This is a genomic window from Methanosarcina sp. 1.H.A.2.2 (assembly GCF_000979975.1).
In the GTDB taxonomy this organism is placed as follows: domain Archaea; phylum Halobacteriota; class Methanosarcinia; order Methanosarcinales; family Methanosarcinaceae; genus Methanosarcina.
This window is the reverse complement of record NZ_JJQL01000090.1, coordinates 1-51,091: the sequence shown is the minus strand read 5'-3', so window position 1 is coordinate 51,091 and position 51,091 is coordinate 1. Positions and strand designations below refer to the sequence as shown.

At 41.3% G+C, this 51,091-nt stretch carries 49 protein-coding genes; 31 read left to right on the top strand and 18 right to left on the bottom strand.

Going from position 1 to position 51,091, the window contains the following annotated elements; translation table 11 throughout:
- Both EO93_RS14750 and EO93_RS14745 read right to left on the bottom strand, forming a co-directional pair.
- The coding region (locus EO93_RS14750) for an Ig-like domain-containing protein (RefSeq protein WP_235284287.1) at positions 1-511 on the bottom strand (511 nt) is incomplete at its 3' end.
- Between the two features lie 54 nt (positions 512-565).
- The gene (locus EO93_RS14745) at positions 566-895 is read right to left on the bottom strand and encodes a hypothetical protein (RefSeq protein WP_235283064.1); all 330 of its coding nucleotides are present in this window, start codon (positions 893-895) and stop codon (positions 566-568) included.
- 762 nt (positions 896-1,657) lie between these two features.
- Between EO93_RS14745 and EO93_RS14740 the strand changes: the two genes are divergently transcribed.
- Positions 1,658-2,506 carry a methanogenesis marker 8 protein gene (locus EO93_RS14740; protein ID WP_048163318.1) on the top strand — a complete coding sequence of 283 codons (849 nt, stop codon included), beginning with the start codon at positions 1,658-1,660 and terminating at the stop codon, positions 2,504-2,506.
- Between the two features lie 357 nt (positions 2,507-2,863).
- Positions 2,864-4,036, top strand: coding sequence for a hypothetical protein (locus tag EO93_RS14735; RefSeq protein ID WP_235282879.1), 1,173 nt, complete (start codon positions 2,864-2,866; stop codon positions 4,034-4,036).
- 123 nt (positions 4,037-4,159) lie between these two features.
- Here EO93_RS14735 and EO93_RS14730 read toward each other — a convergent pair whose 3' ends face one another.
- The gene (locus tag EO93_RS14730) at positions 4,160-4,444 is read right to left on the bottom strand and encodes a hypothetical protein (RefSeq protein WP_048163316.1); all 285 of its coding nucleotides are present in this window, start codon (positions 4,442-4,444) and stop codon (positions 4,160-4,162) included.
- A 273-nt stretch (positions 4,445-4,717) separates the two neighbouring features.
- Between EO93_RS14730 and EO93_RS14725 the strand changes: the two genes are divergently transcribed.
- Together EO93_RS14725 and EO93_RS17665 are read left to right on the top strand one after the other, a co-directional pair.
- Positions 4,718-4,957: an MTH865 family protein gene (locus EO93_RS14725; RefSeq protein WP_048132840.1), complete on the top strand. Its 240-nt coding sequence runs from the start codon at positions 4,718-4,720 to the stop codon at positions 4,955-4,957.
- 130 nt (positions 4,958-5,087) lie between these two features.
- Positions 5,088-5,231: a hypothetical protein gene (locus tag EO93_RS17665; RefSeq protein WP_156161344.1), complete on the top strand. Its 144-nt coding sequence runs from the start codon at positions 5,088-5,090 to the stop codon at positions 5,229-5,231.
- A 10-nt stretch (positions 5,232-5,241) separates the two neighbouring features.
- On the opposite strand, the gene EO93_RS14720 is transcribed toward EO93_RS17665, so the two are convergent.
- Together EO93_RS14720 and EO93_RS17660 are read right to left on the bottom strand one after the other, a co-directional pair.
- Positions 5,242-6,198 (bottom strand): DUF4097 family beta strand repeat-containing protein, encoded by a 957-nt coding sequence (locus EO93_RS14720; protein WP_048163314.1) that lies wholly within the window; start codon positions 6,196-6,198, stop codon positions 5,242-5,244.
- A gap of 69 nt (positions 6,199-6,267) precedes the next feature.
- Positions 6,268-6,423: a hypothetical protein gene (locus EO93_RS17660; RefSeq protein WP_156161343.1), complete on the bottom strand. Its 156-nt coding sequence runs from the start codon at positions 6,421-6,423 to the stop codon at positions 6,268-6,270.
- A 71-nt stretch (positions 6,424-6,494) separates the two neighbouring features.
- Here EO93_RS17660 and EO93_RS14715 point away from each other — a divergent pair, with 71 nt between their 5' ends.
- The gene (locus EO93_RS14715) at positions 6,495-7,592 is read left to right on the top strand and encodes a DMT family transporter (RefSeq protein WP_235284286.1); all 1,098 of its coding nucleotides are present in this window, start codon (positions 6,495-6,497) and stop codon (positions 7,590-7,592) included.
- Between the two features lie 514 nt (positions 7,593-8,106).
- Here the strand turns inward: EO93_RS14715 and EO93_RS14710 are convergent.
- From EO93_RS14710 to EO93_RS14675, 8 genes are all read right to left on the bottom strand, one after another.
- Positions 8,107-8,796, bottom strand: a complete 690-nt coding sequence (locus EO93_RS14710; protein ID WP_048163313.1) for a TIGR00153 family protein — start codon at positions 8,794-8,796, stop codon at positions 8,107-8,109.
- A complete protein-coding gene (locus EO93_RS14705) occupies positions 8,793-9,821 on the bottom strand; it encodes an inorganic phosphate transporter (RefSeq protein ID WP_048163312.1) in 1,029 nt (342 codons plus the stop codon). The genes EO93_RS14710 and EO93_RS14705 overlap by 4 nt, the downstream gene beginning before the upstream one ends.
- Before the next feature lie 622 nt (positions 9,822-10,443).
- Complete coding sequence (locus EO93_RS14700; RefSeq protein WP_048163310.1) at positions 10,444-11,688, bottom strand: methanogenesis marker 16 metalloprotein; 1,245 nt, start codon at positions 11,686-11,688, stop codon at positions 10,444-10,446.
- Entirely contained in the window at positions 11,685-12,359 is a 675-nt protein-coding gene (locus tag EO93_RS14695) for a (Fe-S)-binding protein (protein ID WP_200898129.1), read from the bottom strand. The genes EO93_RS14700 and EO93_RS14695 overlap by 4 nt, the downstream gene beginning before the upstream one ends.
- A gap of 2 nt (positions 12,360-12,361) precedes the next feature.
- Entirely contained in the window at positions 12,362-13,066 is a 705-nt protein-coding gene (locus tag EO93_RS14690) for a GTP-binding protein (RefSeq protein WP_048132830.1), read from the bottom strand.
- 7 nt (positions 13,067-13,073) lie between these two features.
- Positions 13,074-13,916 (bottom strand): ATP-binding cassette domain-containing protein, encoded by an 843-nt coding sequence (locus EO93_RS14685; protein WP_156161342.1) that lies wholly within the window; start codon positions 13,914-13,916, stop codon positions 13,074-13,076.
- A 1,110-nt stretch (positions 13,917-15,026) separates the two neighbouring features.
- The gene (locus EO93_RS14680) at positions 15,027-15,704 is read right to left on the bottom strand and encodes a M48 family metalloprotease (protein ID WP_048163309.1); all 678 of its coding nucleotides are present in this window, start codon (positions 15,702-15,704) and stop codon (positions 15,027-15,029) included.
- Between the two features lie 108 nt (positions 15,705-15,812).
- Positions 15,813-16,172 (bottom strand): BlaI/MecI/CopY family transcriptional regulator, encoded by a 360-nt coding sequence (locus EO93_RS14675; RefSeq protein ID WP_048132826.1) that lies wholly within the window; start codon positions 16,170-16,172, stop codon positions 15,813-15,815.
- Positions 16,173-16,485: 313 nt separating this feature from the next.
- On the opposite strand from EO93_RS14675, the gene EO93_RS14670 reads away from it, so the two are divergent.
- The 15 genes from EO93_RS14670 to EO93_RS14590 all read left to right on the top strand — a co-directional run bounded on the left by EO93_RS14670 (position 16,486) and on the right by EO93_RS14590 (position 33,887).
- Positions 16,486-17,661 (top strand): ABC transporter permease, encoded by a 1,176-nt coding sequence (locus tag EO93_RS14670; protein WP_082105936.1) that lies wholly within the window; start codon positions 16,486-16,488, stop codon positions 17,659-17,661.
- Complete coding sequence (locus tag EO93_RS14665) at positions 17,654-18,433, top strand: ABC transporter ATP-binding protein (RefSeq protein WP_304413483.1); 780 nt, start codon at positions 17,654-17,656, stop codon at positions 18,431-18,433. Before EO93_RS14670 ends, EO93_RS14665 begins: the two co-directional genes overlap by 8 nt.
- A gap of 24 nt (positions 18,434-18,457) precedes the next feature.
- Positions 18,458-18,949 (top strand): Fe-S-containing protein, encoded by a 492-nt coding sequence (locus EO93_RS14660; protein WP_048163307.1) that lies wholly within the window; start codon positions 18,458-18,460, stop codon positions 18,947-18,949.
- A gap of 203 nt (positions 18,950-19,152) precedes the next feature.
- Complete coding sequence (locus EO93_RS14655; RefSeq protein ID WP_048163306.1) at positions 19,153-20,148, top strand: GNAT family N-acetyltransferase; 996 nt, start codon at positions 19,153-19,155, stop codon at positions 20,146-20,148.
- An 862-nt stretch (positions 20,149-21,010) separates the two neighbouring features.
- The gene (locus EO93_RS14645; RefSeq protein ID WP_048163329.1) at positions 21,011-21,337 is read left to right on the top strand and encodes an NHLP leader peptide family RiPP precursor; all 327 of its coding nucleotides are present in this window, start codon (positions 21,011-21,013) and stop codon (positions 21,335-21,337) included.
- Positions 21,338-21,341: 4 nt separating this feature from the next.
- Positions 21,342-22,715 carry a radical SAM/SPASM domain-containing protein gene (locus EO93_RS14640; protein WP_048163305.1) on the top strand — a complete coding sequence of 458 codons (1,374 nt, stop codon included), beginning with the start codon at positions 21,342-21,344 and terminating at the stop codon, positions 22,713-22,715.
- Between the two features lie 171 nt (positions 22,716-22,886).
- Positions 22,887-23,456, top strand: a complete 570-nt coding sequence (locus EO93_RS14635; protein ID WP_052735476.1) for a hypothetical protein — start codon at positions 22,887-22,889, stop codon at positions 23,454-23,456.
- Positions 23,457-24,228: 772 nt separating this feature from the next.
- Positions 24,229-26,835: a tetratricopeptide repeat protein gene (locus EO93_RS14630; protein WP_048163304.1), complete on the top strand. Its 2,607-nt coding sequence runs from the start codon at positions 24,229-24,231 to the stop codon at positions 26,833-26,835.
- 256 nt (positions 26,836-27,091) lie between these two features.
- Complete coding sequence (locus EO93_RS14620; RefSeq protein ID WP_200898128.1) at positions 27,092-27,853, top strand: hypothetical protein; 762 nt, start codon at positions 27,092-27,094, stop codon at positions 27,851-27,853.
- A gap of 260 nt (positions 27,854-28,113) precedes the next feature.
- Positions 28,114-28,380, top strand: coding sequence for a hypothetical protein (locus tag EO93_RS14615; RefSeq protein ID WP_200898127.1), 267 nt, complete (start codon positions 28,114-28,116; stop codon positions 28,378-28,380).
- Positions 28,381-28,406: 26 nt separating this feature from the next.
- The gene (locus EO93_RS14610; RefSeq protein WP_048163297.1) at positions 28,407-29,243 is read left to right on the top strand and encodes a DUF2971 domain-containing protein; all 837 of its coding nucleotides are present in this window, start codon (positions 28,407-28,409) and stop codon (positions 29,241-29,243) included.
- A gap of 387 nt (positions 29,244-29,630) precedes the next feature.
- Positions 29,631-29,948 carry a multidrug efflux SMR transporter gene (locus EO93_RS14605; RefSeq protein ID WP_048163296.1) on the top strand — a complete coding sequence of 106 codons (318 nt, stop codon included), beginning with the start codon at positions 29,631-29,633 and terminating at the stop codon, positions 29,946-29,948.
- Between the two features lie 55 nt (positions 29,949-30,003).
- On the top strand, positions 30,004-30,492 hold the full coding sequence (locus tag EO93_RS14600; RefSeq protein WP_048163295.1) for a GbsR/MarR family transcriptional regulator: 489 nt from the start codon (positions 30,004-30,006) through the stop codon (positions 30,490-30,492).
- A 430-nt stretch (positions 30,493-30,922) separates the two neighbouring features.
- Positions 30,923-32,032, top strand: a complete 1,110-nt coding sequence (locus EO93_RS14595; RefSeq protein ID WP_048163293.1) for an SIR2 family protein — start codon at positions 30,923-30,925, stop codon at positions 32,030-32,032.
- 631 nt (positions 32,033-32,663) lie between these two features.
- On the top strand, positions 32,664-33,887 hold the full coding sequence (locus EO93_RS14590) for a hypothetical protein (protein WP_048163292.1): 1,224 nt from the start codon (positions 32,664-32,666) through the stop codon (positions 33,885-33,887).
- Between the two features lie 121 nt (positions 33,888-34,008).
- Here EO93_RS14590 and EO93_RS18015 read toward each other — a convergent pair whose 3' ends face one another.
- Entirely contained in the window at positions 34,009-34,152 is a 144-nt protein-coding gene (locus EO93_RS18015; protein ID WP_200898126.1) for a hypothetical protein, read from the bottom strand.
- A gap of 265 nt (positions 34,153-34,417) precedes the next feature.
- Between EO93_RS18015 and EO93_RS14585 the strand changes: the two genes are divergently transcribed.
- The 4 genes from EO93_RS14585 (at position 34,418) to thiE (ending at position 37,743) form a co-directional block, all read left to right on the top strand.
- Entirely contained in the window at positions 34,418-35,575 is a 1,158-nt protein-coding gene (locus tag EO93_RS14585) for a PKD domain-containing protein (RefSeq protein WP_082107677.1), read from the top strand.
- A gap of 368 nt (positions 35,576-35,943) precedes the next feature.
- Positions 35,944-36,729: a hydroxyethylthiazole kinase gene (gene thiM / locus EO93_RS14580; RefSeq protein WP_048163289.1), complete on the top strand. Its 786-nt coding sequence runs from the start codon at positions 35,944-35,946 to the stop codon at positions 36,727-36,729.
- A gap of 27 nt (positions 36,730-36,756) precedes the next feature.
- Positions 36,757-36,933, top strand: coding sequence for a hypothetical protein (locus EO93_RS17825; protein ID WP_162198712.1), 177 nt, complete (start codon positions 36,757-36,759; stop codon positions 36,931-36,933).
- Between the two features lie 111 nt (positions 36,934-37,044).
- Entirely contained in the window at positions 37,045-37,743 is a 699-nt protein-coding gene (thiE, locus tag EO93_RS14575) for a thiamine phosphate synthase (RefSeq protein WP_052735475.1), read from the top strand.
- A 218-nt stretch (positions 37,744-37,961) separates the two neighbouring features.
- Here the strand turns inward: thiE and cysE are convergent, their stop codons facing one another.
- From cysE to EO93_RS14560, 3 genes are all read right to left on the bottom strand, one after another.
- Entirely contained in the window at positions 37,962-38,933 is a 972-nt protein-coding gene (cysE, locus tag EO93_RS14570; RefSeq protein WP_048163287.1) for a serine O-acetyltransferase, read from the bottom strand.
- A gap of 136 nt (positions 38,934-39,069) precedes the next feature.
- Positions 39,070-39,996 (bottom strand): cysteine synthase A, encoded by a 927-nt coding sequence (gene cysK / locus EO93_RS14565; protein WP_048163324.1) that lies wholly within the window; start codon positions 39,994-39,996, stop codon positions 39,070-39,072.
- Between the two features lie 451 nt (positions 39,997-40,447).
- On the bottom strand, positions 40,448-40,804 hold the full coding sequence (locus EO93_RS14560) for a transcriptional regulator (protein ID WP_048163286.1): 357 nt from the start codon (positions 40,802-40,804) through the stop codon (positions 40,448-40,450).
- A 283-nt stretch (positions 40,805-41,087) separates the two neighbouring features.
- Between EO93_RS14560 and nifS the strand changes: the two genes are divergently transcribed.
- The 6 genes from nifS (at position 41,088) to EO93_RS14530 (ending at position 48,478) form a co-directional block, all read left to right on the top strand.
- The gene (gene nifS / locus EO93_RS14555; RefSeq protein WP_048163322.1) at positions 41,088-42,245 is read left to right on the top strand and encodes a cysteine desulfurase NifS; all 1,158 of its coding nucleotides are present in this window, start codon (positions 41,088-41,090) and stop codon (positions 42,243-42,245) included.
- Between the two features lie 105 nt (positions 42,246-42,350).
- On the top strand, positions 42,351-42,740 hold the full coding sequence (nifU, locus tag EO93_RS14550; protein ID WP_048163284.1) for a Fe-S cluster assembly scaffold protein NifU: 390 nt from the start codon (positions 42,351-42,353) through the stop codon (positions 42,738-42,740).
- Positions 42,741-42,923: 183 nt separating this feature from the next.
- Positions 42,924-43,838, top strand: coding sequence for a quinolinate synthase NadA (nadA, locus tag EO93_RS14545; protein ID WP_048163321.1), 915 nt, complete (start codon positions 42,924-42,926; stop codon positions 43,836-43,838).
- A gap of 310 nt (positions 43,839-44,148) precedes the next feature.
- Complete coding sequence (gene pscS / locus EO93_RS14540) at positions 44,149-45,516, top strand: O-phospho-L-seryl-tRNA:Cys-tRNA synthase (protein ID WP_048132795.1); 1,368 nt, start codon at positions 44,149-44,151, stop codon at positions 45,514-45,516.
- Position 45,517: 1 nt separating this feature from the next.
- Positions 45,518-46,897: an O-acetylhomoserine aminocarboxypropyltransferase/cysteine synthase family protein gene (locus EO93_RS14535; RefSeq protein ID WP_082107674.1), complete on the top strand. Its 1,380-nt coding sequence runs from the start codon at positions 45,518-45,520 to the stop codon at positions 46,895-46,897.
- 6 nt (positions 46,898-46,903) lie between these two features.
- On the top strand, positions 46,904-48,478 hold the full coding sequence (locus EO93_RS14530) for a homoserine O-acetyltransferase (RefSeq protein ID WP_048163283.1): 1,575 nt from the start codon (positions 46,904-46,906) through the stop codon (positions 48,476-48,478).
- A gap of 233 nt (positions 48,479-48,711) precedes the next feature.
- Here the strand turns inward: EO93_RS14530 and EO93_RS14525 are convergent, their stop codons facing one another.
- Complete coding sequence (locus tag EO93_RS14525) at positions 48,712-49,779, bottom strand: hypothetical protein (RefSeq protein ID WP_156161341.1); 1,068 nt, start codon at positions 49,777-49,779, stop codon at positions 48,712-48,714.
- 237 nt (positions 49,780-50,016) lie between these two features.
- On the opposite strand from EO93_RS14525, the gene EO93_RS14520 reads away from it, so the two are divergent.
- Positions 50,017-51,072 carry an IS5-like element ISMets1 family transposase gene (locus EO93_RS14520; protein WP_048138658.1) on the top strand — a complete coding sequence of 352 codons (1,056 nt, stop codon included), beginning with the start codon at positions 50,017-50,019 and terminating at the stop codon, positions 51,070-51,072.
- The last annotated feature ends 19 nt before the right edge of the window (positions 51,073-51,091 follow it).

Below are 51,091 nucleotides of genomic sequence, written 5' to 3'. Positions count from 1 at the left end.
TACGAGATTCCTCTACGTCTCGTGGGCTCGGAGATGTGTATAAGAGACAGGTATATACAAAGTCTCCTCCGGCTTTTCCGTCGTTATCGCCATCCAGAGCAATTCCCCGTTCGTCTATTATGACTCCTGATCCGGTTTCGGTTCCAAGTAAGGTAATTGTTATTTCAGCACCTGACTCATCCATAGGATATTCGCCATAAGGACGGAACATCATTATTCTGGACCCTGCATCCAGTAGGCCTTCCACAGGCTCTGATGATGCGGAACTTCTTACTATTACGGTCTCTTTCGTAATGCTTGCATTATTCATGGGCATATCGAATTCGATCCAGATAGGGGAATCATGCCTGAACGCAAAAGTCTGCCTGTCAGGATAAATTGATTTGATCTTTGGAGGGACCTGCCCCTGTTTAAAGTGAAGAGGAAGAGATTTGAAAGCCTCTGGAAGGGACCTGTTACACATATACTTTTTAACAGTATATACAATTGCAGCTCCTGCAAATACCCCCAACAGAAATTTACCCCAGTTATTATTTTTATGCAATATCGTACCCCTCCTTTCGTCTCATTGCACTTTGATTTTGTACCCACACTTTTTAGCAGCATGTTTTTTAAACGCGTAAATAGCTGTAGCTCCGACAAGCATACCCATCATTATCTTACAAAATGTATTCATTGAAGACCCCTCCCCTGCTTCATCCAATTTTACTTCTTCTGGTTCTATTTCAAGCCCTAATTCTTTTTGAGATTTTTCTGACGTGAGTTTCTCAAGTATATATGCCCCAAGAACTAATTTACCATATTTATTAATTATTCCTCCACTCTTTTGGGAGCCCCCTGGCTTAATTTTCTTCATGACATATGCGCTCAGCAACAGCTTGCCATATTTCTTCATATTTAGCAATCTTGCACCCCCTTTATATTTTCCTGACCGAAGAACCCCTTCCTTATTTGTAATATCTTCCGGAAAGGAGAGTAATTGAATTTAATACTCCTGTATTTATCCTATATCACACATAATATATAACGCCAACTATATGAGATCAAAAATAATTTTAAACCGTGGGGGATTTATGGTGATTTTCAAACCGGCAGAAAATGCAGATACTATAGAGAACTAAAGTAAGACTTTAAATTAAGAATCTGATTGAAAAGTTAATATGGAGTTCTGCAGGGAAAACTCTGAGACAAGCGGGAATGACCCGCTTTTTGGCTTGAAGGTTACAGTCTTATTCCTTATGATGGCAAATTGAAATCAGGTGTAAAAAGGAAGTATTTCTTTTTGCCGGAGCACTATGGAAAAAATACGAAATAAAAAGAAAAACTAAAAAGAAAAATTTAAAAGAAAAACTAAAAAGAAGAATTTAAAAGAAAAACTAAAAAGAAGAATTTAAAAGAAAAACGGTATCCTCTTCAAATTGAGTGGAAAGCTCAGACTACAATAATCAATGAATTTTGCATTTATAGCAAATGACTCAAAAAGTAGTAGAAAACCACAAGCCAACGCAATAAAATATTCAGTAAAAAGCCAGAAGTAGAATCAAAATCCCAAAACCAATAACCTATTATATAAATAACCACAAACTTTACCTGCAATTTTTACCGGATTTGAATTTCTTAACAATCATATTTTTGATCAATTTTGAAAGGTGCAACTATGCCTCATATAATGGAATTACTTGGAAAAACAAGAGTCGTCGTAAAAGACGGGAAAGTTGTCGAAGTCGGAGAGCCTGAAGTCGAATGGTGTCCCCTCTTTGCCAAAATGCGCGGAATCCAGAAGATCACCCCCGAAGAAGTTAAGAAGAATATGGAATTCAGGATCAGCGACTTCGGGATGTTTACGGACAAGCGCCGTCTTGAACTCGAGGACTTTGTAGGGTTTGGAGCATCTGAAGTTATGATGACAGGCCTGAGCAGAGGTTTACTTGACACAACCGTAACCGCCTGTGAAGGCGCAGGAACTGTCATTTCCAACAACCCCACCCTTGTCCAGGGCATGGGCGGCAGGATGTCCGGCCTTGTCGAAACCGAGCCAATCGATGGCATCATAAACGGAATCACAGAATGCGGCGGAATTGTGCTTGACCCCTCAACTGCCGTAATGGACCCTGTTGCCGGAGTGAAAAAGGCAGCTGAACTCGGTTACAAAAAGATCGCAGTAACCGCGGCTTTCGGTGAAACCGCAAAAGAGTTACGGAAGCTTGAAGCCGAACTCGGGCTTGATTTGATAGTAATTGGGGTACATGTTACCGGTTTAACCAGGGAAGGAGCTCAGACTCTGGTAGAAAATTCAGATATCGTAACCAGCTGCGCTTCAAAGTACGTCAGGGACCTGGTAAAGCCCCTCGCTCAGGTTGGAACTGCTGTACCGCTTTTCGCCCTTACCCAGAAAGGAAAAGAACTTGTGATAGAAAGGGCAAAAGATATCAAAAGCCCACTTCTGATCAATACCATGGCTCTGCCTGTACTTCCTGAGCACAAACAGCCAAGGGACATGAAATAAACGGCTCTAAAGCCGTTATTACTTTTTTCTTTACCTTTTTTCTTTACCTTTTTTCTTTACCTTCTTTGCTTTCTCTCTTTACCGTTTTCTTTTCATTTCTTTTCTTTACCTTCTTTGCTTTCTCTCTTTACCGATTTTCCTTTTCTTTACCTATTTTCATCTTCTTTTTCACCTTCCTTTTCCTTTTCTTTACCTATTTTCCTCTTCTTTTTCACCTTCCTTTTCCTCTTTTTTTCGCCTTCATTTTGTCAACAATAAATTCATACGCAGCATTTTCTACGATAAGATTATATTATTCAAAATTTATGGATGTTATGTTTCTGAAAAAGTATTGCTTAAAGTTCCAGGGAAGATGAAATGACTGAAATATCAGGTGACAAAGAGATTAAAAACAAAACTCTTGAAGAGAGAATTATAAGCGAAAAAAACAAGCTTTTGCGTTTTATAAAAGAAAGAAACGATTACATCAGAAATCTGCCTGAAATTGAAAAGAAAGCATTTATCGCGTCAATACAGGAGATAAAGGAAAGTAAAGATAAAATCGAAAGGCTATTGGTGAAGAAAGAACTCAAAAGAGGCATTGACGACCTTCTTTTTTCTTTTGAGGACCTTCCGCTTTTCGGGAAAGAATACTGGTTCATGAAATTCACAGCCGATGACGGGTCCAGGCGCCAGTTTTTTCTTACGTTCGGCAGGAGTGCGGGGGATACCGAGGTCAATGGCAGATATGTAGTGAACAGCAGGATAAAAAATGATAAAACAGACGGGTATTGTGTCTCCTGGGCATATGATGAGATAAAGAAAAACCTCACTGATGACCTGGGAGTCATTGAAGTTAAAGATAAGAGGGTGACCTGCTCCAGCAAAGAGATGAAAGCGGATTTCTATGGGTCATTTCCAAAGTATATGCTTGATATTTCAAGCAATGGCCAGACGGTCTGCTGTTTAGACATAAGAGAGCCGGAGGATAATAATTACAATTCAGAGGTGTCTGAATACTTCAAAGGCTTGTTCGGTTACAGGCTCGCTAACCTGTATTTTGATTTTGAGGGCGTGCTGTTTGAGAAGGATTTCTCCGGAAAGTGCTATGCGCAAAAAGTAATTGTTGTCGGGCCTTTCATCCCCTGGAAATGGTCGAGAATCGTGTTCATGAACGGGTCGATCCTGACCTACTACATCCCGAATATCGAGATTGGCGGATTAGAATACGATATACACAATTCAATGGAATTCTATGATGCAGAGACCAGAAAGATGCACCTATTCAAGAAGGCAAAAGTGTACGAGTACCCTTCAGAAAATGGGAATAAAAGATGGGTCATTACCGCTGAAGAAGGCAAAGTGTTCATGGTCATGAAGAGCTATTGCAAGGAATCTTTCAGCTTTATGAATAACTTTAATTTCAGTTATATAGAGAACCTTGTCGATGTCGTTGATTTCCAGATCGAGACCGAGGATAAGGTCATAACACTAAAGGAAACCGGCAGTGGATTAGGCATGGTTGAAGATACATCAGGATTTGGAATATGAATTCTGATTCCATACCTCAAAAAGCCTGATCCGTATCAACACCATGCCTTTGCCTGTGCTGCCTGAAAACAAGCAGCGGAGGGAACTGAACTAAACAGCTTCTGGAAAACAGGGCCGGATTTTTTACTTTCGCGTATCAGACCCTGCGCACTCACCGGATGCTAAACATCCGGGCTTTTCCAAATATTTGAAGAAAAGTAGATCCCCTAAAAAAGAAACAGCAACAACTTCTTCCAGTGCTGCTGGAGCACAAACAACCAGGGGATTTGATTTAAGCGGCTCTAAGGCTGTTATTACTTTTTCCTTTTCTTTTTCCTTTTCTTTTTCCTTTTCCTTTTCCTTTCTTTTCATTTTATTTTTCCAGCTTCTTTTATCCCTTCTTCTGATTCTTACTTCTTTTGAGATCATAAATGAATTATTTTCGACATCATGCGGCTAATCAGATAAGTCCCACAGAGGTATCGAGATGACCTAAAGAGTTGTTGCAGTGTATCGGGATGCATCAACTACATTCCAATGCCGATTAAGTATATATCAATAACCTGCCAATAAGAGGTTGTAGGATGAATTCTCCGGAGGAAATCAAACTGCAAAGAAGTAAAAAGTCCAGATGAATAAAAAACCCGAAACAAGGGAAAAAGACAAAATTTGAGTAAAAAGACAAAATCTGAGGGATAAGATATGACTGTAAGAGATGATATTCACGGACAGATTGTTGCAGGCCTTAACGGCGCAAAGTTTCCCATAAACACACCCGGAGAATTGCTCGCTGCATTCCCTGCCGGTGCAGACACCACATGCAGATCAGGTGACCTTGCGGTTACTGCAGGAGACGCAGGCAAATTGCTCACAGCAGCAGACTTCCCATTCAAAGATGCAAAACATGTGGCAGACACAATAGTCGAAAGAGCAGGGCTTTAAGTCCTGCCTTCGTTCTTATTTTTAAGCACGGAAAACACAGACGGGCGGGGGAAAAATCACATCTAACGCTATAACCAAGGAAGACACGGAAAACTGTAATTATGTAAATTCGTTTTTTCAATTAGTCCGCTTGAGCGAAGCGAAAAGGACCGTGTACTGTTGCGATTACATCGCAACTCCCAGGAAATCTCCGATTTCCTGCAATCCCGAGGCGCAATTCGGGCGAGGCGCAATTCGGGTGGAAAAACACCGTTCCTGGGTAGAGCCTTCCTGACCTTCATCTTTCAATCCCCAAAAAGCAGTTTGATGTTGCCGCTGCTTGAAGACGCTTTTACCCTCAAGGTCACTTCTGACTCGCCGGAGGCATCGTTAACGTAAGCGTGGTCTTCAAGCCTGAAACCGCTTGCTGTAATATCACCTGAAACAGTATCAGCCTCAACGTAAACTCCTACATTCCGGGGCACCCATAAAGTGATATCTCCGGAGCTTACAGCCACCTCCATCAGAGAATCATTACTCCAGTTGCCGGTAAGGTCCACAAAGGCATCCCCGCTGCTCAACTTTATTTCCACAAGGCTAAGTGGACCGTAGTTGCCTGTGAGACCTGCAGTGATATCTCCGCTGCTGGAATCCATAACCACCGTGGAAAGGGAAGGATATTCCCCGGAAAGGTCCAGTAAAGTATTCCCACTGGCCTGAACTATCTCGACCTCTTCCAGCAGAGCCTGATTCCCGGAGAGATCCGCTTTGATATCCCCACTGCTGGAGCCAATATCGAGCATTTTTAGCAGGGAACTGTCCATGTTGAGAGAACAATCCCCGCTGCTCAGCCTGGCCTTCAGGTCCAGGGGAACATCCTCTTTTAGCCGAAGGTCCCACTCGTTTCGGGCACTGCCTCCGGTTATGCCTCCTTGAATTTCTGGCTGCCTAACGATGAGCCTGCCCTGGCCCTCAAGGACATTATACTCAATTTCGGGCTTCCATGCAGCAACGTTGTACCGGAATTCGGCATTCAGAAGTTCATCCTCGCCGCCTGTACCCCCAATTATATTCATCTCGCCGCTATACATCTCGAGTTCAACATCTGCCGACCTCGCACCACCCAGGTCAACTGACCGGGATTCTGTCTGCAATTCTCCGACTTCAACACAGCCGGAGACCAAAAGCACAATTGTCAGGATGAAAAGCAAAAAAGGCTGCAGGATGTTTTTTGAAATATTTCCATGACCCTCGCTTTTCATTCTTTATCCTCCATCTCCATTTCTGGCCTCATTACATAATGAGCCGGGTTTACCGGGAATGCAGCCATTTTACTCTCTTTTAAGCCCGCTTATCAACAATGCTATTCCCAGGATTCCCAGAATTGCCCCCCCGACAACCCTGGCCGTATAATCCGGCATCACCATGAAAACCCATACTGCTATGACCACAAGTATTGCTCCGCCAACAACCTTTCCATTTACCATTGTTTACACCTTCCCCTTAATTTATAATATCGAATATATATAATTGTGAAATAATAAATTCGTTTTCCCTTATGAAATGGGACTTGTACGGAATTAAAAGTCCTGTAAAATGCCGCCCCCAGAATAATAGAGCCCCCCAGGACTACCCTGAGTTCCGGAATCTCCCCGAACAAAAGAAGATAACGATTCTTTTCCCACTAAAATCTCCCGAAGAAATCTCTCGGATAAAAGACCCCAGGGACTTATCTGGCAAGTTATTTAAGCAAATCCGGGGTTTTACCTGTCTTATGTTTCAGGTGAAAAAAGGTGCCCATCTGGCAGTGTTGCTTGGTTGTATTCTCTATGGGATGACAGGCTTATTCCTTGCTAATATTCACAACCTGCCCATAACTTCAATAATATTTTACCGCCTTTTCTTCGGGCTTGCCTTTATTTTCACTTATCTTCTGGCAACGAACAGGCTTGGAGAACTGAAACCTGGAAAAGGGAGAGCTCGTCTTCTCTTACAGGGCATCTTTGTCCTGGTTAACATGTTCTTTTATTTCCTGTGCGTAAAGGAAACCTGTTTTTCCATGGCTATCCTGCTCGAATACACTGCCCCGATCTACGTAATGCTGGCTTCACCTTTTGTTTTGAAAGAAAAGGTAGGGAAGGAGAGCATTGCAGCCCTTTTCCTTGCAATTGCAGGCGTTTATCTGGTGATCCGCCCGGAAGGCGGGTTTGGAACCCTCGAATTTTCCGGCAGCCATTTCATAGGGATCGCATCCGGACTCTTTGCGGGAATGCTCCTTGCAGTTATCATTATGAACGTGCGGGTCCTGAAAAAAGATCATTCCGAATTTGCAATCGCTTTCTGGGGCACTGCAATCAGCTGCCTCCTGATGGCACCTTTTGCTGCAGGGACTTCCATTTCCGTGCTTGTACCCAATATACTTCCTCTAATGGCTTTTGGGATTGTTTCTGTGGGAATTGGCGGGATTCTCACTACCATAGGCTTTGCAAACCTTGAGTCCCAGACAGGAAGCCTGCTTGCCCTTATCGAACCTGTTGCCGGGGTTTTTTTCGACCTGGCGTTTCTCGGGGTTGCCCTTTCAACAGGCCCCCTTACAGGCTGTTTCCTGGTCCTTACTGCAGCTGTAATCGTCAGCCGCCCGAGTTTTACCACCTGAATTGCGCCTCGGGATCGCAGGATAGTGGCCTTTCCCAAAAAAGCTTGAAATTAAGAGAAAAACCAGCAAGTAAAAACGACTGGAGAAACCTGTGAGACAAAACAACGCAGAATTAAATTCTATCTGAAAAATATTATTTTCCGATTCTCTTTTCTATTTTTATTTGAGTTTTTTCTTCTTTGTCTGCAGTTTTTGACGAGCCGCCAGACAGGCTGGATGGCTGGCGGAGGCGCTTATTTTACTGTGAATTGAAAATCGGTTCCCAGGGAAAGGAAAGTATTATCTCAGCCCCTGGGGATATTTCTTAAGTATTTGATCTTTCTTAATTGCAGGATTGGTTTGCCGATTTTGTTTTATCTGGTTGACAGGCCGACTCAGGCCCAGTGTGGCGCAGGGGGAGAAAACTGAAAGCTTCCAGCTCCGGGCACCGGAATATATCAAAAAATTAATCAAATAGACCTGCAGAGTTCGGAAAAAATATTAATATAAAAAAGGAAGTGAAGTAAAAGGAAACTTACCTTCTGAGGATCATAGACCTCAGGCGGTCAGCTGCACTTGCGGACTTATCAGCAATGCCTCCTACCTTTTCAACAAGCCCCATAAGGTGGCAGACGCCTGCCCCTCCGAGAGCATCTTCATGTTCGAAGATCTTTTTTAGGAGAGCTGTCTCAAGCACATCTACATCATGTTCCAGCCTTTCGACCTGAGGGACGATCTGCATTGTTTCTTTGATTTCTTCCTTGCTGAAAGATGTTGCAAGCAGCTTGTAAAGTTCGCCCACAAGCTCCTCATACAGCCTGGCGGTTTTCAGGGAGGCTGCCATGAGTTCCAGAAAGCCTTCCTTGATTTCATCCGGGAGGTTTTTACAGGGGCGCAGGGTCATCCAGTAGGCTGAAGCCTGGGCAAAATCAGCGATAGAGTCCTGCTGCTTGAGGAAAGAAAGGAGGTCCTTTTTGTTCACCGGCAGCCTGATGGAGGAGGGTATGCTTGCCCTGATTTTCTGTTTGATTTTGTCGGCATCATGTTCCAATATGTCGATTTCTTCAGTCCGCTCATTAAGAAGTACCTGATCTCCTTTGCAATAAGCTTCCATTGCTTCAGAGAGCTTCTCAACTGCAAGCACCCCTTTTTTAGCGTGCATTTCAAGAGGGACGAAGGGAGAGTCTGCGACCACGTCGAGTACGGAACGGATGTAGTCTTTCATAAAAATATCACCTCAAGTCCCACAAAGATTATTGCCGATGTAAGGGCAGCTATGGGGACTGTTGCTATCCAGGAAGAAATAATCTTCCAGATTACGCCCAGGTCAACGGCTGCAAGTCCACCTGCAAGCCCTACGCCAATAACCGAACCTACAAGGGTATGAGTAGTCGAAATCGGGAGAGAGCTATAACTGTGTATCAGAACCACTGAGGCAGTTGCAAACTGTGCGGAAAAGCCGCGTGTTGGGGTAAGTTCCGTGATCTTTGACCCTATGGTTTCGACCACCTTATATCCCCAGGTTGCCATGCCTATTACCATGCCAATGCCACCCATTACAAGCACACTGATAGGGATTTCGCTTCCTGTTACCCCCATCACGTTAAGCGCGGCAGAGAGAGGACCTACAGCGTTTGCGACATCATTTGACCCGTGCGCAAATGCGATATAACAGGCAGTTATGAGCTGTAAGAATATGAATTTTTTCTCAACGGCAGGCATATCTGAAGCCTTGTGAAGGTAAAGACTCCTTATTAGAGAAAAGATCAGAAACGCAAGAATAGCTCCAAGAACCGGAGATATAAACCAGCTAGCAACAATTTTCAGAAGAACAGTCCAGTGAATGTCAGAAAAAGAGATCGTTCCGTTATAAGCTGCAATCAACCCGAAGCCGAGCACGGAACCAACAATTGAATGGCTGGTTGAGACGGGAAGGTTGTAAAAGGTTGCGAGCGTTATCCAAAAACTTGCGGCAAGAATTGCAGCCAGCATCCCCAGCACCACAATATCCGGGTGAATGCTACTGATCATATCAATGGGAACGATCCCTTTTGCAATTGTCGAGGTAACCCGTTTTCCGAAGAACACGGCACCCAGGAATTCAAACACAGCGGCAATGACAATGACCTGCTTGATTGTTAGGGCACCCGTTCCTACTGAAGTCCCCATAGCATTTGCGAGGTCGTTTGCCCCTATGTTCCAGGCCATGTATAAGCCTGCAAGGATAATAGCTATGACAAGTAAATCCATTTTTTTCCTTACTCCAGAGATTTTAAACTCCAAAACTACTATAATTGCTATGATGCATGATTGCTATGATGCATAATTGCCAGATTCATAATTGCTAAATGCATGATTGCTATGATGCCTCAGATCTCTTCCAATTTATGCTTGATTTATGGAGTCTACACCTGTTCTCCTTAAATCCATGTATCTTATGGTATTCCAGACCATTTCATTATATTTTATGTTTTCCATATATTTTAGGCCGCTCTATATAATCTATAGATCTATATATGTCTATTATTAATATATCTTAATGTCTCTTTTCGAGTGCGGAGATCCTATTATAAGGGGCCTGACATTTAGTAAATTTATTTTCAATGTAGGCACATGAGTTCGATTTATATAAATTGCCCTCTCGGGCAGGCGTTTAATTTTTATAAGAAGTTTATTGATTAACCGGGTTTTAAGTCTGGTTGATTTCAGATCTATCTGGCTAGAGATAAATTCAGGAGAAATACCACTGCTCCGAGTATTTTTCGTTAATGACAAACATTAAATACGTAAGTGAGATGATAAAAAATTGAAAATTGAAAAATAATGTCCTTATATCAAATAGCTTCAAAAAAAGGCTGATTAACCCTCTATGTTAGAGAGGTTCCAGCATCTGTGTTGGCGTAAACTCGTGCTTCAGGATACGGTTCTTAAGCATCGTACAGAGTCTTTCTGCCCGCGCCCTGTCTGACTGCCGCAGTGAGATCGGGACAGTTCCTTCTGCCAGTTCTATAGAGCCCAGTCTTGCACGGAATACTCCTTCAGAACACTGGAGTGTACAGGTGCCGCAATTGATACAGAGATCTCTATTGATAACGAAATTATTTGAAATTGCATCCGTAGGACAGGTGCGCATTGCGGCACAATCCGGATGGTGCAGGCACCGTTCTTTTTCGCTCCGGATGACCCTGTCGGTGCCTTCCCAGATATGCCCGTAGTTTACTTTTGTATGTGCAGTGCGCCCGTTTACATCCGAGACAGGCAACGGGACATTGTGGTCCAGGATTTTTAATCCCGAGAGAGTATCTTCATCAAGGACAGGTATAGGGACTGCAAGGGAGGTCAGGCACTCAGGCCCGTGTGAGGTTTTCATCCCGCCCATCATCGCCGGGTCCATTCCCTTCATATCTGCAAAGGCGGAGACATTCGGTTTATCGAGGCTGGACCTGGTCCCTCTTCCCATAATATAACCGGGTGCACCATTCAAAAGAACTCTTGTACCCACGCCTATTATCCTGCGGGAGGGGTCATTTTGAAGCGGGTTTATTTCCCCGCAGCCTGATACCGTTGCTTCCGTAAAAGGTCCTGTCAGGCCCGTCACAGAAAAAATAGTATTGATTGTGGCCGAAGTGGGGTTTATAAGTGCGTGGTAATTTTTAAACGCAAGCCTTGTGGTAATGATCCTGGCATAGTCGATATCATCAAGCGTAACCTGATTTTCATATCTCCTGCCGTGTGCTTCCACGAGGACGTCAATCTCTTTTCCTTTTACAAGGTCCCGGAAAAGGTGTCCTCCGCCATACCGGTCATCTGCATGCGCTGTCCCGTTTATCACAAGGTCCACAACCCCAAGCCGTTCGTTCGGGCAGGGGCCGGGCTGAGCAGGCACACCATTTAGCCAGATGGAGTCTGCCCTCTCAAAACTGCACTTTCCGGCTACAGGGACCATCATAACTGCCATTGTGCCGGACATCACGCCAAATGTTCCGGTCGTGACCACATCCACATCATCGAGAGTTACCTTTTGACCGGCACGTACCATGGACTTGAGTTCGGCAGCAGTTAGAATTATCGCTTCATCACGTGCGATTTTCCTATTAATTTCCTCGATAGTCTTCATAATATCCTTATATCCTCAAGCCGGACGTGGAGTCCTGAAGGTTTTTGAAAACTCATGTTCACAAGGGCAGTATGTGCAATTCCGATCATGCAGTTGCCGGGCAGGAAATACTGGCGGGTCCCGAAGACAGGGGGTTTTCTTATAGTACTTGCAATTCCTTCGAAAGCGTGGACATGATAAGCCTGGACGTCGTGGACGTCTTCTTTTCTTGCGGCCATAGGACCCACAGTATGGCACTCAATTACACCTGTGACCGGGTTTGCACTCAGGACTCTCAAAGCATGATAGACAGGACATCCCGGGCCTGCCGGACGGCCGGTTACGAGGTCTCCTTTTTTGATATCCCATTTTTCCACAAGGTCTGCCCTGAAAGGCACTATAAATTTGCGGGCTGAAGGCTCACCCGGAAACGGAAAGAGTACGAAGTCATATTCTCTCCCGACAACGTCTACACCTGAGTAAGTGATATTTCTGGCCTGGATCGCAAGATTTTCCCGGCTCAAAATGTTCCCTGGGCTCAAAATGTTATCCGGGCTCAAGATATTGTTTTTACTGTAGAAAGGACACAGTTCCAGCTCTGCTAATCCGGCTTCAAGCCGGCCAACAAAGTCAGAACAGGTCTGGGAACCGCAGGCCCCACAGTTTTTACCCGGGGGATTCCATTCAATCACTATCAGTCACCTCTATACAGGGGTTCTGGCATATCCAGTGGCCGGATGACTCCAAAGTGGTTTTTCCACCCAATCTCTTTTTTACCGATACAAATCGTACATACGCCAAGAGGAGGGGAGCCTCTGAGCATGATAGGATCTTGCCCTATTTCCGGTTGATTGACAATTCTTCGCATCAGGTATCTGAGCCCGGTTCCCTGAATTGCATTTGTCTCTACAATGTCAATATCCGGGACAACTTTTCTGATGCTTTCTCTGAAGACCTCTTTTTCTGCCTGTGAGACAAGATCGGTTTTCGTAACAACTGCCACATCTGCAAGAGCGAGCAGAGGTGCCATTTTGAAGGGTGAGTTTGTGCCTGAGATCGAGCTGACAACTGCAATCCCGAGAGAATGTGTTGTGTAAGGAGTACACCTGAGACAGAGACCTGCACTTTCAATTATCAGAATATTTCTTGAAAGGCTCTCCGCCCAGTGCAATGCGTCATCAAGGACGAGAATTCCCATATGGTCAGGACATACATCTCCGGAATATACCTTTTTGACAGGAATGCCAAACTCTTCTGCAAGTTCCTCATCTTCTGTTGCATGCACAACGTCAATTTTGAGAAAGGCAGGAAGTGAGCCTTCAGGCAGGTTCTTTATAATCTGGCGAATTACAGCAGTTTTTCCTCCGCTGGGAGGGCCTGCGATTATGAGGAGTTTCATCTGCAGATCACACCCTGTTCAACTGAAATCCCTGCTCAACCGCAGCTATTAAAACTTCTGAAGAACCGGATGAAGAACCGGAAGAAGAATCTGAGGAAAAGGAGGCTCCCAACCTGAGTTGTTCTCTGATCTGGTGGAGTCTGTCTTCAATTACGGCAAGGTCTTCAATAAGGTCCTGCTCCTGTCCTGTCGGTTCGATCACAGAGGAAACTCCTCCATACCTCATTACGATACGCTTGCCGGCTGTAAGAGCCAGGTACGGGTCGTGTGTTACAAGGATAACAGCCTTGTTTCCTCTCTGGAGAGACTGGATAACACGGTCTTTGAAGATCCCTGCATTCTCAATCTCATCAAGAAGAAGTATCGGAGTGTCGCCGATTACAAGGGCATCTGCAATCATAAGAGACCGGGTCTGGCCCCCGGATAAACCGCTCATCCGGCTTTTAAGGCTGATCTCTTCTCCGGTAAATGTATTTGCAAGATTTATTGTCTCATCGAGTAAATCGTCCCTGCCAGGTCTCCGTGCTCTTATATGCATAAGCAGGAATTCTTCGACTGAAAGGTCCGCCAGACAGCGTGTATTCTGGGTAATCAGGGAAATAGGTTTGAAGGCTGGCTCCCGTACGAAGGCCTCTGGAGGTTCTTCCCCATTGATGAGAATCCTTCGACCTGTTATGGTATCCCCCTGTGCAAGATTTTCAATATCATTGATTAAAGCCGATTTTCCCGAACCTGTCGGACCCACTATTGACAGGGTGTCCCCGGGTCTGATCTCTATCCTGTCAAACCCTTCCTGTTCTCCAAGTCTGTTCCGTCCAGATTCTATGGTAAGAGTAAATTGCTGTGTCATGTACTCAACCATTCCTATCTTAATTTTATAAACCTTTCCGTAAATTATGGAATTTTATCCCATTATGCCTAAATTATAAAAAAATATACCCATATTAGGACAATAAAAGAGGTAAAATGGAAAGAATATACTAATTAGAAACTATGAATCAACTAATTCGAACCTGTGCATCTCCTCAAGAATTGCCTGAAGAGCTGGTTGATGAGCTGTCATTACATGAGTGCGGATAAAAAGAGGGCTGAAACCTCAAGTTTATTAACCCGGGTAGGTTAACAATTGTGAACACCGTTATAGTAACAATTGTGAACATATATAGGTTGCGATACATCCCATCTGACAGGAAAAAGTAATCAGATTCGAAATTCTTGAACTACAAGCCGGTTCAGGGAAAATCGGTTGATACTATGCCGGGCGGAGCAAACCTAATAGGTTTTCCGTTTATTCTTTGCAGCGCCGCACGCCCTTCACCCATCGCGCATTAATAGATAAAAATGAAAACATCAGATGTGCCTGGAATTCCTATCCAAAATTATTATCCATGCAACCGGACACGTCCAGAAAATCTGAATACTATGAAAAAAGTCCTCCACAGGGTCCGAGAGATACTTTCCTAAATCCCAAGACCATTTTGAAACCCACAGGTAAATATAGGACGCTCCCGCCAGCTTGTCTGGCGGTAGGTTGAAAAAGAAGAAAAAGAGATAAAAAATACTGGAAAAAAGTATTTTTCAGGTAGAATTTTACTTGCTGGTTTTAGTTGCTATCTTATCGGTTTACCGGCCATTTCTACCTGTTAGTTTCTTACAGGCTTTCCCAGTCGTTTTTACTTGCTGGTTTTTCTCTTAATTTCAAGCTTTTTTGGGAAAGGCCGCTCTACTGCGTCGAGCGTGACAAAAACGACCCGGTACAGTGAATAAGGTTGTATGGGGCAGAGAAATCGTAATTTAGCCCTCTTGATTGAAGATCAATGCTAAAACCCATAAGTTAGTCCGCTTGAGCGAGCAAAGCGAGTGAAACGGACCGCGTACTGTTGCGATTACATCGCAACTCCCAGGAAATCTCCGATTTCCTGCGATCCCGAGGCGCAATTCGGGCAGCGCAACTCGGGCTTTACTCCAGTTTTGCCCTTGCGGATTCTACTGCAGTTTCGCTAACAATTTTACCGGCAAAAACGTCAGCAAGAACTTCAAGTTCATCCTCTGAATGGTTTTTTGTGAAAGTCATAAGTGATAGCTGCCTCAATACAGGAGTTTTGTTATTATGCCGAATGTGCCATACTTCATGGGCAAGTACGGCTTTTAATTCCGAATCGTCCATCAGTTCAAGCATCCCCAATGATAAAAAAATGCTTTTTCCAGAGGCAAAAGCCCCCGGTACTGCTGAATCGTAATAATACACCTTTGCTCCTTCGGTTAAATTATTCACAAATGCCTGGGGCCAGTCCATGATTTCTGTAATCGGCTGGGCGCCGTGTCTTCGGATCAGGATTTTGTAATACACTCTTGGCAGGAGCATAATAATTACAGTTGAAAGAATGACATAGGCGGTATAGATTTCGATTGTCAGCATTTGACTGCACTGCATAGCGGAAACAATTGTGCCTATAACCGAGACCATGAATAACTGTGCAGCAATGAACGAAGAAATCCTGAGAACCGGTTTTCTGGCTTTAAGATAAAACGTGAAAAGCAGTAAAGCCAGAAATGCCTGTATCCCTATTAATGGCAAAAGGTCAGAACCGGTGATGCACGTTATATAGCAGTCAATTTCTTGCGTTATGGAGAACATATCCTCCGCCCAAAAACTTGTATTCTTAGAACCTGCTTCTCAAGGACTCTCACTTCTGAATTCACTTCTGAATTCACTTCTCAAATCATTTTTAATCCACTTCTGAATTCACTTTTTACCGTGATAAGTATGGAAATTTTCAATAGCCACCTTGCCGAAGGTATCTACAAGGCTGTCCAGCACTTTTTTTGTGATGGTATTTGCGGTATTGTCCATAGACTCTGTTGCAGAATACAGATACCTTACCCTGTTCCCGCTCTTATCCACCGCTCTTTTTGCATAACCGGCTTTTACAAGCCTGTCCAGGGTCCCTGCCACGCTGGATAAAGGAATACCTGTTTTTTCGGTAATATCCGGCGTTGTTGACTCCTGATTTGTCCACAAAACCTCCATGATCTGGGCTTCAATGGGACTGAAAAATTTGGTCAAACCCTCATTGGAAAGATTTATTCGGTCTAATTTAACCATGGCTTTACGACTGCTGTAAACAAATATAAGCTTTGTGATGAGCTTTAGGATAACTGGTTTTTATCCAGGGCTTTTTTTGCACAGGTCGTTTACATCCAGCGTAAAGTTAAAGTAGGTTTACACTCAACGTAAAGTCATACCTTTACATCAAGTGTATAGTAAATTTGATTCAACGTAATTATCCAACGTAATTATCCAACGTAATTATCCAACGTAATTATTCAACGTAATTATTCAACGTGAGAATTGAAGGTAAACTGTTGAAAAGTAAACCGCTGAAAAGTAAATCGGCAACAGGTATTGAGGATTACAAATGCGTTTACATATGTTAGTCTTAAAAGACATATCCCGCAGGAAGACAAAACTCGGATTTGCAGTGCTGAGTGTGGTAATAGCTGCTGCAGCAATAGTAGCTGTAGTCACCACATTTTCCGCAGCAACCGAGGGTCTTTATGAAGAATCGAATAAGTTCGGTGCAAACATCATTGTCAGACCTGAGGTAACAACCATACCTCTTGTTGCGGGTTCAACGTCTATTGGTTCTCTGTCTATGGGAGAGAACTATATTGAAGAATCGGAAATTCCCAAAATTTATACTATTAAAAATAACTCCAACCTGGCAGTTGTAGCTCCAAGATTGTATGGGGTCGCAGAACTTGGCAATTCTTCTGTCGTTATAATGGGGGTAGACCCCGAGAAGGAGAAAAACCTCAAGTCCTGGTGGGAAGTCCAGGGGCACTGGATAACTGCAGAAACCCCTGAGAAAACCGAAGTAATGGTAGGTTCGGATATAGCCGGCCCCCTGGGGCTGAAAGAAGGGTCCCCGATAACCCTTAGCCAGGGCAATCTTTCAATTGATGCCGTTGTTGCCGGGGTAATAGAAAGCACGGGCGGCAATGAAGATGGATATGTGATTCTTCCGCTTGCAGCATCCCAGTACCTGCTTTCTAAAGAGGGGAAGGTCAGCAGTTTAGAGGTAAGGGCACTCTGTAACGACTGTCCTGTTGAAGAAATGAGCAGGCAGATAGAAGGAGTGTTCCCCGGACTGGAAGCGCGGTCAATGAGCCAGATTGTAGATACCGAAATGGCAGTTGTCGAGCATACTCAGTCTTCCGCAATGGCGGTCTCAATAATTACCCTGCTGGTGAGCACATTGACAGTTGCTTCCACCATGCTTGCATCTGTGAATGAAAAGCTGAAGGAGATCGGTATTATGCGAGCGGTCGGTGCAAGTAATGCTCAGGTAGTATCCATGCTTTTCTTTGAAGGAGCGATTATCGGAATAATCGGTGGCGGTATTGGATTTGCCATAGGTACGGTAGCCTCGTCCATTGCTGCTCCTATGCTGGTCTCGGTGTCGCCTTCGCCAATGTGGGAAATCCTGCCGCTGGTTGCCGGAATCTGTATACTTACCGGAATGGTGGCTTCGGTTATCCCTGCAAAAAGAGCGCTTGGAATTGACCCTGCGGAGGTGTTGAGAAGTGTCTGATAATCCCGTATCTAACAGTCCTGTGTCTGACAGTCCTGTGCTTGAGAACCCTGTGTCTGAAAAGCCTGAATTTTCCGTTAATCCGGAAATGCCGGCTAATCCTGAGAACCTGAGTACAAACCTGATTCAGGTCAAAGATGTGACAAAAAAATACAGGCTTGGCCACAATGAGGTCGAAGTCCTGCACGGGATTAATCTGGAAATCAAAGACGGGGAATTCGTGTCCATTATGGGCCAGTCGGGTTCCGGAAAAACCACTTTAATGAACATTATCGGGATGCTGGACAGACCAACTGGTGGAAGCATCCTCATCAAAGATATCGATATCACAAAAAAATCCCAGAAAGAACTTGTCGAGTTCAGGCGCAGGACTGTTGGGTTTGTGTTCCAGCAGTTCCACCTTATTCCCTCCCTCACAGCCTATGAAAATGTTGCCCTGCCGCTGGTGTTTGCGGGTGACAAAGATGACGGCGCAGTTGCCAGCGCTCTTGAGAGAGTCGGGCTGGCTCACAGGATGCACCACAAACCGGTAGAACTGAGTGGAGGAGAACAGCAGAGAGTTGCAATTGCCAGGGCTGTTGTTATGAAACCGAAAATCCTGCTTGCAGACGAGCCCACAGGGGCTCTTGATGCAAACACCGGATCCATGATAATCTCGTTATTAAAATCGCTGGCAGGAGAGGTGACTGTCATAATGGTCACTCATAACAAAGAGCTTGCAGCGTATTCTGATCGCATAGTATACTTAAAAGACGGAAATGTTGCGGTGTAAAAAAACTATATCGGAGTAAAAAACATGAATGGAAAATTAATACTTACGGTTTTGTTAGCAGTAGTGGTGTCTCTGGTGGCAGCCGGATGCACGGAAATAGGGTCAAAAGGTACAGCTGATGCAAGCCCGGTAAAGGCGACTTGGATTACCACTCAGGCCAGTGGAGACCAGATATCCATTCCTGCCAGTTCTGTAGAAGAGGATACGAATGTTCACTTTAAGGTGAACACCGACAGCGGGGAAATTGCAGTCATGGCATACAGGTTTAATGATGAGGTCTTTGTAAGGTCCAATGTATGCCCTCCTTGCAATTCAATAGGATTTACCCTTGATCAGGGCACCCTTGTATGTGATTCCTGCGGCACTGTCTTTGATGCAGCAACAGGAAACGGCATAGGAGGAGGCTGTGTGGCATATCCGAAGGAGAGCATCCCTTACACGGTTTCAGATGGCAAGATTACTCTGAAACTCGATGATGTGGTGGCTGCTCACGAGAAAACTATTGAGCCGAATTAACAGCGTTGAAGCTTTTTCAGATTAAACCTTACGCAGTTGAAATACGAAATCGAGTACAATAAACAAATCGAGTGCAATAAACATTGCCATCTAACTACGAATTAGATGACCTGAGGTTTATTGCTCTTGATTTCTCAGCTCAACTGCAGAAGTCCTGAATTCATTACAGATACGAATGATCATCTATTTACACTGGGATTAACATGAACGAAATTGAAGTTAGAGAATTAGTGCCATCCGAATACAGAGAATGGGATTTGCTTGTGGAAGAGGTCCAACCCGGCACCCCCTTTCATACCAGTGACTGGGTAGAGATTTACAGGGATGTCCTTTCAAGAGATCTCAGGATTTACGGTTGTTTCAAAAACGATGAGCTTGTGGGAGGCTGCCCCATTTTTGTTAAGAACCTCAAAGGGGTCCTGAAGGTGGCATCTTCGATAAGCAATATGACGGACTATTGCGGACCTCTTCTAAAGGAGAGTTCCAGCCCCAAAGCAAGCAAAAGAGTACAGGAGACCCACGAGATCTTTAACGCCCTCCGGGAATTCCTTTGCAGGCAGGGTTTTGATAGTATTAACCTGAAATTCTCTCCGGGGATTGAGGATATAAGACCATTCACCTGGAACGGATGGGACTCAAAGGTCCACTATACCCATCATCTGGACCTGAACGAAGATGTCGAGAGCAACATTTCAAGGACGATCCGGAAGGACCTTAAATCCGCATCCGAGGCCGGACTCAGGACAAGGATATGGAATGATCTTGAAACCTATTATGAGCTGTTTTCCAAAGTATATGAGAGACAGCACCTGAAACCTCCGCTTCCCAGGAAGTTTTTCGAAAAAGTATTCAATCTGATTCGGAAAAATAATATTGGCTACATGCTTGTTTCCGAAACTCCCGAAGGAGAAGCGGTTGCAGCACATCTGACCCTTTATGGGAAAAAAGGCACGATTGCCTGGTCTTCTGCCCGGGACCCGTCTTTTAGCCTGAGGGGGTCCAATGCTCTGCTCTATTATAAGGAGTTTCTTGATCTGAAGGCCAGAAATTTTGAATACATGAATGTAATGGCAGGAAACGTTCCCAGATTTGCGGATTATATCCTGGGCTTTTCTCCGAAACTTGTGCCTTACTACAGCGTGACCCTTGAGAATAAAAGGTATTCAGCCCTGAAAGCTTTATACAAAATAGCGACTTGATCCGGAAAACCGGACTTGCAGTCCTATTCCTATAGCGGATGTGAAATCGTGGATGCAAGATCAAAAAAGAAGTAAACATTTCCGTTAATGTGATAAACAGCGAGCCTGTAAACATGTGCTTCGGATGTAAGAATCGTTTCTGGTTTGCTGGCCATACTCTGTGCGTGGCAGGAAGGACGGTATAGATAAAGTTCAGTATATTCTGATTGGCTCTGTGTCCTTTTAATTGTTGAAGAAAAAATGGGTATGGAGTCATTCCTGATTTACAGAACTTTTGGCATACTGCCGTTAAGGATACTATAAAGTCAATTATAATATCCAGTATCCATAATAGCCAGGTTGTCTATTGTAAATTGACAGTGTCTCATAATTTTCATTTTTTCATAATTTTCATTTTTTCATAATTTTCATTTTTTCATAATTTTCATTTCCTCATAATTTATATTGTCTCACAATATTTTTCTGCTAGTCTACCAGTCTATTTTTAATACTTGATTTTGAAAAGCCAGTAAATAAGAGTCTTAAAGAGCTTATTTTTGAATATCAATTCCTTTATAAGATTAGACAAAAAACAGAAATTATATTATGTATATTATAATTGATAATTATATCTGTAGTCACATATTTATACTATGGATGATTATTTATTATTAATAAAGTTGAAATGTTTGCTCAGGAATTATGAAAAATATAATTTCAAGTTACTGTCACTGATATTGTCCTTGAAGATTCTTTTGGAAAATTTGATTATAGATCCACTTCCAGAGTATAATTTGAAATTATTTTTTATGATTCTTAAGCTTGTTAATAAACAGTTGAAAAAATAGAATCGTTTTTTGATATTTGAGAGGAGGTAAAAATAATGAAAAAACTTAAAAAGGAAATCAAAACGACAGACGCACTGTCCCGCGAGGAGTTCAAGCAACACATTATCTCTAAAGCAGAGTTGAACCCGGAGTTCAAGCAAGCATTATTGGACGATCCGGAGCAAGCAGTCGGACAACTGGGCCTGAAGACTCAGGCAGATGTGAAAGTTAAAGTCTTGGAGGAATCTGCTGATGTTATCTACCTGGTATTGCCCCAAAAATTGACTCAAATGAATGGGGGATGTGTCGGATGCGATGGTGTAGGAGGCTGCGGGTTCTGCGAGTGCAAAAGCAGTATAGGTAACAGGTTAAATATACGTTAAAACTATGAAACCGTCCATCTATAATTTTGTCTGGTCAACCGATGACCCTGAAAAGGTAATGATTTTTAACAGTCTTACTACAGCACTAGCTGAAGTGAGCAAGAGCCGCATAGATTTATTGAACGTTTCTCAGTTTGATTACGCTCTCTTGCCAGAAGACAAAAAGCAGTTTGCTGATGAGCTACGAAAGGGAGGATTCGTCGTTGACGACACTGCTGATGAGCTGAGAACGGTCAAATTTGCCTATAACAGCGATAAGTATGACAGCGAGATAGTCAGACTGGTTATTGCCCCCACTTTAGCCTGCAATTTTGCCTGCGCCTATTGTTACGAACAACTGGACAAAAGCCAGGGCAAGAATGAGGGTCAAAATGTTTTCATGCCAGACGAGGTAAAAGAGGATTTGCTTAACTACATCGGAAAAATAGTAAAGACTGGAAAAGATGTATTTGTAACCTGGTATGGCGGAGAGCCACTTCTGGCAAAAGAAACTATTTTTGATTTATCTCAGAAAATAATTGCCATTACAGAAGAGAATAAAGTCGGATATTCTGCTGGCATGATCACTAACGGCTATCTAATTTCAGAAGATCCTGAAACCGTTCAGAACCTTAAGAAGAACAGAATTAAGTTTATTCATATTACCCTGGACGGGCCTCGCAAAGTGCACAACAGCCGTAGAATGCTTAAAGGGAGCAACGGCCCGACATTCGACCGGATTCTTGAAGGAATCAAACTTCTGAAGGCAAACGATATCGAGACATATATCCGCGTAAACACTGACCGCTCCAACATCGAGAATATAAGCAGCCTTCTGGATGTGTTAAAGGATAACAACCTGAGTGACATATTCATTTACCTGGGCCATGTTATCCCTTATACAGCGGGATGCAAGTCGTATGAGAGTTCCTGCATATTGACAGAAGAATTCTCTATAATAAACCAGAATTTTTATAAAAACTTAAACCAGATGGGATTCGATGCAGGCAGAGAGTCCTTTTACCCAAGATTTGCCCGTGCCTGCGACGCCAATCGGACGAATGCTTTTGTGCTTGACCCCGACGGGGACATGTACAAGTGCTGGACAGAAATAGGCAACAAGTCCGCAAGCATCGGAAAAATCGGCGACCTGGCACGGCAAAAAAAGGATAAGGAAAACCGCGAGATCCAGTGGCTGACCTGGGAGCCTTTCGAGTATCCCGACTGCGTAGAATGCAAGATGCTGCCCATCTGCATGGGAGGCTGCGCCAACCAGGCTATGTTCATTAACAAAGGCCGACCCGAATGCAAAGAATGGAAATATGGTCTGGAACATTACGTTCGAACCAGGTTTTCCAATTTGAAGGCTATGAGAGCAGCTATCAATAAGTCTTGCTGATTGGCAGAAAAACGGCTATAGTCAGGAACCTCATCTTTGATACAAAAGTGTTAGGTTATCTGATTTATCGTATATTTTTTTTCATATTGGCTTTTTTAATAAATCCCCTCAAAAAGGTATATTCCAGTAAACACTTTGAGCTGGCAATCTATATTTCACAGGGACGATTTAATGAGGATCAAAATTGCGATGGCATTGATGTCTGTTATCTTCATGCTCGGAGTCGCAATTATAACCAATGTATTCCACTTATTGCCTGGTTCCGATGAAGCTGTCCTTCTATTATTAATGAGCACAATATCTCTTTTCGGTTCTGTGCTTTTCTTATTAGAAGCAAGAAAAGAAATACCCAGATGGTATCTGGCAGTCCCGTTTTGTATTTCGCTATTTTTACTGGTTATTGTAAGTTTTTGGGAAGTTAGTGGTGAAGAACTTCTTAGTGGCTACAGGTACCTCGTAACACCCCTCGTGATAACACTTCTGGCGTTATTGTCCCCATTCTCGCTACTGGTCTTTTTATCTTTGCATGGGCATCCATACTCGATGAAAGCATATCTTGCAGTTTCATCTACAGCGAGTATTATTTCTATATTTTCCCTTTTCTTTGCAGTCTGGGAAATTTCATCAAGGCACCCACAAGAAGCGTCTTTTAGTGGCGGTCTCATAGCAATTTATTTACTTTACTGGCTGGTTGTGATGCCGGTTATGGGATTAAGTTTTTTGCTTCGTGCAATAAAGTGAAGGAATAATCGGATTGTATGAAGCAGAATGCCAAGTCAGATGATCCTGAAAAAAAGATGTCTGGTTTATGGAATATCCTCTAAAAGGTATGCTCTGTACTATTAACTCCGGTATTGTGAAACTGGTCAATAACCAGTTACATGAATAAATTATAGGAAATTTAGGTTTTGAGTTGAAAAACAACCAAGTTAAACAACAAAAAGTTAGGATTTTCTAAAGGTATTTAGCATTTGTTACTTGAGGGAGCTGTCAGATCTTCCGGTTTTAATTGATTTTTTAAATGTTTCTGCACCGGTATATAAAAATTTTACTTTATAGCTGCTTGATAAACATAAGAAGTTCACGCAATATAGAACAAAGTACACAGAAAGACAAAATTGGTCTCTGTAGAAATTTTCTGAGATTAAAAATTCCCATTAGTTTGGACTAAATCGCCAGATATATTTTCACTTCTTTTTTAGCCTATTGAAGCTGGTTTCTAGATGATTTTTACAAAGCCCAAAATTGTTCATCTTATAAAGTAACATTCTATTAACTTTAAGCCCTTAGATAAATTCCTAATCTTTTTATATAAGCAAATGTTATCTTAAAATACGATCACTGATTGATAACTAAAATCGCCAATATAACTAATGAATAGTCCAATATATTTATTTTTAGAGAATGTATGTACACTTTGTTCGTACGATATTAATAAAGACATTAGAAAAGATTAAAAACTGAATTTGTTTCATATTAATGTTTAGAAGAGACGGAGTTCTGGAGGATTTAATTGTCAGTTTGCCCTACCCCCCTATTTGGTAAAAATGAGGGACCATTTGTCGACAGAAAGGAGTACATTAAGACATTTGAAACAGCCGTTAAAAATATAGGAAGTAAAAATTACAGTGTTCTGGTTTATTATGGAGTTGGTGGAATCGGCAAAACCAGTTTGCGAAAAGAACTCCTAAAAAAACTAAAAGATCAAAACCAATCATGTAGGAATAAATTTGTTTGGACCACAGTTGATTTTAGCATAGAATCTCACAGGAAAGTAGACAGCTTCCTTGGAATCCTTAAAAGTGAATTACAAGAAAAGTATGACATCAAATTCCACTTGTTCGATATTGCATATGCATCTTACTGGCAAAAGGTAAATCCCCAAATCCCTTTTTCAAAAGACGGATACTCTGAAGATAGCATTGTAACTGACCTACTTGACCTCGTCGGTGGCTATTATTTCTCGATAAATTACAGTAACGTGAAAAAAATTGTAGAAAAAGCTCCCAATCACTTAAACGAGTGGTGGCTAAAAAGAAATACTGATATAAAAACAATACTAGACAAAGAACCAAGTGACCTCAGAAACCTATTACCTGCTATTTTTGCACGTGATTTAGATGATTACTTGGAAAAAAACTCAAAATCAGCTATTTTCTTTCTAGATAGCTATGAAACCTTATGGGAAAAAGAAGAAAAAGGCAAATATAACTCACGTGACGAATGGATCAGGGAAATTGTTGCAAACTTAACTGAATCAGCTCTCTGGGTAATCTGTGGGAGAGAAAAGCTCCGTTGGGAAGAAGAAGAGAAAGATTGGAGTAATTATCTCGATCAGTACAAACTTGAAAAACTTCCCGATGAAGATGCCCTTAATTTTCTTAATCTTTGTAAGGTCGAAGATGAGGAGATTCAAAGGGTGATAGTCAAGGGTAGTGAGGGTGTTCCTTATTATCTTGAGCTTGCTGTTGATACATACACTGAAATTATAAAAACCAGTTATCCAAAACCTGAAGATTTTGCAAGAACTCATAGTAAAATTTTTGTTAGGTTTATGAAACATTTAGATACCCAAGAACAAGAAACTCTAAAAATTATATCAACTCTCCGTTTCTGGAATGTAGATATACTCAGAGCATTAGTTAACACATTTATGACAGGTTATTCCCTTACAAAGCTTTCGGAGCTGAATAGATTCTCTTTTATTCAGGAAAGTGAAGGAAAATTTCAGTTGCACCCACTCATGAAAGAAAGCTTACAGGCTTACCAAAGTCAGGAGTCAAAGGAAGACGTTAACAGTTTTATGTGTGACTACTACACCAAGAAAATTGAGAATATGAATATTAAATCAATGACTATAGAACACGAGACATTATTAACTGAAGCTTTTTTTCACGCCAAAAATGCATTAGCAACAAAGGATTTATACAAATGGTTTACTACTTTTTCAAACCCATTCTATGATGCAGCATCATACCAATTAATCATTCCCATGTATGAGGAAATGTTGCAAATTATTGAATCTGAATCAGGACTAGAGTATCCATTTGTTACAACAATCCTAAATAACCTAGCATCTCTTTATCTTCAAATAGGAAAATACGATAAAGCATTACCTAAGTTTCAAAGGGCACTTGAAATAGAAGAAAAAGTACTCGGATCTGAGCACTCTATCGTTGCAACAACTCAAAACAATATTGCAGCTCTTTATGATGATATAGGAAAATACGGTGAGGCATTAGAGTTCTATCAAAAGTCTCTTGCTATTTCCGAAAAGGTACTAGGATCGGAACATCCTGATGTCGGATTAAAACTAAATAATCTCGCAGGAATTTACCAAATGATGGACGAGCACGGTAAAGCGCTAGAACTTTACTATCGAGCATTTGAAATATTCGTAAATGGTCCAGAACCAGACTACAAAAATATTTCGGTTAGTTTAAGCAATATTTCAGAACTTTGTCGTGAGATCGGGGAGTACGAAGAAGCACTGGAACTTAACAAAAAAGCACATGAGATAATGGAGCAATTGATAGGATCAGAGCACCCAGATATTGCAACTTCATTAAACAATCGTGCTTTAATATATCAAAAAATGGGAGAATATGAAAAAGCGATCCAACTTTACGAAGAGGTACTTGAAATAATTAAAAAAACAAGAGGATCAGAACACCCATATATTGTAGCAGCAGAAAACAACCTAGCATTACTTTTAGAGGATATAGAAGAGTACGAGAAAGCTATAGAACACTATATAGAGGCTATTAATTTAATTGATGTCATAGGATTAGAACATCCATACACTGCACTTACGGTGAAAAACTTCGGATCTTTCTGTCTTTGTACTGGACAGTTCGAAAATGCAATTTTCTATTGTAAATGGGCACTTGAATATTATGAAAATCAGCTTGGACCAGAACATCCAGATATTGCAAACATTTTAAATAATCTTGCAATTGCTTACCTTCAACTTGAAGTTTATGAAGAATCTCTACCCTTATTTGAACGATCTCTCAAAATTTTGGAAACTAAAGTAGGTACTGATCACCCAGATTATAAAGCTGTAGAAGTAAATATTCAGGATATTAAGACAGAAATGAAAGAAAAAAGTAACCACTAAGCCTACAAGAAATCACTTAGTTACTATCAATCTTCACTTGACAGATACATGTGATTAATAATTGATAGAATATACAAAAATACATCAATAACCAGCAAACTCATGAAGAAATTATTAATTTTGTTTTCCCCAAGTTGAATAATTATGAAAATATTAACTATTTCCTTGGGAAAAACTGATATTCTTTTGTTGATCTTTTTGTTCATTGCCTCTAATGTATGCTCTGTACTATTATGAAAATGAAAAAATCAGTTTTATGGAAGATGAAAGATCTTACATGCTTCACGGGCTTGGGCATTTAACAAACCTTTTTCCTAATTCTGTAGAGGATTGGCAGGCTGAAATTTGGCAAGATATTCTTAAACTGCATTATGGGAAAATTACTGGAAAGGACATTCAAGAGAAGTATTCAAACCTTTATGCAATTTCCAGGCTTACTGTTAGTACTTCCAATGTGTTGAGCAGATTTAAGAAACTGAATGAAGAGAAAAACTGGAACGAACAGATTAATCCTTTTAACTTCTTTCTTGTAGGTTTTCAGACAATTAAAGAAAATGACAAGGCTGTTAAGCCTATGGCTCCTTTCACCAAGGATTATCAGAAGATAGTTTATGAGCCATTTATTGATTATGAAACAGGAGAAGTTAAGGAAGGATCTCAATATTTCAAGCCATTAAGCAGGACAATCTTGGAATACGTTGATCATCCAGAATACAAGTTTGATGGTGATGAGGTAGTCTTAGAGAGAAAACACATTCATGCGGATGGTCTGGTCTACATAGGGAAAGAAGCCAACAATATTGATGAGCAGGCACTTGATGTGAAGAAGGCTCAGGAATTTGTCAACAAACAGGAGATAATGAATAACATTCTCAATATATCACAAACTGAAGCTGAAGCTCTCGGAGTTTCTAGGAGCAGGTTTCAGGGAATCAAGCAGAGAATAAGAAAAAATGGAGACCTCAATATGAATACTCCGGCAGTGAGGAGATTATTGAGCTTTGAAATAATCCAATAAATCCAAAAATCATGATAATTGCTTGGTTTTATGCAAAAGCTAGTTTTCAAAATCAAACTTAATTCTGATCACTTTCTTCTTCTACAATAATTTCAGTGATATGTTCTAATAGTTTTTTATTTTTCTTAGCTAATTCCTTAGTGGTATAAGCTTTAGATGCTTTTCCAGACATATTGTTCTGAACTAAATATACTTTGTACATTAATTACACCTTAACTTTATGAATACATGTCAATATATTTATAACTTATTTAGAAAGTATGTTCAGGCTGATTCTGTTGTTTATATTGGGAAGGAAGCCACCAATATTAATGAGCAGGCTCTTGAAGTTAAGAAGACTCTGGAATTTATCAATACAAGAGATTATGGATAACATTCTCCAAAAGTCACAATCTGAAGTGGAAGCTATGGGAGTTTCAAGGAGCAGGTTTCAGGGAATAAAGCAGAGGATAAGGGATGGAAATCTCAATTTGAATACTCCGGCAGTTCAACGATTATTGGCCAATAATTTAAAAAAGAAAAATTAATTAGTCTGTATATTATTTACTCTACAATGACTGAGATAGATAGTTCAAATGTCTTTTTTAAATACAGAAAAATAAACAAGAATACTCTTCATACATTAATAAATAATGAATTAATTTTTTCATCTCCTTTTCATTTTAATGATCCATTTGATACTATTATCGACCTTTTTTTTGAGGGAACAGAAGAGGATTTTGAGTTTTTTTTAGGTGATGACTATACAGAAGAAGATTTTGAGTATTTTTATCAGAATCAGGTAAAAAAAGTGAGTGATGAACGTTTTAGATTGATTCAACAAAAAGAAAATGACAAACACTATAATGACCGTCTAAATTTAATGCGTGTGCTTTGTTTAAGTCAAAAGAAAGATGAAATTTTAATGTGGAGTCATTATGCAAATGACCATAAAGGTATTTGCCTTTGTTTTGAAGCTGTTGAAAAAGATGGGGATTTAGGTTTTTATTTTGATTCGAATTTTTTGCCCTTGCTTGAAATAGAATATTCAGATATAATTCCAGCTCCTATAAACATGTTTGAACCAAATATGGAAGGCTTCCTCAATTTTTTTACTACAAAACATTCAAGTTGGAGCTACGAAAAAGAATATAGATTAATTGATGTTCGGAATGATTTTGAAAATCACAATCATGTTGTTAAAAAATTTGATAAAAAATCATTAGTGGGTGTTATATTTGGACTTAATACGTCTATTGAGGATTTAAATCAAATTTATAAATGTTTGAAGACACACTACATTGATAAGGGATTTAATGTTCAAATGTATAAGTGCTTTAAAGCTAAAGGCAAATATGCAGTAGACATACAAAAAATAGATGTTGATTTCTTTATTGAGTCTGAAGAATAGTTATTCTATTTTTGAACCTTCTAAATTTTTTATTTTTCGTAACGAATACATAATCATGTATTTTTAAGAGTTCTGTTTTTTCGCCTTACCTATATCCCCATGATTTAATGCGAGAGGTAGAATTCGAACCCACAAACACCTTCGTCAATTGCTATTATTCCAAATTAATCGAACTCCAGTTTCTGCTCTTTTTTCCGCATTTTTGGCGCTACTGTGGTCATCCTGCTGTACGAGCACATAAACGCAAGCAAAAGCCATGTTGAAGAGAATGTTATGAAAACATCAATCACGTATCAGTTAACGACCGACATTTTACCAAATAATATAAATAAAACTTCTGTATAGTTAGCTTTTAATATTTATTAAAAGTACTGAAAGGTAATATTTATGGAATGGATCTACATATTAATTGCAGGAATATTTGAAACGGGATGGGCTATTGGGTTTAAATATACTGAGGATTTTACCAAATTTTATCCAACGGTTTTTACAGTGGTCAGTTTGATTTTAAGCATGTATTTATTGGAAAAAGCTTTGAGAACATTGCCTGTTGGGACAGGCTACGCGGTCTGGACAGGTATTGGAATAATCGGGACAACAACATTGGGGATAATCTTTCTCAATGAATCAATGAATATGTCCAGGCTTTTTTTTATCGCACTCATTGCTGTTGGAATTGGTGGCCTGAAAATGGTATCAAACTGATTATGCATTATGCCAATATTTTAATAGGATATATTCAGACCCATGGATGAGAAATATGAATGACATTGAAAAAAAGATAATTGACATTGGTCATGAGATCTTTAAAGGTTATGGAGTTGATGATGCCACTGCACAAATTCTATCGATACTTAACTTTGAATCTAATGAAATAAGTATGGAGGAACTGGCAGAGAGAACCGGATATAGCCTTGCTTCTATCAGTCTTAAGATAAAAAATATTGAAATTTTTTGGAGCATAAAAAGAATACATAAGTCTGGATCTCGCAAGACATATCTATATATGGAAAAAAATTTGTTGGATGCTTTTGCTATCCAGATCAGAAATGGTTTTGAAACCGAATTAAACATTGCAAAAATGAAAATAACTCCTCTTATAGAAGAATATAAGAGTGAAGTCACTACTCAAGAGCAAAAAACGAAACTGCATACGTATGAAAATTATCTATCAGAGATCAATAAATTTGAAGAATTGATTCAACAGATATACGATCAAATCAATCGTTTAAAAAAGAATCAAGTTTAAGCTGTTGCTAACTCCCTTTCGAGTTTCTCGTTTTTAGCCCCTAATTTCAGACGATTTTCTACTCCATTCCTCACATTATACAAGGTTTAATAAACAGCGAACCTGTAAACACGTGCTCGGATGTAAGAATTAGATGATGAATAAAATCAAAGTTTTAACCATAATATTAAACACTTATTCGGGGGATCTTTTCCACAACAAACGTTTAGGATTCGATTTTTGAGCTTAAATGGCTGCACATGCACCAGTTTAGGCATTATTCGAATTTCACATAGTAATTAATCTATTGCTATTGATTTTGCGTCTTATTAGTGATTTTTAAGGAGGTCACTGATACAAATTGGCATTTTATGATATAGATTTAATAAATATCTAAAAAATTTCAGAAATATTATATGTAATTAGATGCTGCACTAAATAGTGGTTGGAAATGGATATTAACAGTGATGAGAAAATTTTATTACTCGGTGCCGGTTTTAGTAAAAATTTTGGGGCTCCGCTGGCAAATGAAATGTGGTATCTAATATTTAACCATAAGGAAATTCAGGTTCACTCACGAATAAGAGAGTTAATGTTGAATAATTTTGACTATGAATTTATTTATGATTCTGTGTTAGAAGGTTTTGCAGATAAAGAAGGTTTATTTGGCAAAAAATGTTCATTTATAAAATTTACAGATGAGGAAAAAGATACCATAAGGAAGGCTACAAACTTCGCATATGAACACATTGATAAAGTTTTTACACAGTTCATGAACTATCTAGAAGAGTCCGAACAAGAACAAACACGACAAAAAGAGATACTTACAGGTGTATCTCAATTCATCTCTCTTTTCCAGCAAGTTTATGATTATATGACAACCGATGGAGAATGCTACTGTTTCGCCAATGGAGATAAATTAAAAGTACGCTCGGGGAAAAACTCTTTCATATTTACGCTCAATCAAGATTCATTTTTTGAGAAAGGTTATCATAAAATTTGTGCTGAAATGGATTATCAAAAAATTTGTATCCCAGGAATTAAGGAAGAGCAAGATGGTTCTGATTTAGTTAAGTTACCAAGCAAAGAAGAATTATACGACAATGATATTTTGGCAAAAGAAAATTTTTTTCTAATTAAGCTCCATGGTTCCTACAATTGGGTAGGTTCTGATGGCAAAGAAGCAATGGTTATTGGAAAACATAAAGAAGATCAAATTAGTAAAGAACCTCTTTTGAGCCATTATTTTGAAATCTTTAAAAAAGTACTTTCCCAAAAACAACGTCGATTGCTTATAATAGGTTACGGTTTCGGTGATGATCATATCAATCATGTAATATCAAATGCAGTCGAGAATCATGGCCTAAAAATTTACATTCTTTCTCCCGGATCAATAGAAAAATTAAAACAGAGATTATCCGAAAATTATGAAGATTTCATTAATATCTATAATGGAATTTCAGGTTACTTCCCATACACAGAGATTTTAACAGGAGATCCTGTTCTTGATAAACCCATAAGAGAGTACTTTAATAATGTTTTCTTTGACAGTAATGAATAAACGATATTTTTCCAGATAAATCCATAAAAACAAAGAAGAAAAGAAACAAAAACAGAAAAACAGTCAGGTTAAAGGCAATAGGAGCCTAAATCCTTTTATTACCCCATCAAGCGTGAACGGTACATAAATCTTTGACAATTTTCGTAGTCGCCTTTGCAGTACTTCGATATCACTTCAGCAGGTAACTTACCCTTTTTTGGGGAAACTTCGCATGTATAGGATTCGTTATTGGAATTGGGACTCACTGTTATAAGATAAGAACAACTCATTCAAAACACCTCTAATATATTACTATCTGAATTATCCGTACATACATAAAACAATATCTCTGCTGGGATCTTTAGCATTTAATGTACCGAATGTTTGCGTTTTCATGCTTTAAAGCAAATCTGCTCCAGTGAACTTACCGAGTTGAGAAACAAAAAACACTGAAAACTACTCATTCATTTTGTAAATAACATCAACCGAATATTAAGGGACGAACTACTTTTACAGCATGCCCCTGTTAACTTTTCTGAAAAGCTCTTAATCGATGTTTCATGCACCTGCAATTATAAATAATATCTAATTTTATAATAATCACTGGATAACTGACATACACAAACAAAAGGGAAATGGGGGATTGAAATAGATGAAAAAGAAGGATAATTTATCCTTAACATTTTTGACTTCAGCAGTCCTGGCTTGTTTTTTAATTATCGGCTCATCTGCTGCACAGGTATCTAGCGAGCAAAATGCTTCGGATAATGACTCGGCGGCAAATAATGAATTTCCGTATCCGCGCGGTATGGTTCCGGCATACGGGATGATGGGATGGGAGACAGGCACTCAGTTTTTAACGGATAACGCTACGCTTGTCCACCTCGGATGGAGCACTTCTATAACTCCGCAGCAGTTTGTTGACAACGTAAATAGAGGCAAAGAGCTGGGGATTTCGAAATATCTGGTAGCTACCGGCGGCCCGCAGATGGAGTCTGAAAGCTTCTGGAAAGAAGTCAGGGATCTGGGGGTTACTGATGATGATTTCTATGGGGTGTATTTCCCTGATGAGGAAGGAGACCCTTCAACGCTTATCGCCATGCGCACGGGTATGAAGAAATACTTCCCCGATGCTGTTGCCGGCGATTATTTAGGGGATATGCAGACAGGGCCTGACGATGAGGAATTTATTCCGGGGCTGGATGTCTGTTATTTCACCACCTACACTAAATTTCATCCTGAACGCCCGCACGCCTGGGTATATGGGAATCTTATTGCCAATGCCCCTGACTGGAAAAATGCAGGAAAAACAATATATTTAACAACAGAAGCGTTCGGTCAGGCTCTTGAGGTGAATGATCTGGACCCGGACCTGGATACTGAACAAAAAGTGGCGGGACGTCATGAAAGCCAGATCGTGATGGGAATTCTAGGCGGGGCGCAGGGTGTTTTCTCATATGCTTACAAATACGCCGAAGATACTCCAAACTATGCTGGCTGGGTCAGCTTTAAGCCGAAATATGAACAGGTCTGGCCCTGGATTATGAACGACAACAGGACACTTCTTACAACAAACGTGACCAGCGGCAGGACAAATATCACATCAGATCCGGGCGGCACAATCGATGCAGTTACAGCTTACATATTTACTGATGCAGACGATAGAAAGTTAGTTGTGTCATCAAGTATGCTTGATTTTACCGAAGCAAACGGCACGGCAAATAATGCAACAATTTCCGGCGTGCCAGATGGGACGTATGATGTTTTATGGGAGAACAGAACCGTGAACGTTACTGATGGAACCATCGAAGATACCTGGCAACCATACGAGTACCACTTTTACCAGTTAAAGGCGAACGATACCAGTACCGTATAAGCTCTAAGTGTTACCAGATAAGCTCTAAGTGTTATCAGCGGTTCCGGTTTACTGTTACCAGCAGTCCGGTTTACTGTTACCAGTGGTTCCGGTTTACTGTTACCAGCAGTCCGGTTTACTGTTACCAGTGGTTCCGGTTTACTGTTACCAGCAGTCCGTTTCGGGTTCTTTCACCGCGGGTCGGCAGGTTACTATCTCTGCTGACTCTTCTATCTTTGCTTACTCTCCTGTCTCTGCTTACTCTCCTGTCTCTGCTTACTCTCAACTCTTTCGCTTTCGCTTTTTCTTTTTTCCTGTTTCATTGAGCAGAAGTTCTGGTAAAACCTCTCTACTTTCCCCGGTTTTAGCTTTTAATAACAGATTATTTATCAATCTAAGGATTATGCATATATTTTATAAGAGCTAAATTATATGTGCTGCAAAGCTAAATCAGAAATCTGTTAGTTTTTTTTCAATGGAACATGTGGGGATTGGATATGAAAAATAAAACTCTAGCGATATTTGTAATTTTATTAATTTCTGTTGCACTGGTGACAATTGCATCGGCTGGAACGGAAAATAAGCTCACACAGGATGAGAGGTTAACACTGAGAACATCAATCTATGGCAACTATGTTTTTTGGACAGAGTGTGCCGGGAATGATGTACATGCTTACGATCTAACTACCGGAAACCGGACAGATATTACAGGGAATTCGGCAGGAAGTAATCTTAATGCATACGGAGATAAGGTGGTATGGACCTCGGATAGTGAAGCTGTTTATATGTATGATATTTCTACAGGCAATGAAACTCTTATAGCATCCGGAAGGCGTATTCCTGATATTTACGGGAACTACATAGTCTATACTAATAACTATTATTATGGTGAGGATCACCAAAATGATGGGATTTATCTTTACGATCTCAATACTCACAATGAAACCAGGATCGCTGCGGTTTACAGCTTTCCTGCCATATATGGTAAAAAAGTAGTGTGGTCGCAGGAGAATAGTAGCAATGCTTCTGATATCTACTTATATAATATATCCACTCAACAAACAGGCAAAATAACAACTACAAACAGCTCAATACCCGAATCCGAACTCGATATCTACGGAAATATCGTAGTCTGGACAGAATCAGGCAATATATATATGCATGATATTGCTTCCAACAAAACAACTCAGGTCACCAGTAACGTAAGTGCATATCAGCCTGCAATCTACGCTAACTCGATAGTATATACGATAGGCGATCCTTATAGTGGGGGTAATAAAGACATCTACATGTATGAGATATCTGCTGCCAGGACAACCCGCATAACTAACAGTACCCTTGCATTCAGTCCGTCTGTCTATGGTGATAAAATCGTATATGCAGATTGTCGCAATAATCCGGAATTTTGTGAAGGAAGAGATATTTATCTGTATGATCTCTCAAATACATCGAATAATCTCGTCGCAAATTTCACCGGCAATGTTAGCTCAGGAACTGCACCTTTGAACGTCTCTTTTACCGACACCGGTACAGGAGCACCGGATGCATGGTACTGGGACTTCGGGGACGGAGATATTTCAAACGAACAGGACCCGGTTCATACTTATTTATCAGCAGGAAACTATACCGTCTGTCTGACAGTAAGCAATGTAAACGGTACGGATTCAAAGTTAGCTACAATAAGTGTAAAAAAAGAATTGCAGTGTTAGAAGTGGTAAGGAAGCAGTCACATTAACATGTGGTGATGCCTGAATTTCCTTACAGATGGGCAGGTTCACCCCATTAATCCATTTTTAACATCTGTCCTTTTTTCTATCCTTCTGCCAGTGTTTTAAGAGTCTGTTTTCCGTATAGTGATGACATGACAAAAGCAAGAAACATCGCAATCTACGGAACAGGGTTTTTATACATGGAAAGGATCAAAAATCAGGAGGATTCTTAATTATGAGCCCTTAATACTTGATTACGAATCCTTAATGCTTAACTACAAGTCCTGCCCATTCACTACACGCAGATCTTGCTAATTATTATATACCTATAAGCCACGTAAAATTAAAACGTCTATTGAGGAATACTGATGAAGGACCCACTAAAAACAATAAGGGAAACAAAACCCCTGATTCATCACATCACGAACTGGGTAACTATTTACGACTGCGCAAATATGACAAGAGCTTTTGGTGCGCTCCCTGTAATGGCGCATGCTCCTGAAGAATGTGCTGACATGACAAAGATCTCGTCGGCTCTTGTGCTCAATATCGGAACCCTGACATCCGAAATCATAGATTCCATGCTGCTCTCAGCTGCCGCTGCAAACGAAAAGAAAATACCGGTGGTACTTGATGCAGTCGGCGTTGGAGCTACGAAATTCAGGGATGAAATGGCTGCAAAAATCCTTGGTTCGGTCCACATTGACATCATCAAAGGCAATTACTCAGAAATTGCAAAACTGGCAGGCGAAAAAGCTGAAACAAAAGGCGTAGAAGCAACCGCAATTAATGCCGATCCCGAAAAAGTTGCAAAAGCATTCGCAAAAGCAGAATCCTGCATCGTAGTAATGACAGGAAAAGAAGACATAATAAGTGACGGAAATAAGACATTTATTGTGAAGAACGGGCATGAGCTAATGGGGTCAATTGTCGGGACCGGCTGCATGGCTGCTTCAATAATCGGCTCATTTGCTTCAGTCAATCCGGATTATTGTGATGCCGCCAAAGATGCTTTATGCTACTTTGGAGTTGCAGGAGAACTTGCAGCTGAAAAGTCAAGCGGGCCCGGAAGTTTTAAGGTTCACCTGTATGACGAAGTGTTCAACCTGTCAGATGAGAAAGTAAAGGACATGATGAAAGTCGAAGAAAAATGAATCAGGAAAAAGGGACTTCCACGCGGTTTGCTTAATCTGCCTGGATACTATTCCGGGGTGCTCTGCCAGTACACCCTTGCCAGTGCACCTTTCCATGCCATCCCGAATGGCATCTTCCAATCATTTCCGTCCCGCGCCCAGGCGACCGGGCCGCCGCCTTTGAAGAAACGAATATCTAAATATCAGGCACAGAAAAACCGATAATCACAAATATCAACAATTTACGAGCTGGCTACCTTATTATTATTATAATTATTATAACCAGCTGGATTCTAATTATTTTTAAAACACGTATGCTGAATGGGTTGAAGCATTATGGACCAGGAAAATTCCACTCAAACAAATTTCAATCAGACACCTTTCAACCAGAAAACCTCTCTTTTAAAAGAGATCGACTTTTACCTTGTAACAGACTCTGGACTCTCAAAGAAAGGGACTTTATCCGATGTAAAGGAAGCAGTTGAAGCAGGCTGCAAGATTGTTCAGTACCGGGAGAAAAACAAGAGTACAAAAGAAATGGTCGACGAAGCATCCGAAATCAAAAGAATATGCGGTGAGAGGGCAATCTTTCTTGTAAATGACAGAATTGACGTTGCTCTGGCAGTTGATGCGGATGGCGTTCACATCGGCCAGGACGACATGCAAATTGAAACTGCAAGAAAGCTTCTGGGCTCGGATAAGATAATCGGCCTTACTGTCCACAACGTTGAGGAAGCAATCGAAGCAGAAAAAAGTAGCGCTGATTATTTAGGCCTGGGATCCATATTCGATACTTCCACTAAAAAAGATGCAGGAAAGGGAATTGGTCCTGCCAGAATAAGAGAAGTTAAAAATGCGATAAAAATCCCGGTAGCTGCTATTGGGGGAATAAATAAAGAAAACTGCAAAATTGTAGTTGAAAATGGAGCTGACAGCCTTGTTGCAATTTCCGCAGTAGTTTGCAGCGACGATGTGAAAAGGGAAACCGAATATTTCATAGATATAATTCAAAAAATGAAAAACAGAAAAGTATAAGTGCATTTTTCAGGCAGGACTTAATTCTGTCCTGATTACATCCTCACAGACTTTTTATGGCACTTTTACTTTCTTGCTTTTTCTTTCTCTTTTTACGCTTTTTTGGGAAAGACCGCTCTCCTGCGTCGAGCGTAACAGGAACGACCCGGTATGGCGAATACGGTTGTACGGTCGAAAGATTTGTAATTTAGTCCTCTTGAAACTTCATGGTACAGGGCTTAATGGAATGCCTGTCTGTTGACCTGCCCCCATTTCCAGGGTTCGTCAAGGATATTGACAGTAACCTTTTCTATCCCGTTGACACTCAGAACTTTTCGCCTGACCTGGTCCTTAAGGTATTCGATCATGGGACAGGCACTTGTTGTCAATACAAGGTTTACGTTCACACTTGTTCCCTCCACGATAACTTCCTTGACCAGGCCAAGGTTGACGATATCTATTCCAACCTCAGGGTCGATCACGTCTTTTAGCAGGGAATAAATTTGCTCATCTTCGTTAAGCACGGTTTTTTGCGAGGTTATTGCGGATATGGGCGCGGATATGGGTGAAGATTCCCCATGAGTTTGAAACCGTTCTTCTAACCTGCTTAACCGGTCAAGCATCTGGCTTACCACAGTAAGCACGGGGTCTGACAACTTATCGTGATTCAGCTGCCCCACGAGCCCGGAGGATTGCGGCCCTGCAATCCTGGCAGGAACGCCCACCACGGTAGCTTCGGCTGGGACTGACCGGATCACAACCGAACCCGCGCCTACTTTAGCACCTTTTCCAATAGTAATTGGCCCGAGCACGATTGAACCTGAACCCAGAACCACCTCATTTTCAACAGTAGGATGGCGTTTTGTCCTTTCCAGGGCTGTCCCTCCCAACACAACTCCCATGTATATGAGAACGTCATCACCTACTTCAGCAGTTTCTCCGATTACAACTCCGGACCCGTGGTCAATGAATACCCGCTTCCCGAGCTTTGCTCCGGGATGGATCTCAATGCCTGTGAGCATCCTTGAGATATGAGATGTCAACCGGGCAAGGAAATAGAAGTGTTTGTTCCAGAGAGAGTGCGCTACCCGGTGCATCCAGATAGCGTGCAGCCCCGGATAGCAGCAGAGTACCTCAAGCCTAGACCTTGCGGCCGGGTCTTTTTCAAAAACTGTCCTGATATCTTCTCTGATATCTTCCCAGATTCCCATTGAAATCTTCCAGCATTAATTGTCAAATAAATTAGTTAAAATTGTCAAAAAGATCAATCAAAAAGATCAATCAAAAAGATCAATCAAAAAGATCAATCAAAATTGTCAAATGGATCAGTCATAATTGTCAAATGGATCAGTCAAATAAATCGGTGCTCAGATAACGCTCCCCTGTGTCCGGCAGGATAACAACAATCATTTTCCCGCTCATTTCCTTTCTGGATGCTACCTGCAGGGCTGCGTATACAGCTGCCCCTGAAGATATCCCTGCAAGGATGCCTTCTTCCTTAGCCAGCCTTCTCGCTGTGGCAATGGCATCATCTGCAGTTACCCTGACTATTTCATCGACAAGGTCAAGCCGGAGTACATCCGGAATGAAACCTGCCCCTATTCCCTGGATCCTGTGCGGGCCCGGCTTTCCGCCGCTTAGCACGGGAGATTCGGCAGGTTCGACTGCAACCGCCTTGAAAGCAGGGTTCCTTTTTTTGAGAACACTGGCAATCCCTGTGATTGTCCCTCCTGTTCCCACACCTGCTACAATCACATCCGCTTTTCCGTCCGTATCTCGCCATATTTCCTCGGCAGTTGTCCTGCAGTGGACTTCAGGATTTGCAGGGTTCTGGAATTGCTGGGGTATATAGTAAAGAGCAGGATCTTCTGCAGCCATCTGTTCTGCTTTGTTGACCGCCCCTTTCATCCCTTCAGGCCCGGGGGTCAGGACAAGCTCTGCTCCCAGGGCCTTCAGCAGTTTTCTTCGTTCTACAGTCATTGTCTCAGGCATGACAAGGATGAGCTTATAGCCGCGGGCAGCGCATACACCTGCAAGAGCAATGCCGGTGTTGCCACTGGTAGCTTCAACAATGGTGGTACCCTCTTTGATTTTCCCCTCACGTTCGGCTTCTTCGATCATTGCCAATCCGATTCTGTCCTTTACACTTCCCATCGGGTTAAAGGACTCCACTTTTACCACCACATCCGCATGAAGACCTTTAGTAATGTGATTTAACCGAACAAGCGGCGTGTTACCGATTGTCCGGGTTATGTCTGAGTATATTCGCTCCATATTATCCGCCTTTTTGCTGCAGTTTTTTCCTGAAATTTGCCGTTCTCCATAGTTCATACCGGCTTGAATTGGACCCTCAGTCATACGCTGTAATAAGGAGTATGCAGGGAAATTCACAATTGTGAACTACGTGCGGTCTTAAATATAAAGTTATCGAGCAGACAGTGTACTGTAATGAACTGCAAAGGAAAAACTAAGAGTCTAAAAAGACATCATAGGCGTGATTATAGAAGATGAATATGGAAGATGAATATAGAAGATGAATATGGAAGATGAATATAGAAGAGTCAGTAAGGTGGATGCCAGAATGAGATAAAAGTTTTAAAATAGACTGATAAAATAGACTGATAAAATAGACTGATAAAATAGACTGATAAAATAGACTGATTTAAAGTGAACTTATTAAAAATCAGAATCTGTCATTTCTTTCAGTTCACTTTTTGTTTTCAGTTCACTTTTTAGCTTTCTTCTTTTTAACTGCCGGTTCTTCCGCAACACAGGTGCTACTGCAGTCGCTCTCAATTCCTCTTGCACTTGTACATATCTTGCAGATCCTTGGTACAAAGTCGTCGACTTTATTGTCGATTAAGTCCTGAGCAAGTTTTTCAATCAATTCTTTCGTCTCGCCCTGGAACTCGATCCTGTATCCTCTTTTTCCCGAAATATACTGGGAAACTGCCGACGGAGCAATCCCCAGCAGCTTTGCAGAAGCTGCCTGTGACTGTCCTCTATTTACAAGTTCGATTGCAAGACTGGCCCTTATTGCGGGGACCAGATCCCACACAATCTTCTGACACGGAGTTTCCATGATTATCATCACTTCTTTAGGTTTTACAATTGAGAACGAATATATCTTATATAGATATATATTTATTTTCAGTGTTAAAAATAATAATAAGATTTACCTGCGAAGCAATATTCTCAAGGGGACTGCTGAATTTCAGCTGTTTCATCGGTTCTATCAGGGAAATTTTCCAGGATAAAACTTAAATAGTCACAATTGTTATGTTTATTCACAATTGTTATCATCAGTTATCATCACTCACAATTGTAAAGGTGCAAATGTGACAGTTGAAAACAGGACCATTTACATGGATAACTCTGCTACAACTCCTGCAAGAAAAGAAGTTGTTGAGGAGATGCTTCCCTACCTGACAGAAAACTTCGGAAATCCTTCTTCTATCTATGATCCGGGAAAAATCTCAAAACGTGCGATAGAAAAAGCAAGAAAAAAGGTCGCCGATGCCATCGGGGCTGAAGAAAATGAGATATATTTCACATCCGGAGGCACCGAATCCGATAACTGGGCATTAAAGGGGATAGCCTTTGCAAACAGGAATAAAGGACATCACATAATCACTTCTTCTATTGAACACCATGCAGTCCTTCACACCTGTATCTGGCTGGAAGGGCAGGGATTTGAGGTAACGTACCTGCCGGTGGATAAATATGGAAGAGTGTCCCCTGAGGAGCTGAAAAATGCGATCAGAGCCGACACAATACTCATTTCCATAATGCTTGCGAACAATGAGATAGGGACAATTCAGCCTGTAGAAGAAATCGGAAAAATCGCAAGAGAGAACAGGATATATTTCCACACGGATGCGGTCCAGGCAATAGGCCATGTCCCTATAGATGTCAAAAAAATGAATATTGACCTCCTATCCCTTTCAGGGCACAAATTCGAAGGGCCAAAGGGTTGTGGAGCCCTCTACATCAGAAAAGGAACAAAAATAGAACCTCTTCTCCACGGCGGAGCTCAGGAAAGAAAACGCAGGGCGGGAACCGAGAATGTCCCTGCCATCGTGGGCCTTGGAAAGGCTATAGAGCTTGCAGCAGGCGAGATTGAAGAAACGAATAAAACCCTGCTGGAAATGAGAGAGCGCCTGATTAAAGGGCTTCTGAAACTCCCGAAAACCCACCTCAACGGCCATCCCACAGAGCGGCTTACAAACAACGTAAATGTCACGTTTGAATACATAGAAGGTGAATCCCTTCTGCTTCTGTTAAATGCTAAAGGAATTTTTGCATCCACGGGAAGTGCATGCAACTCTACATCCCTTGAACCCTCGCATGTGCTTACAGCCTGCGGAGTTCCACACGAGATAGTTCACGGTTCTCTGAGGTTGAGCCTTGGAAGGATGAATACCCGGGAAGATGTGGACAGGGTGCTTGAGGTCCTGCCTGAGATAGTGCAGAAACTCAGGAATATGTCGCCATTGACCCCTCAGAATTACAGGACTCTTTGAGAGGCAACTGCAGACTGGTGAGGAAAAACTGCAGGATAATTTGGGTAAAAAGAACCTGACTTTGGAATAATTTGAAAATTGAAAACTAATGTTTGAGGACAAATCATGGATTACAGCGCTAAAGTGATGGACCATTTTTCAAACCCCAGAAATATGGGAAGCATTGAGAACTGCGACGGTGTAGGAGAGGTCGGGAACGCAAAGTGCGGAGATATAATGAAGATCTTCCTTAAAGTCGAGGAAGACCGGATTGTCGATGTGAAGTTCCAGACCTTCGGGTGCGGGGCTGCGATTGCATCAAGCAGCATGGCAACCGAACTCATTAAAGGAAAAACCCTGAAAGAAGCCTGGAAGCTTTCAAATAAAGCAGTTGCAGAGGCGCTTGACGGGCTCCCTCCGATAAAAATGCACTGTTCCATGCTTGCAGAAGAGGCAATCCATGAGGCAATTAATGATTATCTGAAGAAAAACGGACTTGAGCCGTGGACAGAATGAGCCGCAGCATGTTTGAAATTTAAGTTGCTTTGAAAACGGAATTAATTTGAAAACGGAATTAATTTGAAAACGGAATTAATTTGAAAATGAAATCACTTTGAAAACGGAATTAATTTGAAAATGAAATCACTTTGAAAATGAAATCACTTTGAAAACGGAATTACTATGGAAAATGGAATTATTATGGAAGATCAGTTAATTGCAGAGGAAATAAAAAAACTCAAAAAGGAAAGGAATGCCATAATCCTTGCCCACTTTTACACCCGCAGGGAAGTGCGGGAAGTTGCAGATTTTGTTGGGGATTCCCTTTCCCTCTGCAGGGAAGCAGTGAATTCAAAAGCTGAGGTTATAGTTTTTGCAGGCGTCCATTTCATGGCAGAATCAACATCAATTCTTTCCCCGGAAAAGTTAGTCCTTTTGCCTGTCCCGGATGCGGGTTGCCCGATGGCGGATATGGTCACTGTAAAGGCCCTCCGGGAAGAAAAAGAAAAACATCCGGAAGCAGCTGTTGTATGCTATGTAAACAGTTCAGCCGCAGTAAAAGCCGAATCCGATATCTGCTGCACATCTGCAAATGCAATAAATGTGGTAAATTCAGTCGAAAACAGGGAGATTATTTTTGTCCCGGACAAAAACCTTGGCGCATTTGTAGCTCTTCATACCGAGAAAAAGATACATCTCTGGCCAGGATTCTGCCATGTTCACGAGAACATCGGGGATGAGGAGATAAAAGAATTAAAAAAAATGCACCCTGGTGCAGAATTTCTTGCACACCCCGAGTGCAGGCCTGAGGTCCTTAACCTTGCTGACCACATTCTCAGTACCTCAGGGATTATAAAAGAGGCGGAAAAATCAGATTCGACGGAATTCATAATAGGAACTGAAAAGGAAATTGTTAAAAACCTGAACCGAAAATACCCGGATAAAAAATTCTATCCTGCTTCAGAGAAGGCTTTTTGCTATAATATGAAAAAAATCACCCTCGAGTCCATTCTCAACAGTCTCCAGAATATGGAATACGAAGTCCATGTTCCGGAGCATATAAGAGTAAAAGCAAAAAAAGCGCTGGACAGGATGCTTGAGATCCGGGGAAATTGAATCTAAAAGAAAGGATTGCAGGGTTAGAAAGTACTGCAGGGTTCTTTCTTTTAATTTTTCCTGAACTATTTTTCCTAAAGGATCTGTCCCGTATCATATTTTTTCCCGGTTCATTTTTTCTTATTGACGGAAAATTATTTATACTTACATCACAATTGTGATTATGTCTTCACAATTGTGATGATGCGTAAAAAGCAAATGTATGTCAGAATGGCAGAGTGGTTATGCCTCCGGCTGCAACCCGGAGATACGTGAGTTCGATTCTCACTTCTGACTTTGAATAACAGCTGAAAAAGAGGTAGAAGAGAAAATGGTGCAGGATATAAGGGTACAGAAGACGTTTGAAGCCTTGTTTACCCTTGAAGATATAAGGGAGATTTTCAGAGGGACTTTACCCACGGGTCTGAATGAAACCGAAGAACAGGAATTTCAGAAAAAGATCTCGGCTCTCAAAAAAGTAATAAATGAGCTTGAAAGCGGGACAGGAAAGCCCGAAGTTTTCAGGCTTGCAGGAAATCTTCCGGTCAGGGACAGAGAAGAATCCTTCATAAACATCCAGCCTATACAGGCAGCCGGAAAGCTGACCGTTGACGCAAGAAAGGCGCTTATCGCTTATGGAGACGGCTATTCTACCTGTGATTCATGCAAAAAACCTTTCAGGCTCGATAAGATCACAAAGCCTGGAATTGCGGATTTCCATTCCGAACTTGCAGATTTTCTCAATATGGATGAAGCCAGGGTTGTCCCGGGGGCAAGAAGAGGGTTTCAGGCAGTTGCATCTTCTTTACTCGAAAAAGGAGATATTGCCCTCGTCTCTTCCCTTTCTCATTATACCGAGTTTCTTTCTGTGGAAAACGCAGGCGGCATTGTAAAGGAAGTACCCCTGAATGAAAAGAATATAATTACAGCCGAAGCAACCGCAGAAAAAATCGAAGCAATCATCAGAGAAACCGGAAAAACCCCTAAAATCGTGATGATGGACCATTTTGACTACCAGCTGGCAAACGAGCATGAGATAAAGGAAATCTCAAAGGTCTCACACCAGTACGATATTCCGCTTCTCTACAACGGAGCCTATACCGTAGGGGTAATGCCTGTTGACGGAAAAGACCTGGGAGCTGATTTTGTAATAGGGTCAGGCCATAAGAGCATGGCGTCTGCTGCACCGTCCGGGGTTCTTGCAACAACCGAGGAGTGGGCTCCTGTCGTCTTCAGGACAACTCAGATGAAAGGGGACCTTACTGAACGCAAGTTTGGCATAAAAGAAGTTGAAATGCTCGGCTGCACCCTGATGGGAGGGACTCTGTTCTCAATGATGGCGTCTTTTCCGGCTGTAAAGGAACGGGTAAAACACTGGGATGAAGAAGTGGACAAATCCAACTACCTGATGGACAGGCTCCTTTCGATTTCCGGCAGCAAGGTATTGTCCGAATACCCCAGAAAACATGCCCTTTCCAAAATCGATACTACTGACAGTTTTGATACGGTTGCGAAAAGCCATCCGAAAAGGGGCTATTACCTGAGCGACGAACTTTCAAAAAGAGGAATTGTCGGCTTATTCCCCGGAGCAACAAGAGCCTGGAAGCTGAGCACGTACGGGCTTTCCCGGGACAGAGTAAAGTACCTGGGAGATTCCCTGGTCGAGATAGCAGAGAAATACGGTCTGGAGGTTAGATGAGATGACGGACGAAAACGGAAACAAGAATGAAAAAGCAAGTAAAGAAAGTAAGGAAATCAAAGAAAATACGGGAAGTAAGGAAAATAAGGAAAGCCTGAAAAAAAAGAGGTTTGAAAATCTTGGAGTTTCTACTTTAGCCGTGCATGCAGGAACAACACCTGATCCGGCTACAGGAGCAAGGTCAGTTCCGATTTATCAGACCGCAGCGTATGTGTTCAAAGACACTGAAGAAGCAGCCGACCTCTTCGGGCTTAGAAAAGCAGGCAATATTTATACGCGCCTGATGAACCCCACAACCGATGTCTTTGAGAAAAGGATCGCTGCCCTTGAAGGAGGCATAGGCGCCCTTGCAACAGCCTCAGGGATGGCTGCAATTACAACGGCTCTTCTCACCTTTACAAAACCCGGAGACGAGATCGTTTCAGGGGACAAGCTCTATGGAGGGACCTATGAGCTCTTCAATTATACTTTCCCCAAACTCGGAAGAACCGTAAAATTCGTAGACTCAAGCAGCCCCGAGGAATTTAAAAATGCAATCTCCGAAAACACAAAAGCCCTGTATGTGGAATCAATAGGAAACCCGGGACTTGATGTGGCCGACCTTGAAAAACTTGCAGAGATCGCCCATGCAGCAGGAATCCCCCTTGTCGTGGACAATACCGTTTCTCCTTTGATCTTAAGGCCAATAGAACACGGAGCAGATATAGTCGTATGTTCCGCAACAAAATTCATAGGAGGGCACGGGACTTCGATAGGTGGGGTAATTATTGACTCCGGAAACTTTGACTGGAGTCCTGAGAAATTCCCTGAGATCTGCGATCCCGACCCCGGATACCACGGCCTGAAATATAAGGAAGCCTTCGGAAAGGCAGCTTTTATTGGAAAAGCAAGGGTGCAGTTCATGAGGGATACCGGAGCCTGCCTTTCCCCTTTTAACTCATTCCTGTTCACGCTGGGGCTTGAGACTCTCCCCCTTAGAATGAAAAAACACTGCGACAACGCCCTTGCAGTTGCAAAGTTCCTGGAGGACCACCCGAAAGTTTCCTGGGTCTCCTATCCGGGCCTTGAGTCTCACAGGAGCCATGAGCTTGCAAAGAAATACCTCAAGTCAGGTTCCGGAGCAATAGTAGGCTTTGGGATTAAAGGCGGAATCAATGAGTGCAAAACGTTTATTGAAAGCCTTGAGGTCTTTTCCCACCTTGCAAATATCGGGGATGCCAAAAGCCTTGTAATCCATCCGGCTTCAACCACCCATGAACAGCTGTCAAAAGAAGAACAGCTGGCATGCGGAGTAACTGAAGACTTCATCAGGCTTTCCGTAGGAATCGAGGACGAAAAAGACCTGATTTTCGACATCGAACAGGCACTTTCAGAGGTTTGAGCGAGCATGGCAGTTTCCGGGAGTTCTTCGAAATCTAAATCTAAAAAACTGTTTTCGGAAAAAAAAGGCCAGAGCATCGGGATAGTCCGCTCAATGAACTATAAAATCCCGGGAACCTTCAGCCTTGAGAGCGGAAAAACCCTTTCCGGCGTCAGGATAGAGTACGAAATGTACGGGAAGCCGAATGCCGATAAGAGCAACGTTATCCTGATCTGCCACGCCCTTACGGGAGATGCCCATGCTGCCGGGTTCCATACAGGCGACAGAAAACCCGGCTGGTGGGACATTGTAATAGGTCCCAATAAAGCGTTTGACACTGAAAAATACTGCATCATCTGTTCAAACATACTGGGCGGCTGTAAGGGCTCCACAGGCCCTTCTTCCATAGACCCCGAAACCGGAAAAAATTACGGCATCTCCTTTCCCGTAATTACGATTAAGGATATGGTAAACGCCCAGAAAAGACTGGTCGAGCACCTCGGAGTAAAACAGCTTTTTGCAGTTGCAGGCGGCTCAATGGGCGGAATGCAGGTGCTCCAGTGGACGGTCAGCTACCCCGACATGATAAAAAAAGCAATTGCAATAGCGACCACAGCTTCCACAACCCCGCAGCAAATAGCATTCGGAGCAATCGGCAGGAAAGCCGTAACCGATGACCCGAAATGGAACGGGGGAAACTACTACGGGAAAGAAATCCCAGCACAGGGCCTGGCCCTTGCCCGGATGATCGGGCATATAACATACCTGAGTGACGCTTCAATGCAAAAGAAGTTCGGAAGGCTTCAGCAGGATGCGGATGCAGCAGGCATAACCGGCAAGAATTTCTCTGAACTCTCCCTGGATGTTTCACCGAATGCCTCTCCTGATCTTGCTCCAAACTTCCAGGTTGAGAGTTACCTGAACTACCAGGGAGACAATTTCACGAAGCGTTTTGATGCCAATTCCTACCTGTACATTACAAAAGCTGTGGATTACTTTGACCTTTCAAGGAACGGCTCCCTTATAGAGGGCTTTTCCGGAGTTACTGCAAAGTACCTTGTAATTTCCATATCCTCGGACTGGCTCTATCCCCCTTACCAGTCACAGGAAATAGTCTCGGCTCTTACTGCAAACGGAGTTGATGCCAGGTACGAGGAAATCAGGTCTCAATACGGACACGACGCCTTCCTGCTTGAAGAGGGACAGCTGAACTACATGATAAGGAGCTTCCTCTCGCAGATCCTCGTAAGCGACGTTATGAACCGGAATTTCTATTCGGTCTCAAGAGACGAAACAATCGAGCACGCATCAAGGCTCATGGTAAAAGAACGTGTGAGCCACCTGCCAGTCATATCAGAGGACGGAAAGCTTGAAGGCATCGTCACCTCGTGGGACATTACAAAAGCAGTAGCCTGCAAAATCAACGAGCTGGACGAAATTATCACCCGGGATGTCAGGTACGTATATGAAGACGAAAGGATTGAGAAAGCGTCCTCAATAATGGAAGATTACTCAATTTCCGCACTTCCGGTCATAGATTCCGAGCACCGCGTAATAGGCCTTGTTACAAGCGAAAGCATAAGTGCCCTTATTTCTAAGTAAACGTGTAAACATATTGAATAGTCAATGCATTCTACGTAGGCCTTATAATTCTTCTAGTGGCAGCCATAGTAGCATATGTTGCAGTTAGTGACTAATTTAGATTGACGTTTGATTAAAGTGTTTTCTTGTATCTTATTACTAATAAAGCAAAGTCCAGATTTTGGAGGCTCTCAAACTGTCTTTGTATAATTTAGCTCCAAAAACAAGAAGATTAAAGAGAAAAAAAGCCGATATTATATTCCGAATAGTGTTTTGAAATAAGAAACCGCCTCTGATAATGCGGGTATTTTGCTAACATTTTTGTATAGTATACCGCTCTCTAGAATAAGGTTTTTTATTAACGAGACATCCGAATTTATTTTTTTGGTTGCATCTAACGCTTGCTCAAATTTACCTTTGATTTGCGATTTTTCGTTTGATTCAGCGTCCAAATTTTCTACATTTGCAACTACCATAGACAGCTTACTGATAAGTTCTTGCGTCTGTGCACTATCTAAATGTATTTGCGCTGCTGTTGAGTGTGATACAGATGCATAGTCACCTAATGCCATGTTACCATTATTATAAAGATTAAGATTATTTATATTCATAGTATTACTCCCTATTTTTGACAAACCTTCTTTAACTTCCCAAGCTTCCTTACTAACATAAAATCTATAAGATCGGTCGAACTTTATAAATAAAAAGTAGAAATCAATTTTGTCGTTAGAGTTAGTATTTAAAAATTCTCTTCTAAGAAAATCCTCAATATAAAGATCGAAGACATCGTTATTTTTTATCCCGATCATTTTGTTGAATATCAATTTACCATTGTAATTAATACAAAATTTGCAGCCATCTAAAGAACCATACCCATCATTAAAAATGGATATTTTTCCATCTCTTATTGCAATTTTTGTAATTAATGGAAAAAATAAGTATCCACGTTTATCGTTAAGAAGTTCATCATAACGATTAGGCTTCAAATTAGTTTCTAATAAGTATTGTTCCACATTATCTTGCGAATAAACCATTTTTGTTATATCACAAATATTAAACATAGTATAGTATTGATACACCTGATTTAGTTTCGAGATTGAAAGACATAAATCATTGTCGCTGAGTTCTTGTTCTGAATTAATTAAAATCTGTCTGTACTTATAATGTAGTAAATCCAAAATTTGCACTTTATGTCTTCCAAAATATTCAATGGGAATAATAGACTTTGGACTCCTTCCAAGGAAAATATTCCCACTTGGAGAAGGTTTTGAAATTGAGATGTCAACTTCTTCAATTAATTCGTTTTGGATTATTATTCTCATACAATTACACAATACTTGGATCCAAATGCTATCATTGTTACTCAATAATATACTTATAGGGTCCTCTTAAACTCACTCTTTAACTGGAACTTATTTTCCATTTTTTCTGCCAATTAAGCCAGAGAATAGTTTCCCCAAAAAAAGTACATCTTATTTTTGATCTAAAATCTAATTAAGACCTTAAGAAACCGTAAATTTTATTGAGGAGGACTTACAATCCTCCTCTGGCGATATATTATGAAAGCTCCGCTTATACCACTAAACGAAGATTTCAAATGGAAATTGTTATCCGAAATATTAAACGTTTTTGATCTGAGATCTTGCAGGCAAATTCTCACAAGGAGGGGCATTCTGCCCCTCCAGAAATCAGTGCCTGCTATTAAAATTGTACTCCTGAGCATGTTTTTTTCCTGTGAAATTTCCTATTCTATCAGAGAATTAAAAGAAAGGGAAAGCTTGAGAAACTTTTTAAAAATCAGTTCAGTACCAACTGAAAATGAAATTTATGGCGTTCTGAGTAAATATGAACCAAACCAGTTTACTTATTTTGTTTTTGAACTCTTGAACGAATTATGCCCTGAGAGAAAAAACGGATCAAGAGGCATTATCATTGACAGTACTGACATAAACCTTAACCTGAACTGGCATGCAAAAAAGATTACCAAAAAAAGCCTGGAAAACAAAGAATACAAGTGGGGCCACTCAACACACAGAGGATTCTTCATTGGCATGAAACTGACTCTTGCACTTGAATATCAAACATTGAAACCTTTAGCGTTTCTGATTAATGAAGCAAATGTACCAGAAACTAAAATTTATCCCGAAATACTTAAAGAACTCAAAAGACGGAGAATATTAAAAGCAGGAGACATTGTTTATGCTGATAGAGGATACTATTCCTATGAAAACTACGTTATATCTGTCAGAGAGTTCAAGGTTGTACCTTTAATTTTTCCAAGGAAAAACTGTAATTTTAAGAAACTTTTCAATATGCTGAGATATCCTCTGAAAATATTTGATTCAAGAAGAGACACTGAAAAAGAAATAAAAATCTACAAAGAAATAATTGCAAAATTTAAAGAGTTAATAAGCAAATGGAAAGAGTTCAGACCTGTGAGATCAATCATAGAAGATATATTCAAATTGGCGAAGAAAGCATACTCTATGGAGGATTTGCACAGATATACAAGGAGTTCTGTCCAAAAGTACTGCTCTTTAGCTGTACTTTTAGTGGGGATAACTGTAAATTACGGCATTAAAGAAAGGAAGGAATTACAAGCTTTCTCTGAGTAACGAAGTAAAGAGGGGGCTA

What these genes read in the sequence shown, in the direction of transcription:
- EO93_RS14745 (WP_235283064.1), bottom strand. Translation starts at nt 895, where the DNA reads ATGAAGAAATATGGCAAGCTGTTGCTGAGCGCATATGTCATGAAGAAA.
- EO93_RS14740 (WP_048163318.1), top strand. Translation starts at nt 1,658, where the DNA reads ATGCCTCATATAATGGAATTACTTGGAAAAACAAGAGTCGTCGTAAAA.
- EO93_RS14735 (WP_235282879.1), top strand. Translation starts at nt 2,864, where the DNA reads ATGACTGAAATATCAGGTGACAAAGAGATTAAAAACAAAACTCTTGAA.
- EO93_RS14730 (WP_048163316.1), bottom strand. Translation starts at nt 4,444, where the DNA reads ATGATCTCAAAAGAAGTAAGAATCAGAAGAAGGGATAAAAGAAGCTGG.
- EO93_RS14725 (WP_048132840.1), top strand. Translation starts at nt 4,718, where the DNA reads ATGACTGTAAGAGATGATATTCACGGACAGATTGTTGCAGGCCTTAAC.
- EO93_RS14720 (WP_048163314.1), bottom strand. Translation starts at nt 6,198, where the DNA reads ATGAAAAGCGAGGGTCATGGAAATATTTCAAAAAACATCCTGCAGCCT.
- EO93_RS17660 (WP_156161343.1), bottom strand. Translation starts at nt 6,423, where the DNA reads ATGGTAAATGGAAAGGTTGTTGGCGGAGCAATACTTGTGGTCATAGCA.
- EO93_RS14715 (WP_235284286.1), top strand. Translation starts at nt 6,495, where the DNA reads ATGAAATGGGACTTGTACGGAATTAAAAGTCCTGTAAAATGCCGCCCC.
- EO93_RS14710 (WP_048163313.1), bottom strand. Translation starts at nt 8,796, where the DNA reads ATGAAAGACTACATCCGTTCCGTACTCGACGTGGTCGCAGACTCTCCC.
- EO93_RS14705 (WP_048163312.1), bottom strand. Translation starts at nt 9,821, where the DNA reads ATGGATTTACTTGTCATAGCTATTATCCTTGCAGGCTTATACATGGCC.
- EO93_RS14700 (WP_048163310.1), bottom strand. Translation starts at nt 11,688, where the DNA reads ATGAAGACTATCGAGGAAATTAATAGGAAAATCGCACGTGATGAAGCG.
- EO93_RS14690 (WP_048132830.1), bottom strand. Translation starts at nt 13,066, where the DNA reads ATGAAACTCCTCATAATCGCAGGCCCTCCCAGCGGAGGAAAAACTGCT.
- EO93_RS14685 (WP_156161342.1), bottom strand. Translation starts at nt 13,916, where the DNA reads ATGACACAGCAATTTACTCTTACCATAGAATCTGGACGGAACAGACTT.
- EO93_RS14680 (WP_048163309.1), bottom strand. Translation starts at nt 15,704, where the DNA reads ATGTTCTCCATAACGCAAGAAATTGACTGCTATATAACGTGCATCACC.
- EO93_RS14675 (WP_048132826.1), bottom strand. Translation starts at nt 16,172, where the DNA reads ATGGTTAAATTAGACCGAATAAATCTTTCCAATGAGGGTTTGACCAAA.
- EO93_RS14670 (WP_082105936.1), top strand. Translation starts at nt 16,486, where the DNA reads ATGCGTTTACATATGTTAGTCTTAAAAGACATATCCCGCAGGAAGACA.
- EO93_RS14660 (WP_048163307.1), top strand. Translation starts at nt 18,458, where the DNA reads ATGAATGGAAAATTAATACTTACGGTTTTGTTAGCAGTAGTGGTGTCT.
- EO93_RS14655 (WP_048163306.1), top strand. Translation starts at nt 19,153, where the DNA reads ATGAACGAAATTGAAGTTAGAGAATTAGTGCCATCCGAATACAGAGAA.
- EO93_RS14645 (WP_048163329.1), top strand. Translation starts at nt 21,011, where the DNA reads ATGAAAAAACTTAAAAAGGAAATCAAAACGACAGACGCACTGTCCCGC.
- EO93_RS14640 (WP_048163305.1), top strand. Translation starts at nt 21,342, where the DNA reads ATGAAACCGTCCATCTATAATTTTGTCTGGTCAACCGATGACCCTGAA.
- EO93_RS14635 (WP_052735476.1), top strand. Translation starts at nt 22,887, where the DNA reads ATGAGGATCAAAATTGCGATGGCATTGATGTCTGTTATCTTCATGCTC.
- EO93_RS14620 (WP_200898128.1), top strand. Translation starts at nt 27,092, where the DNA reads ATGGAAGATGAAAGATCTTACATGCTTCACGGGCTTGGGCATTTAACA.
- EO93_RS14615 (WP_200898127.1), top strand. Translation starts at nt 28,114, where the DNA reads ATGTTCAGGCTGATTCTGTTGTTTATATTGGGAAGGAAGCCACCAATA.
- EO93_RS14610 (WP_048163297.1), top strand. Translation starts at nt 28,407, where the DNA reads ATGACTGAGATAGATAGTTCAAATGTCTTTTTTAAATACAGAAAAATA.
- EO93_RS14605 (WP_048163296.1), top strand. Translation starts at nt 29,631, where the DNA reads ATGGAATGGATCTACATATTAATTGCAGGAATATTTGAAACGGGATGG.
- EO93_RS14600 (WP_048163295.1), top strand. Translation starts at nt 30,004, where the DNA reads ATGAATGACATTGAAAAAAAGATAATTGACATTGGTCATGAGATCTTT.
- EO93_RS14595 (WP_048163293.1), top strand. Translation starts at nt 30,923, where the DNA reads ATGGATATTAACAGTGATGAGAAAATTTTATTACTCGGTGCCGGTTTT.
- EO93_RS14590 (WP_048163292.1), top strand. Translation starts at nt 32,664, where the DNA reads ATGAAAAAGAAGGATAATTTATCCTTAACATTTTTGACTTCAGCAGTC.
- thiM (WP_048163289.1), top strand. Translation starts at nt 35,944, where the DNA reads ATGAAGGACCCACTAAAAACAATAAGGGAAACAAAACCCCTGATTCAT.
- thiE (WP_052735475.1), top strand. Translation starts at nt 37,045, where the DNA reads ATGGACCAGGAAAATTCCACTCAAACAAATTTCAATCAGACACCTTTC.
- cysE (WP_048163287.1), bottom strand. Translation starts at nt 38,933, where the DNA reads ATGGGAATCTGGGAAGATATCAGAGAAGATATCAGGACAGTTTTTGAA.
- cysK (WP_048163324.1), bottom strand. Translation starts at nt 39,996, where the DNA reads ATGGAGCGAATATACTCAGACATAACCCGGACAATCGGTAACACGCCG.
- EO93_RS14560 (WP_048163286.1), bottom strand. Translation starts at nt 40,804, where the DNA reads ATGGAAACTCCGTGTCAGAAGATTGTGTGGGATCTGGTCCCCGCAATA.
- nifS (WP_048163322.1), top strand. Translation starts at nt 41,088, where the DNA reads ATGGATAACTCTGCTACAACTCCTGCAAGAAAAGAAGTTGTTGAGGAG.
- nifU (WP_048163284.1), top strand. Translation starts at nt 42,351, where the DNA reads ATGGATTACAGCGCTAAAGTGATGGACCATTTTTCAAACCCCAGAAAT.
- nadA (WP_048163321.1), top strand. Translation starts at nt 42,924, where the DNA reads ATGGAAGATCAGTTAATTGCAGAGGAAATAAAAAAACTCAAAAAGGAA.
- pscS (WP_048132795.1), top strand. Translation starts at nt 44,149, where the DNA reads ATGGTGCAGGATATAAGGGTACAGAAGACGTTTGAAGCCTTGTTTACC.
- EO93_RS14535 (WP_082107674.1), top strand. Translation starts at nt 45,518, where the DNA reads ATGACGGACGAAAACGGAAACAAGAATGAAAAAGCAAGTAAAGAAAGT.
- EO93_RS14530 (WP_048163283.1), top strand. Translation starts at nt 46,904, where the DNA reads ATGGCAGTTTCCGGGAGTTCTTCGAAATCTAAATCTAAAAAACTGTTT.
- EO93_RS14525 (WP_156161341.1), bottom strand. Translation starts at nt 49,779, where the DNA reads ATGAGAATAATAATCCAAAACGAATTAATTGAAGAAGTTGACATCTCA.
- EO93_RS14520 (WP_048138658.1), top strand. Translation starts at nt 50,017, where the DNA reads ATGAAAGCTCCGCTTATACCACTAAACGAAGATTTCAAATGGAAATTG.